At 60.3% G+C, this 57671-nt stretch carries 53 protein-coding genes (1 of these 53 cut by a window edge); 29 read left to right on the top strand and 24 right to left on the bottom strand.

Translation table 11 applies throughout. The features are described 5' to 3' along the window. Window position 1: 1 nt before the first annotated feature. The 3 genes from SM764_RS17885 to SM764_RS17895 all read left to right on the top strand — a co-directional run bounded on the left by SM764_RS17885 (window position 2) and on the right by SM764_RS17895 (window position 3553). Window positions 2-379 carry a potassium channel family protein gene (locus SM764_RS17885; protein WP_065270239.1) on the top strand — a complete coding sequence of 126 codons (378 nt, stop codon included), beginning with the start codon at window positions 2-4 and terminating at the stop codon, window positions 377-379. 155 nt (window positions 380-534) lie between these two features. Continuing rightward, window positions 535-1758, top strand: coding sequence for an MFS transporter (locus SM764_RS17890; protein WP_368946605.1), 1224 nt, complete (start codon window positions 535-537; stop codon window positions 1756-1758). A 124-nt stretch (window positions 1759-1882) separates the two neighbouring features. Further along, complete coding sequence (locus SM764_RS17895; RefSeq protein WP_369002397.1) at window positions 1883-3553, top strand: tetratricopeptide repeat protein; 1671 nt, start codon at window positions 1883-1885, stop codon at window positions 3551-3553. 27 nt (window positions 3554-3580) lie between these two features. Here SM764_RS17895 and mfd read toward each other — a convergent pair whose 3' ends face one another. Both mfd and SM764_RS17905 read right to left on the bottom strand, forming a co-directional pair. Then, window positions 3581-7042 carry a transcription-repair coupling factor gene (gene mfd, locus SM764_RS17900; RefSeq protein ID WP_369002428.1) on the bottom strand — a complete coding sequence of 1154 codons (3462 nt, stop codon included), beginning with the start codon at window positions 7040-7042 and terminating at the stop codon, window positions 3581-3583. A 54-nt stretch (window positions 7043-7096) separates the two neighbouring features. Continuing rightward, window positions 7097-7621, bottom strand: coding sequence for a component of SufBCD complex (locus tag SM764_RS17905; RefSeq protein ID WP_369002398.1), 525 nt, complete (start codon window positions 7619-7621; stop codon window positions 7097-7099). Window positions 7622-7790: 169 nt separating this feature from the next. Between SM764_RS17905 and hemB the strand changes: the two genes are divergently transcribed. Continuing rightward, window positions 7791-8789: a porphobilinogen synthase gene (gene hemB, locus SM764_RS17910; protein ID WP_369002399.1), complete on the top strand. Its 999-nt coding sequence runs from the start codon at window positions 7791-7793 to the stop codon at window positions 8787-8789. 186 nt (window positions 8790-8975) lie between these two features. Then, window positions 8976-9551: a lipid-binding SYLF domain-containing protein gene (locus SM764_RS17915; protein ID WP_369002400.1), complete on the top strand. Its 576-nt coding sequence runs from the start codon at window positions 8976-8978 to the stop codon at window positions 9549-9551. Between the two features lie 100 nt (window positions 9552-9651). Here the strand turns inward: SM764_RS17915 and SM764_RS17920 are convergent, their stop codons facing one another. Beyond that, window positions 9652-10554 (bottom strand): NAD(P)-dependent oxidoreductase, encoded by a 903-nt coding sequence (locus SM764_RS17920; protein ID WP_274832266.1) that lies wholly within the window; start codon window positions 10552-10554, stop codon window positions 9652-9654. Window positions 10555-10637: 83 nt separating this feature from the next. Between SM764_RS17920 and SM764_RS17925 the strand changes: the two genes are divergently transcribed. Then, a complete protein-coding gene (locus SM764_RS17925) occupies window positions 10638-13112 on the top strand; it encodes a penicillin acylase family protein (RefSeq protein ID WP_368946607.1) in 2475 nt (824 codons plus the stop codon). Between the two features lie 15 nt (window positions 13113-13127). Beyond that, window positions 13128-14324 (top strand): cation:proton antiporter, encoded by a 1197-nt coding sequence (locus tag SM764_RS17930; RefSeq protein WP_369002401.1) that lies wholly within the window; start codon window positions 13128-13130, stop codon window positions 14322-14324. A gap of 39 nt (window positions 14325-14363) precedes the next feature. On the opposite strand, the gene hflX is transcribed toward SM764_RS17930, so the two are convergent. From hflX to trkA, 4 genes are all read right to left on the bottom strand, one after another. Continuing rightward, window positions 14364-15635: a GTPase HflX gene (gene hflX / locus SM764_RS17935; protein WP_274832217.1), complete on the bottom strand. Its 1272-nt coding sequence runs from the start codon at window positions 15633-15635 to the stop codon at window positions 14364-14366. Further along, the gene (gene hfq, locus SM764_RS17940) at window positions 15635-15874 is read right to left on the bottom strand and encodes an RNA chaperone Hfq (protein WP_008204623.1); all 240 of its coding nucleotides are present in this window, start codon (window positions 15872-15874) and stop codon (window positions 15635-15637) included. Before hfq ends, hflX begins: the two co-directional genes overlap by 1 nt. A gap of 132 nt (window positions 15875-16006) precedes the next feature. Beyond that, complete coding sequence (locus SM764_RS17945) at window positions 16007-17542, bottom strand: TrkH family potassium uptake protein (RefSeq protein WP_274837026.1); 1536 nt, start codon at window positions 17540-17542, stop codon at window positions 16007-16009. Between the two features lies 1 nt (window position 17543). Next, the gene (gene trkA, locus SM764_RS17950; RefSeq protein ID WP_065270227.1) at window positions 17544-18920 is read right to left on the bottom strand and encodes a Trk system potassium transporter TrkA; all 1377 of its coding nucleotides are present in this window, start codon (window positions 18918-18920) and stop codon (window positions 17544-17546) included. 102 nt (window positions 18921-19022) lie between these two features. On the opposite strand from trkA, the gene SM764_RS17955 reads away from it, so the two are divergent. Continuing rightward, window positions 19023-19508, top strand: coding sequence for a hypothetical protein (locus SM764_RS17955; protein ID WP_369002402.1), 486 nt, complete (start codon window positions 19023-19025; stop codon window positions 19506-19508). 106 nt (window positions 19509-19614) lie between these two features. On the opposite strand, the gene ntrX is transcribed toward SM764_RS17955, so the two are convergent. The 5 genes from ntrX to dusB form a co-directional block, all read right to left on the bottom strand. Next, window positions 19615-21024, bottom strand: a complete 1410-nt coding sequence (ntrX, locus tag SM764_RS17960; RefSeq protein WP_065270225.1) for a nitrogen assimilation response regulator NtrX — start codon at window positions 21022-21024, stop codon at window positions 19615-19617. Further along, window positions 21021-23303, bottom strand: a complete 2283-nt coding sequence (locus SM764_RS17965; protein ID WP_369002403.1) for a sensor histidine kinase NtrY-like — start codon at window positions 23301-23303, stop codon at window positions 21021-21023. The genes ntrX and SM764_RS17965 overlap by 4 nt, the downstream gene beginning before the upstream one ends. A 98-nt stretch (window positions 23304-23401) precedes the next feature. Then, window positions 23402-24772, bottom strand: coding sequence for a response regulator (locus SM764_RS17970; protein WP_065270223.1), 1371 nt, complete (start codon window positions 24770-24772; stop codon window positions 23402-23404). 3 nt (window positions 24773-24775) lie between these two features. Further along, a complete protein-coding gene (locus tag SM764_RS17975; protein ID WP_369002404.1) occupies window positions 24776-25855 on the bottom strand; it encodes a two-component system sensor histidine kinase NtrB in 1080 nt (359 codons plus the stop codon). Further along, window positions 25852-26838 (bottom strand): tRNA dihydrouridine synthase DusB, encoded by a 987-nt coding sequence (dusB, locus tag SM764_RS17980; protein WP_369002405.1) that lies wholly within the window; start codon window positions 26836-26838, stop codon window positions 25852-25854. Before dusB ends, SM764_RS17975 begins: the two co-directional genes overlap by 4 nt. Window positions 26839-27019: 181 nt before the next feature. On the opposite strand from dusB, the gene SM764_RS17985 reads away from it, so the two are divergent. The 4 genes from SM764_RS17985 (at window position 27020) to SM764_RS18000 (ending at window position 30493) form a co-directional block, all read left to right on the top strand. Continuing rightward, on the top strand, window positions 27020-28183 hold the full coding sequence (locus SM764_RS17985; protein ID WP_368946613.1) for a bifunctional 2-C-methyl-D-erythritol 4-phosphate cytidylyltransferase/2-C-methyl-D-erythritol 2,4-cyclodiphosphate synthase: 1164 nt from the start codon (window positions 27020-27022) through the stop codon (window positions 28181-28183). Further along, window positions 28180-28677 (top strand): phosphatidylglycerophosphatase A family protein, encoded by a 498-nt coding sequence (locus tag SM764_RS17990; protein ID WP_368946614.1) that lies wholly within the window; start codon window positions 28180-28182, stop codon window positions 28675-28677. The genes SM764_RS17985 and SM764_RS17990 overlap by 4 nt, the downstream gene beginning before the upstream one ends. Next, complete coding sequence (locus SM764_RS17995) at window positions 28674-29150, top strand: CinA family protein (RefSeq protein ID WP_369002406.1); 477 nt, start codon at window positions 28674-28676, stop codon at window positions 29148-29150. Before SM764_RS17990 ends, SM764_RS17995 begins: the two co-directional genes overlap by 4 nt. A gap of 161 nt (window positions 29151-29311) precedes the next feature. Further along, window positions 29312-30493, top strand: a complete 1182-nt coding sequence (locus SM764_RS18000) for an ammonium transporter (RefSeq protein WP_347508491.1) — start codon at window positions 29312-29314, stop codon at window positions 30491-30493. Between the two features lie 123 nt (window positions 30494-30616). Here SM764_RS18000 and SM764_RS18005 read toward each other — a convergent pair whose 3' ends face one another. Then, on the bottom strand, window positions 30617-31063 hold the full coding sequence (locus SM764_RS18005) for a type II toxin-antitoxin system RatA family toxin (RefSeq protein ID WP_274828154.1): 447 nt from the start codon (window positions 31061-31063) through the stop codon (window positions 30617-30619). Window positions 31064-31138: 75 nt separating this feature from the next. On the opposite strand from SM764_RS18005, the gene hpt reads away from it, so the two are divergent. Continuing rightward, on the top strand, window positions 31139-31687 hold the full coding sequence (gene hpt / locus SM764_RS18010) for a hypoxanthine phosphoribosyltransferase (RefSeq protein WP_065270218.1): 549 nt from the start codon (window positions 31139-31141) through the stop codon (window positions 31685-31687). A gap of 36 nt (window positions 31688-31723) precedes the next feature. On the opposite strand, the gene SM764_RS18015 is transcribed toward hpt, so the two are convergent. Together SM764_RS18015 and lipA are read right to left on the bottom strand one after the other, a co-directional pair. Continuing rightward, window positions 31724-32887 carry an amidohydrolase gene (locus SM764_RS18015; RefSeq protein ID WP_369002407.1) on the bottom strand — a complete coding sequence of 388 codons (1164 nt, stop codon included), beginning with the start codon at window positions 32885-32887 and terminating at the stop codon, window positions 31724-31726. Continuing rightward, the gene (gene lipA / locus SM764_RS18020) at window positions 32884-33837 is read right to left on the bottom strand and encodes a lipoyl synthase (RefSeq protein ID WP_274832208.1); all 954 of its coding nucleotides are present in this window, start codon (window positions 33835-33837) and stop codon (window positions 32884-32886) included. The genes SM764_RS18015 and lipA overlap by 4 nt, the downstream gene beginning before the upstream one ends. Window positions 33838-34097: 260 nt before the next feature. Between lipA and SM764_RS18025 the strand changes: the two genes are divergently transcribed. After that, entirely contained in the window at window positions 34098-34646 is a 549-nt protein-coding gene (locus SM764_RS18025) for a peroxiredoxin (RefSeq protein ID WP_065273451.1), read from the top strand. Between the two features lie 3 nt (window positions 34647-34649). On the opposite strand, the gene SM764_RS18030 is transcribed toward SM764_RS18025, so the two are convergent. Together SM764_RS18030 and SM764_RS18035 are read right to left on the bottom strand one after the other, a co-directional pair. After that, window positions 34650-35618: a LysR substrate-binding domain-containing protein gene (locus tag SM764_RS18030; RefSeq protein ID WP_369002408.1), complete on the bottom strand. Its 969-nt coding sequence runs from the start codon at window positions 35616-35618 to the stop codon at window positions 34650-34652. 44 nt (window positions 35619-35662) lie between these two features. Next, window positions 35663-36721, bottom strand: a complete 1059-nt coding sequence (locus tag SM764_RS18035; protein ID WP_369002410.1) for a DUF6456 domain-containing protein — start codon at window positions 36719-36721, stop codon at window positions 35663-35665. A gap of 240 nt (window positions 36722-36961) precedes the next feature. On the opposite strand from SM764_RS18035, the gene SM764_RS18040 reads away from it, so the two are divergent. Further along, window positions 36962-37252: a DUF6477 family protein gene (locus SM764_RS18040; protein WP_369002411.1), complete on the top strand. Its 291-nt coding sequence runs from the start codon at window positions 36962-36964 to the stop codon at window positions 37250-37252. A gap of 105 nt (window positions 37253-37357) precedes the next feature. On the opposite strand, the gene SM764_RS18045 is transcribed toward SM764_RS18040, so the two are convergent. Then, window positions 37358-38902 carry a trimethylamine methyltransferase family protein gene (locus tag SM764_RS18045; protein WP_369002412.1) on the bottom strand — a complete coding sequence of 515 codons (1545 nt, stop codon included), beginning with the start codon at window positions 38900-38902 and terminating at the stop codon, window positions 37358-37360. A gap of 288 nt (window positions 38903-39190) precedes the next feature. Between SM764_RS18045 and guaA the strand changes: the two genes are divergently transcribed. From guaA to SM764_RS18060, 3 genes are all read left to right on the top strand, one after another. Then, on the top strand, window positions 39191-40759 hold the full coding sequence (guaA, locus tag SM764_RS18050) for a glutamine-hydrolyzing GMP synthase (protein ID WP_368997010.1): 1569 nt from the start codon (window positions 39191-39193) through the stop codon (window positions 40757-40759). Between the two features lie 539 nt (window positions 40760-41298). Further along, entirely contained in the window at window positions 41299-41850 is a 552-nt protein-coding gene (locus SM764_RS18055) for a dTDP-4-dehydrorhamnose 3,5-epimerase family protein (protein ID WP_369002413.1), read from the top strand. 439 nt (window positions 41851-42289) lie between these two features. Then, window positions 42290-42694 (top strand): hypothetical protein, encoded by a 405-nt coding sequence (locus tag SM764_RS18060; protein WP_369002414.1) that lies wholly within the window; start codon window positions 42290-42292, stop codon window positions 42692-42694. A gap of 261 nt (window positions 42695-42955) precedes the next feature. On the opposite strand, the gene SM764_RS18065 is transcribed toward SM764_RS18060, so the two are convergent. Next, complete coding sequence (locus tag SM764_RS18065) at window positions 42956-44071, bottom strand: IS110 family RNA-guided transposase (protein WP_369002415.1); 1116 nt, start codon at window positions 44069-44071, stop codon at window positions 42956-42958. A 379-nt stretch (window positions 44072-44450) separates the two neighbouring features. Between SM764_RS18065 and SM764_RS18070 the strand changes: the two genes are divergently transcribed. From SM764_RS18070 to SM764_RS18105, 8 genes are all read left to right on the top strand, one after another. After that, complete coding sequence (locus SM764_RS18070) at window positions 44451-45266, top strand: hypothetical protein (RefSeq protein ID WP_369002416.1); 816 nt, start codon at window positions 44451-44453, stop codon at window positions 45264-45266. 54 nt (window positions 45267-45320) lie between these two features. After that, a complete protein-coding gene (locus SM764_RS18075; protein ID WP_274832200.1) occupies window positions 45321-46217 on the top strand; it encodes a DMT family transporter in 897 nt (298 codons plus the stop codon). Window positions 46218-46293: 76 nt separating this feature from the next. Further along, window positions 46294-47208: a DMT family transporter gene (locus tag SM764_RS18080; protein ID WP_369002417.1), complete on the top strand. Its 915-nt coding sequence runs from the start codon at window positions 46294-46296 to the stop codon at window positions 47206-47208. A 56-nt stretch (window positions 47209-47264) separates the two neighbouring features. Beyond that, complete coding sequence (locus SM764_RS18085; protein WP_274834046.1) at window positions 47265-48128, top strand: ATPase; 864 nt, start codon at window positions 47265-47267, stop codon at window positions 48126-48128. Between the two features lie 50 nt (window positions 48129-48178). After that, complete coding sequence (metA, locus tag SM764_RS18090; protein WP_065270205.1) at window positions 48179-49096, top strand: homoserine O-acetyltransferase MetA; 918 nt, start codon at window positions 48179-48181, stop codon at window positions 49094-49096. A 4-nt stretch (window positions 49097-49100) separates the two neighbouring features. Then, window positions 49101-50048: an alpha/beta fold hydrolase gene (locus tag SM764_RS18095; RefSeq protein WP_369002418.1), complete on the top strand. Its 948-nt coding sequence runs from the start codon at window positions 49101-49103 to the stop codon at window positions 50046-50048. A gap of 66 nt (window positions 50049-50114) precedes the next feature. Beyond that, window positions 50115-50984 carry a polyphosphate kinase 2 gene (gene ppk2, locus SM764_RS18100; protein ID WP_369002419.1) on the top strand — a complete coding sequence of 290 codons (870 nt, stop codon included), beginning with the start codon at window positions 50115-50117 and terminating at the stop codon, window positions 50982-50984. After that, complete coding sequence (locus SM764_RS18105; RefSeq protein ID WP_369002420.1) at window positions 50977-51594, top strand: TetR/AcrR family transcriptional regulator; 618 nt, start codon at window positions 50977-50979, stop codon at window positions 51592-51594. Before ppk2 ends, SM764_RS18105 begins: the two co-directional genes overlap by 8 nt. A 127-nt stretch (window positions 51595-51721) precedes the next feature. On the opposite strand, the gene rpsI is transcribed toward SM764_RS18105, so the two are convergent. From rpsI to SM764_RS18120, 3 genes are all read right to left on the bottom strand, one after another. Further along, window positions 51722-52207 (bottom strand): 30S ribosomal protein S9, encoded by a 486-nt coding sequence (rpsI, locus tag SM764_RS18110; RefSeq protein ID WP_065270201.1) that lies wholly within the window; start codon window positions 52205-52207, stop codon window positions 51722-51724. Window positions 52208-52212: 5 nt separating this feature from the next. Further along, the gene (gene rplM, locus SM764_RS18115) at window positions 52213-52671 is read right to left on the bottom strand and encodes a 50S ribosomal protein L13 (RefSeq protein ID WP_065270200.1); all 459 of its coding nucleotides are present in this window, start codon (window positions 52669-52671) and stop codon (window positions 52213-52215) included. A gap of 162 nt (window positions 52672-52833) precedes the next feature. Continuing rightward, on the bottom strand, window positions 52834-54237 hold the full coding sequence (locus SM764_RS18120) for an aminotransferase-like domain-containing protein (protein ID WP_369002421.1): 1404 nt from the start codon (window positions 54235-54237) through the stop codon (window positions 52834-52836). A 93-nt stretch (window positions 54238-54330) separates the two neighbouring features. On the opposite strand from SM764_RS18120, the gene SM764_RS18125 reads away from it, so the two are divergent. The 3 genes from SM764_RS18125 (at window position 54331) to speE (ending at window position 56135) form a co-directional block, all read left to right on the top strand. Further along, window positions 54331-54564 carry a DUF1127 domain-containing protein gene (locus SM764_RS18125; RefSeq protein WP_274828059.1) on the top strand — a complete coding sequence of 78 codons (234 nt, stop codon included), beginning with the start codon at window positions 54331-54333 and terminating at the stop codon, window positions 54562-54564. Between the two features lie 216 nt (window positions 54565-54780). Then, complete coding sequence (gene speD / locus SM764_RS18130) at window positions 54781-55287, top strand: adenosylmethionine decarboxylase (RefSeq protein ID WP_369002422.1); 507 nt, start codon at window positions 54781-54783, stop codon at window positions 55285-55287. Next, window positions 55284-56135, top strand: coding sequence for a polyamine aminopropyltransferase (gene speE / locus SM764_RS18135; protein WP_369002423.1), 852 nt, complete (start codon window positions 55284-55286; stop codon window positions 56133-56135). The genes speD and speE overlap by 4 nt, the downstream gene beginning before the upstream one ends. 88 nt (window positions 56136-56223) lie before the next feature. Here speE and ccmE read toward each other — a convergent pair whose 3' ends face one another. Together ccmE and argC are read right to left on the bottom strand one after the other, a co-directional pair. Continuing rightward, complete coding sequence (ccmE, locus tag SM764_RS18140) at window positions 56224-56667, bottom strand: cytochrome c maturation protein CcmE (protein WP_369002424.1); 444 nt, start codon at window positions 56665-56667, stop codon at window positions 56224-56226. Between the two features lie 36 nt (window positions 56668-56703). Beyond that, on the bottom strand, window positions 56704-57671 hold the 3' portion of the coding sequence (argC, locus tag SM764_RS18145) for an N-acetyl-gamma-glutamyl-phosphate reductase (protein WP_369002425.1). 61 nt of this gene lie beyond the right edge of the window; only the last 968 of its 1029 coding nucleotides appear in the window; the start codon falls outside the window, past its right edge — the gene reads right to left on this strand; the stop codon is at window positions 56704-56706.

Consider the following 57671-nt stretch of genomic DNA (forward strand, 5'->3'; position numbering starts at 1 on the left):
AATGCAGATTAAGCGGTCCAGTATCTTTGCCACCCTCATCGGTATCGTCGTTTTCAGTACAGTGTTTTTTCATTACGCCGAGGGGTGGAACTGGCTGGACAGCCTGTTCTTTACGGTCGTAACCATTTCCACCGTGGGTTACGGGAACTTTGTTCCCGTGACGGCGGCCGGGAAGATTGGCACGATCATCCTGATCTTCAGCGGCCTTGGGGTCTTTGCCCTGGCGATTCGGGAATTCGCGCTCTACCAGATCCAAAAACGCGAAGAACACAGCGAGTGGCTGATCGCCCATTTCGGTCGCCACCACCGGGAAGATCCGACCACTGCGGCCAACGAGGATGAGTGTCCCGATCCGCCCACGTCACCTGCGCGCCAGTGACGCCGCTGCCGCAATTCTGACCATCGCATTGATGCACAGAGTCCTGTGCAGGCGATCTACTGGTGCCTTTTTTAAAATCATGGTAGCGGCCTCTCAGCGGCGCCCGGATTGGATCCGATTTCCGGATCCTTCTGAAGTGCCGCACGAGGTTATCTATGTCAAAATCCGTTTCAAACCCGATGTCGAAAGGTGAATTTATCGCCTTGATCGCGATGATGTTCGCTACCATCGCATTTTCCATCGATGCCATGCTGCCGGCGCTGCCGGAAATTGGTGAAACGCTGAGCCCCGACAACGTGAACCGGGCGCAGCTGATTATCACCTCGTTTGTTCTGGGCATGGGCATCGGCACCTTCTTTACCGGTCCGATCTCGGATGCCTTTGGCCGCAAGCCGGTGATCTTTGGCGGCGTTATCCTTTATATCATCTCGGCCGCTGCGGCCTGGGCCGCGCAATCGCTGGAACTCGCCCTTCTGGCGCGGGTGACCATGGGGCTTGGCGCTGCCGGGCCGCGCGTTGTCGCCATGGCTGTCGTCCGGGATCTCTACTCGGGCCGTGAAATGGCGCGGGTGGTCTCCATCGCCATGATGATCTTCACGCTTGTTCCGGCCGTTGCGCCGATGCTGGGCTCGGTCATCATCGCCTTTTCCAGCTGGCGCGGCATCTTTGCTGCCTTTGCGGCCTTTGCTCTCATCATCGCACTTTGGATGGGCGTGCGCCTGCCCGAGACGCTGGAGCGGCAAGACCGCCGCCCGGTGCGCCCGGCGCTGATGGCTGCAGCACTGAAGGAGATGGTGACCCACCCCACCGTCCGCCTGTCGATCATCGCCCAATGCCTGTGCCTTGGCATGCTGTTCACCATGATCACCCTGGTTCAACCGGCCTATGATGTGGTCTTTGACCGCGCCGAAAGCTTCCCTTACTGGTTCTTCGGCGTTGCGCTGGTTGCCGGGACGGGCAGCCTCCTGAATGCCGTACTGGTGGTGCGTCTGGGGATGCGCCGCATGGTGACCTGGGCGCTGGCCTCCCAGATCGGTCTGGCATCGGCCATGCTGGTTCTGGAAAGCATGCCGCTGGACAACTCCGTTGCCTTTGGCCTGTTTGTGACCTGGCAGACCAGCGTGTTCTTCATGGCCGGCGTTACTCTTGGTAATCTCAACGCCATGGGGATGGAGCCGATGGGCCATATCGCGGGTATGGCTGCCTCGGTCATGGGGGCAATCTCCACAGTAGTTGCCGCAGCCATCGCCGCACCGGTCGGGCTGTTGTTCGACGGATCGCTGCTGCCGCTGACCGCAGGCATTCTGATCATGGCTTTCCTCGGGTTTCTCGTCATGCTGCATATGGCGCGAGTAGAAGCACGCCTGCCTGCGGTTTAACCCCGCACCGCCGCCTGCCATCAGATTGCGCAACTGCACTGCTGCCGCGTCGCGCCGGGGACACGCCGCTTGCCCGGCAAGCCTGAAAACCCTAACCTCTTCATAAGCTTGAAGGGGTGTTTTCATGGATTTCTATTATGATCTCGGGACCTATTCCTGTCCCGTGACCACCGGCAGCGCCAAGGCGCAGCTGTGGTTTGATCGCGGTTTGATCTGGACCTATGGCTATAACCATCAGGAGGCAGCCACCTGTTTTCGCCGCGCGCTGTCCGAGGATCCGGGTTGCGCCATGGCGCATTGGGGTCTCGCCTATGCATCCGGCCCCAACTATAACATGCCGTGGGAATTGCACGACCCCGCGACCCGGGCCGAGGTGCTGGCGACAGCCTATGATGCGACGCAGTCCGCTCTGGCCCATGCAGAGGGCTGCACCCCGGCCGAGCGCGCCCTGATCGCAGCGCTGACCGCCCGCTATCCGCAGCGCACGCCCGCCGACGACATGCACGCCTGGGACCATGATTTTGCCGACAGCATGCGTGCGGCCTTTGCCAAGGTGCCCGACAATCTGGACCTGCGCTGCGTCTATGTCGAAAGCCTCTTGAACCTCACACCCTGGAACATGTGGGATCTGAAAACCGGCCTTCCGGCAGAAGGCGCGGCGACGACAGAAGCGCAACAGGTTCTGGAAGACGCCTTTGACAGCCTGCCCGGCGCCATGACCCATCCCGGCCTGCTGCATCTTTATGTGCACCTGATGGAAATGTCGCCGACCCCGGAAAAGGCGCTGAAGGCGGGTGATGTGCTGCGCGATCTGGTGCCGGATGCCGGGCATCTGGTGCATATGCCCACCCATATCGACGTCCTCTGCGGCAATTATCAGGATGTGGTCTATTGGAACCAGAAGGCGATCGAAGCAGACCTGAAATACTACGAGCGCGAAGGCGCCTATAATATCTACACCGGCTATCGGCAGCACGACTATCACTTCGTGATCTATGGTGCTCTTTTCCTTGGACAAATCGAGCCAGCCCTACGCGCCAATCAGGGGCTGTGGGACACCACACCTATTGAAATGCTACGGATCGAAAGCCCGCCGATGGCAGATTACTTCGAAAGCTACATGGCCATGCATCCCCATATCCTGATCCGGTTTGGCCGCTGGGACGAGGCGATTGCGCTGGAACTGCCAGAGGACCAGGAGTTGTTCCGCACTCTGACAGCCACTACCCATTATGCCCGCGCCCTTGGCTATGCTGCGACGGGCCGCGTGGCTGAGGCAGAGGCCGAGGAAGCGCTGTTCCTTGTGGCCAAGGACCGGGTGCCGGAGACCCGTCTGATGCACAACAACCGCGTTGTGGATCTTCTTGAAATCGCGCGGGAAATGCTGCGCGGCGAGATTGAGTATCGCAAGGGCAACTTTGATATCGCCTATGGCCATCTACGCCGCTCGGTCGATCTTGATGATAACCTGCCTTACGACGAACCCTGGGGTTGGATGCAGCCGACCCGCCACGCGCTGGGGGCACTGCTGCTGGAGCAAGGCCATGTGACCGAGGCCGAGGCCGTCTATCGCGCCGATCTGGGGCTGGATGGCACCCTGTCGCGGGCGTCGATCCATCCCGACAACGTCTGGAGCCTCAAAGGGTTGCACGACTGCCTCGCGGCGCGTGAGGAAACCGTGGAAATCCACCACATTCGCCAGAAGCTGGATCTGGCGCAGGCGCGTTCGGACGGGATCATGGCCTCCTGCGGCTGCGCGCAGGTGGCGATGGCGCCGCAGGACTGTTGCGCCTGACCCGCACCATCCCTGCGCGCTGAAGGCCTAGCCCTGCTTTGCCTTGGCTTTTTTCTTCTCCGCGACCACCTTTTCGGCCAGGTCGCGGGCGATGGCAAAGGCGCCCTTGATCTTGTCGCTGTCCTTCTTCCAGTCGCGCCGCACGACGATCTTGTTGTCCTTGACCTTGGCCAGGCCCTTCTGATCCTCGATGAATTCGACCAGCCCCTGAGGGGAGGCGAATTTGTCATTGTGGAACTGCAGGGTTGCGCCCTTGGGACCGGCGTCCAGCTTGGCGATGCCTGCGCGTTTGCACATCGCCTTGATCCGCACCACCAGCATCAGCGTATTGACCTCTTTCGGCAGTTTACCAAACCGGTCGATCAGTTCTGCGGCGAACCCTTCAAGCTCTACCTTGGTCGTGAGGCCTGAGAGACGGCGATACAGGCCAAGGCGCACATCGAGGTCGGGCACGTAGTCCTCGGGGATCAGCACCGGCACGCCCAGATTGATCTGCGGCGCCCACTGATCGTCGCCCTCGGAAAGGCCCTCCAACTCCCCGGCCTTGATCTTGGCAATCGCCTCTTCCAGCATGGATTGGTACAGCTCATAGCCCACATCGCGCATCTGGCCCGATTGTTCCTCGCCCAGCAGGTTCCCAGCGCCGCGGATATCAAGATCCTGACTGGCAAGGGTAAATCCGGCGCCCAGAGTGTCGAGCGAACCGAGCACCTTGAGCCGTTTTTCAGCCGTCGCGGTCAGGCGCACGCGCGGCTTCGTGGTAAGGTAAGCGTAGGCGCGGGTCTTCGACCGCCCGACCCGGCCGCGGATCTGATAGAGCTGCGCCAGACCGAACATATCGGCCCGGTGCACCACCATGGTGTTTGCCGTCGGAATGTCGAGGCCCGATTCCACGATGGTTGTCGCCAGAAGGATGTCGAATTTGCCGTCGTAGAAGGCATTCATCCGGTCATCAAGCTCACCGGCCGCCATCTGACCATGCGCAACCACATAGGTCAGCTCGGGCAGTTGCTCCTTGAGGAATTCCTCGACCTCGGCGAGGTCTGAAATCCGCGGCACCACGTAAAAGCTTTGCCCGCCGCGATAATGTTCCCGCAGCAACCCTTCGCGGATGGTGACAGCGTCGAATTCGCTGACATAGGTGCGGATCGCAAGCCGGTCCACCGGCGGGGTGCCGATAATCGACAGATCCCGCACGCCCGTCAGGCTCAGCTGCAGGGTCCGCGGGATCGGCGTTGCGGTCAGGGTCAGCACGTGAATGTCACTGCGGAGCTGCTTCAGGCGTTCCTTGTGGCCGACGCCGAAATGCTGCTCTTCGTCGATAATCAGCAGGCCAAGGTTCTGGAACTTGATCCCCTTGGCCAACAGTGCGTGGGTTCCGATCACGATATCGACCGTTCCCTTGGCCATACCTTCGCGCGTTTTGGCAGCGTCCTTTGCTGTAACAAAACGCGACAACTGCCTGACTTCCAAGGGGAAACCCCGGAACCGCTCTGCGAACGAGGCCGCGTGCTGTCGCGCCAGCAGGGTTGTCGGCGCGATCACCGCCACCTGGACGCCGGACATCGCCGCGACAAAGGCCGCGCGCATCGCGACCTCCGTCTTGCCAAAGCCGACATCGCCGCAAATCAACCGGTCCATCGGCTGGCCCGAGGTCATATCCGCCATCACGTCCTCGATAGCGCGCAGCTGATCGTCGGTTTCCTGATAGGGAAAACGTGCCGAGAATTCCTCCCAAGCGTGCGGCGGCGGGTCCATGATCGGTGCCTTGCGCAGCGCCCGTTCGGCCGCAATCCGGATCAGCCGGTCGGCCATCTCCCGAATGCGCTCCTTCAGCTTGGCCTTCTTCGCCTGCCAAGCACCGCCGCCCAGCCGGTCCAGCAGCCCTTCATCGTGGCCGTATTTGCTCAGCAGTTCGATATTCTCGACCGGCAGGTACAGCTTGGCCTCTTCGGCATATTCCAGCAGCAGGCATTCGTGGGCCGCACCGGCAGCAGTAATGACCTCCATTCCCTGATAGCGGCCAATGCCGTGATCCACATGCACCACCAGATCCCCCGGCGAGAGCGATTGCGCCTCGGTCAGGAAATTCTCGGCCTTGCGGCGTTTCTTGGGTGAGCGGATCAGCCTGTCGCCCAGAACGTCCTGCTCCGAGATTACCGTCATGTCCGGCGCTTCGAACCCGTGTTCCAGCGCCCAGACCGCGAGATGCAGCCCGGATTTTCCAATCCGTGTGCCATCCATGACCGGGATTGCCTCGGCCAGACCTTCGTCTTCGATCAGCCCGGTCAGACGTTCCCGCGCACCTTCGGAGTAGGAGGCAACCACGACCGGACCTTTTTGCATCCGCTCCTGAATATGGGCGGCCAAGGCACCAAAAAGACTGACGTTTTCCAATTGACGCTCGGGCGCGAAATCCCGCCCGATCCGCCCGCCTGCATCCACCACACCGGGGCCAGAGGCCTGCGCCAGCGGATGCAGCTGGATGGTACGATGTGCACTTGTTGCGTCCCCCCAGGCGCTGTCGTCAAGATACAGCAGCCCCGGCGGCGTTGGTTTGTATACCGTGTCCAGCCGCCCCTTTTGCGTCATCGCCAGTTTACGGGTCTCATACTGGTCCACGATACTGTCCCAGCGCGCCAGCCGGGATGCGGTAACCTGATCGTCCAGCGTGACCGAGGCCTGCGGCAGGTAGTCAAACAGGGTTTCCAGCTTCTCGTGGAAGAACGGCAGCCAATGTTCGATACCCTGATGCTTGCGGCCCGCACTGACCGCCTCGTACAGCGGATCGTCAGTGCCGGCCGCGCCGAATTCAATCCGGTAGTTCTGCCGGAACCGGGTCACGGCGGCGTCGTCCAGGATCACTTCGGAGACCGGCGCCAGCTCAATCAGGTCCAGTTTTTCGGTGGTCCGCTGGGTCACCGGGTCAAACCGGCGCGCGCCATCCAGCACGTCACCGAACAGATCGAGCCGCACCGGCCCGGTGTCGCCCGGCGGGAAGATATCGATGATCCCGCCCCGGATCGCGTAGTCGCCCGGCTCCATCACTGTTGGACTTTGCGTGAAGCCCATACGGACGAGGAACTGCCGCAGCGCGGTCTCGTCGATCCGGTGGTCGACCCGGGCGCTGAAGGCTGCTTCGCGCAGAACCTCACGCGCGGGCACCCGCTGGCTGGCGGCGTTGAGCGTGGTCAGCAGGATGAACTGCGATGGCATCTGGTGGACAAGCGCCGCCAGCGTTGCCATCCGCGCGGCGGAGATATCAGCGTTGGGCGAAACGCGGTCATAGGGCAGACAGTCCCAGCCGGGGAAGACAAAGACCGGCATGTCCGGCGCAAAGAAGGCCAGCGCGGCGCGCATCGCCTCCATCCGTTTGTCATCGCGGGCCACATGAAGAACCGGGCCGCCGGACGTTTCGACCTCTTTCAGCACCAGCCGGGCATCGAACCCTTCCGGCGCGCCGCCCATGGTTATCGCAGGCTGCGCCATGCTGCGCGTCTCCCTCTTCATTGTGTTTCTTCAGCCCCGGGTCCCTGGTGATGCTCAGCCAAAAACGCCCAGCCGCAGGTTCTGGTACATGCCCCACATCGCGGTGACGAATATGGAGATCATGCCGATGATCTGGATCGCAAAGCGGCAGGTGGCAAGTCTGCGGTAGAGCGCATCTCCCTGCGGCTCATTCAGGCGGATCGACCGCGCCGTCGCCAGATTGACCAGACCCACCGCAGCCATCGGGAACAGCAGCAGGAACACTGCCTGTGCGAATTCCACGCCAAGACCAAAGCCCAAGGTCGCCAGGGACGACAGCACGAAACAGGCAATCGCGAGGATCCAAAGTCCTGCCATCTGAACCACATAGAGCATGCGGTTTACGTTGATCCGCACCAGATCCTCCAGATCTTCGGCGCTCTGGCCGCCGTTCTTGCGGGCCCGGTGCACCATGTCAAAGGGCACCCCCAGGATCCAGTGGCTGGCCGTGGACCACATCACCGCAAGGGCAATCCAGTACCAAAGGTTGGAAAAGGACCGCAGGTCGATCATTTCGGTCAGTGTCTGAAACAGATCCAATCCCGTGCCCTCTTCCGTCTGTTCGCATTCGCCGCCTTATATCCACCGCCAAAGCCCCCGGCACAAGCCCCGCAGACACGGCCCGCACAAGCGCGGCGATTGTGCCACTTGCATGACAGCGCGGTTCCATGCGACCCACAGGCGTGCCACAGAGAGATGAGAGACCACGATGAAGCCGACCGTCGCCCCCTTTCCCGCTGCCCGTCTGCGCCGCACCCGTGTCAGCCCCGCCATTCGCGGGTTGGTCCGGGAAAACACCCTGACCACAGATGATCTGATCTGGCCGGTGTTCGTGCGCGATGGTGAAGGGATCGTGGAGCCTGTCGTCTCCATGCCCGGGGTGGTGCGCCGGTCGGTCGACAAGATCGCCGAGGCGGCAGTCGAGGCGCAGGCCCTTGGCATTCCGGCGATTTGCCTCTTTCCCTATACCGATGCGGCGCTCAAGACCGAAGACTGCGCCGAGGCCTGGAACCCCGATAACCTGTGCAACCGTGCCATCCGCGCGATCAAGGCCGTCGCGCCTGACATCGCGGTAATGACAGATGTGGCGCTCGATCCCTACAACATCAACGGTCACGATGGTTTTGTCGTCGATGGTGAGATCCTCAACGATGAAACTGTCGAGGCGCTGGTGAAGATGACCCTCGCGCAGGCAGAGGCCGGTGCGGACATCATCGGTCCGTCGGACATGATGGACGGCCGGATCGCCGCCATGCGCGGTGGTCTGGAACAGGGCGGTCACCGCAACGTGTCGATCCTGTCCTATTCGGCAAAATATGCCTCTGGCTATTATGGTCCGTTCCGCGATGCGGTCGGTGCCTCTGGCGCGCTGAAAGGCGACAAGAAGACCTATCAGATGGACCCCGGCAATTCGGACGAGGCGCTGCGGCTGGTCGAACGTGACCTGCAGGAAGGCGCCGATATGGTCATGGTCAAACCCGGCATTGCCTACCTGGACATCTGCCACCGTGTGAAAACCACCTTTGGCACGCCCACCTTCGCCTATCAGGTCTCTGGCGAATACGCGATGATCCAGGCTGCCGCCCAGAATGGCTGGATCAATGGCGAACAGGTCATGCTGGAAAGCCTTCTTGCGTTCAAACGCGCAGGCTGTGACGGTATTCTGACCTATTTCGCGCCTGAAACCGCACGGATCCTGAACGGCTGATCCGTCACTGTCCGGGATCACTTCCGGCGACGGACACTATCAGCCCCACAGCAACGCCCTGCGGGAAGTCGCTCAGGCGGGCTGCGGCGCTGTTGTCGTAGATGACAGCGGGCTTTTTTCCGCCTATGATCCTGCCCAGAGCCGAACAACCGGCCTTTATCCATAACGTGACAGGCAACACTTCACATGAGCAGACAAATTCCCCCCCGCTTGACGCGCCGCGGCTTCACTCTTGGCATTCTTGCCGGGACCGGAGCGGTTGCGGCCTGTGGCAATGGCGTTGGCAACAACAATGCCGCCACCATCGACGCCCGTGTCGATGCCACCCTCAACCAGATGTACAGCCGATACCCCAACACCATCACGCTGGCCGAGAAATCGACTGGCATGCTGGTGATGCCGCTGGTCACCGAGGCTGGTTTCCTGATTGGCGGCGCCTATGGGCGCGGCGCGCTGCGCATCAATGGCGTAACGGTCGATTACTATTCCACGGTCAAGGGCAACGCCGGGTTGCAGATCGGCGCCCAGCAATACGCCCATGTGCTGTTCTTCATGACGGACGATGCCCTGGCCGGGTTCCGACGCTCTTCGGGTTGGGCAGCCGGCGCTGATCTCGAATATGTGATCAAAGACGATGGCAACTCTGTCGCGGCGGACACCAATACCCTGACCTCTCCGATCCTGGCGGCCGTTTTCGCGCAGGCCGGTCTGCGTGTTGGCGCCACACTGGAAGGCACCAAATACACCCGCATCATTCCCTGATCGGACACGGCTCAGCTGATTTCACCGCTGAAGCGGCAGATAATAAAAGGCGTGCCACATTCCGGGCGCGCCTTTTATTTCAGATGGTTGCGGGCTCTGTTTAACCTGCTGACTTCAGGCGTTTGAACAGCGACGAGGTATCCCAGCGCCCGCCGCCCATCTTCTGCACATCCTTATAGAACTGATCGACCAGCGCGGTCACCGGCAGGCTGGCTCCGGTTTCGTCTGCGGCATCCAGACAGATCCCCAGATCCTTGCGCATCCAGTCCACCGCAAAGCCATGTTCGAAATGATCGTCCAGCATGGTCTCATAACGGTTTGCCATCTGCCAGCTGCCTGCCGCACCCTGGCTGATCACCTCGACCACGGCGCGGCCATCCAGCCCCGCCTTTTCTGCAAAATGCAGCGATTCCGCCAGGCCCTGCACCAACCCGGCGATTGCGATCTGGTTGCACATCTTGGTCATCTGGCCGGCGCCGCTGTCGCCAATCCGGCGGCAGATGCGGGCATAAGCGTCAATGATTGGCTCCGCGCGGGCATAGGCCTCCGCTTCACCGCCGCACATCACCGATAGAACCCCATTCTCGGCCCCCGCCTGACCGCCGGAAATCGGCGCATCTACAAAGGAAATGCCCAGCTCGGCAGCCGCCTCGAACAGCTCCCGCGTGACGCTGGCAGAGACCGTGGTGTGATCGACAAAAACGCCGCCCTTGGCCATCCCGGCAAAGGCGCCATCCGGCCCCAGGCAGACCGAGCGCAGGTCATCATCGTTGCCCACACAGGACATCACGAATTCCGCGCCCGCAGCCGCCTCGCGCGGAGTTGGCGCGCTGGCACCGCCGTGCTCCTTGACCCAGGCCTCGGCCTTGGCGGCGGTGCGGTTGTAGACCGTGACCTCGTGACCCGCCGATTGCAGGTGCCCGGCCATCGGATAGCCCATAACTCCCAACCCCAGAAATGCAGCTTTTGCCATGTGCTTTTCCCCTGTGCTTTCTTGGCATATGTTGACGCTACCCTAGCACTGGCGGCGCGGGGTGCAATCGTGCCAGGCCGCTGAACACAGAAAACAAAGGGAAAAACCTTTATATGGCACTCCTGTTCCGCTGGCTGATGCGACTGACCGCCACCTTGATTCTGCTGTCGCTCGCTGCGGTTGTCCTGGCCTACTATTTCGCCTCCCAGTCGCTGCCCGACTATGACAAGACGATTGCCCTGCCCGGCCCCACTGCCCCGGTCGAGATTGTCCGCGACAACGCCAATGTGCCGCATATCTTCAGCAGCATCGGCGCCAGTGACGAGGACGTGTTTTTCGGCCTCGGCTATGCCCATGCGCAGGACCGCTTGTGGCAGATGGCTGTAATGCGGCGCACCGCGCAGGGACGTCTGTCCGAGATCTTTGGTACTCGCACCATTGAGGTCGATACTTTCGTGCGGCGGCTTGATCTTTACCGGCTGGCACAACAATCGGTCGCGGTTCAGACACCCGAAGCCATGGCCGCGTTGACCGCCTATTCCGCTGGTGTGAATGCCCGCCTGCAGGAGATCAACGAAGAGGCGCTGGGACGCGGCGCGCCGGAGATGTTCCTGTTTAATATGCCGCTGGCCCCATGGCAGCCTGCCGACAGTATCGCGATCATGAAACTGATGGCGCTGAAACTGTCCGGCCATATGCGCGAGGAAATCCTGCGGGCACGCACCTCTCTGGCGCTCGCCGATCCGGAACGCCTGTTTGATATCCTGCCCGATGCGCCGGGATCCGGCACGGCCGCGCTGCCGGAATATGCGAGCCTGTTCCCAGATGCACCGCGCATCGCCGCCTCTTCGCCCGAACCGGAAAGTCGCCTGTTTCCGCTCGCGCCGCGCGGCCTTGGCGGGGCGTCCAATGCCTGGGCTGCCGATCCCAGTCGATCCGCCACGGGCGGCACCCTACTGGCCAATGATCCACATCTGGGCCTCAGCGCGCCCGGGATCTGGTATCTGGCGCGGATGGAGTTGGCGACCGGCGGCGTGATTGGCGGAACCATACCAGGGCTGCCTGCCGTGCTCACCGGACGCTCAAACGACTTGGGCTGGGGGATCACCTCTTCCTACATGGATGATCAGGATCTCTTCATCGAAAAGATCAATGCCGAAAATCCCGAAGAATATTTAAGTCCAACGGGTTACACGCCTTTCGTTACCCGCCGGTCCATCATCAACATCAAGGACGCGCCGCCAGTCACCTTGACCCTGCGCTGGACCGAGAACGGGCCGGTTCTTCCGGGGTCCATGTTCTCTCTGGCCACCATCACCCCGCCGGGTCACGTGGTCAGCCTTGGCTGGACAGCTCTATCGGGCGAAGATACCTCGGTCAGCGCCGCCATCGCTTTGATGCGAAGCGCCTCGGCCCGGGAAGCGATCCGCGTCGCCGAAGATTATATTGCACCTTCGCAGAACCTGACGCTGGCGGATAAGGAAACGATTGCCCTCAAGACCATCGGCGCCATTCCCCAGCGCGATGCACGCCATCAAAGCAAGGGCCGCCTGCCAAGCCAGGGCTGGCGCCGGGAAAACATTTGGAAAGGCCGCGCGCCCTATGCTGCCAACCCGGAATTCATCAGTCCCCGTGGCGGGATCCTGGGCAATACCAATAACAAGCTGCTGGACCGCCCCTTTCCAAACCATGTCTCCTTCGACTGGGGCGACACCCAGCGGATCAACCGCTGGCGCCGCTTGATGCAGAACCGCGAAGTGCATACGCGCGACAGCTTCATTGAGGCGCAGCTTGATACGGTATCCTACTCTGCCCGGGCCCTACTGCCGCTGATCGGGGCAGACCTGTGGTTCACCGGCGAGGCCGCCCCCGAAGGTAGCCGCGAACGCCAGCGTCACACCGCGCTGACCCTGCTGTCTGAATGGAACGGCGAAATGAATGAGCACCTGCCGGAGCCGCTGATCTATGCGGCCTGGCTCCGGGCGCTGCAAGCGCGGCTGATCACCGATGATCTGGGACCGCTGACCGAAGAGTACAAACACGTGGATCCGCTGTTCATCGAACGGGTCTACCGCGACATCGATGGTGCTGCCGCCTGGTGCGATGTCCGGCAAAGCGCGCCGCAGGAAACCTGTACCGACATGGCACGGCTGGCGCTGGACGATGCGCTGATCTGGATCGAGGAACGCTATGGCACCGCGCTGGAATCGCTGCGTTGGGGCGATGCCCACCAAGCCACCCACGACCACGAGGTTCTGGGCGAGGTGCCAGTGCTGCGGTTCTTTGTGAACATCCGCCAGTCCACCAGCGGCGGCGACAACACCCTGCAGCGCGGGCGCACCTCTGGCGAAGGCCCGATGCCGTTTCAGAATGTCCATGCCGCCGGGTTCCGCGGCGTCTATGATTTCGCCGATCCGGACAGTTCGGTCTTTGTTACCTCCACCGGCCAGTCGGGACATTTCCTCTCGCGCCACTATGACGACATGGCCCAGTTGTGGCGCCGGGGTGAATATATCCCGATGTCTCTGGACGAGGATCTTGCCCGCGCGGCGGCAGTCGGGGTGACCCGTATCCTGCCCCGGAACTAGACAGAGAGCCCCTGGATGGAAGATCAAGCCGTCACTCTGATCATCTTTGGTCTTCTGTTCTTTGCCGGGTTGGCGGCCGACCGGATCGGGCGACGGTTGCGCCTGCCCCGTGTAACCCTGCTTCTGGGCTGCGGCTTGCTGATCGGTCACTCCGGGTTTGGTTTGCTGCCGGACAGCATCACGGAACTGTACCCAGTGATTGCTGTGGTGGCGCTCAGCGCGGTTGCGGTTCTCTTGGGCAGCGCCTTGTCCATGTCCAACCTGCGCCAGCATGGCCGCGTGGTTGTCGTCGTGTCACTGTCCATCGTTATCGTCAGTCAGGTCGCCGTCACAACCGGGCTTTGGGCCATGGGCCTGCCGCTGACGCTGGCCATCCTGCTGGGCGCGCTGGCCACGGCGACCGATCCCGCAGCCACCTATGACGTGATCGATCAATCCGGGCTGAATACCGGATTTACCCAAACTCTCAAAGGCTTGGTCGCCATTGATGATGCTTGGGGGCTGTTCGCCTTCAGCCTCGCATTGCTGATGATTGATCTCATCAGCGGTATTGGTGACGGTGTTGATACGCTGATCATCGCCACGCAGGAGGTTGTCGGATCGATAGGACTGGGGATCGCCATCGGCATTCCTGGTGCGCTGCTGACCGGACGGCTGTCAGATGGGGAGCCGCTGCGGATCGAGGCGCTTGGCCTGATCTTCCTGACCGCCGGACTGTCGCTGATGCTGGAGCTGTCCTATCTGATTGCAGGCATGACCGCCGGCGCAGTGATCGTAAATCTGGCCCGCCACCACACTCGGGCCTTTCACGAGATCCACAATTTCGAATGGCCTTTCATGATCATCTTTTTCGTACTCGCCGGTGCAACGCTGGACCCCGAGGCGCTGGCGACGCTGGGCATGGCGGGCCTTGGCTATTCGGTTCTCCGGGTGTTGGGGCGCATCTTTGGGGGTTGGATCGGCGGTATGCTGGCCCACGCCCCGGCGACCGAACGGCCCTATTACGGCGCCGCGATGCTGCCGCAAGCCGGGGTGGCAATCGGCATGGCGCTGGTCGCAGCCGAGCGGTTCCCCGAATTCGCCCCGTCGATCATGGCGCTGGCAATTGGAACCACGGTGGGGTTTGAACTGATCGGACCAATCGTCGCTGCAGCCACGCTCACACTGCAATCACGACCGCGTAGCGGTGCAACGCCGCCGGATTCTCACTAGCAGGTACTTCGGAGTTTCAAGGACGTACAGCACGACGGATCATAGCCCGTCGTACTGCGCCCGTTGTTTCGCAGTCCAAAGCACGGTGATATCAAAACCGCTCTCGGTCTGCTCTTCGGAGACGACAACATCCTGCGCGAACAGCCAGGCCCGTTGCTTGCCTTGCGAAAAATCAAGGCTGAGCACCTCTTGATGCTTTGTGCCTTGCAGTTTTTCCGCGATATCCGCCAAGAGCCCGTCGATGCCTTCGCCGGTCAGGGCTGAAATCGCGTGGATCCCTTCCTCGCGGGCGGCGCGCTGGCGGCGGGCGTCGGCTTCTTCCTCGCTGAGGTTGTCGAGCTTGTTCCAGACCTCGATCTGGGTGCGGTTTTCATCCACCCCAAGCGACGTCAGGATCGCGGCCACATCGCGGGCCTGATGCTCGGTTTCATCGTGGCTGATGTCGCGCACGTGCAAGATCACATCGGCGGCCAGCACCTCTTCCAGCGTCGCGCGGAAGGCCGCGACCAACTCGGTCGGCAGATCCGAGATAAAGCCCACCGTGTCCGACAGGATCACCTCCGGGCCATCAGGCAACAGCACCCGGCGCATGGTCGGATCCAGAGTGGCGAACAGCATATCCTCCGCCATCACCTCAGCCCCGGTCAGACGATTGAACAGGGTCGATTTACCGGCGTTGGTATAGCCGACAAGCGCGACAATCGGATAAGGCACCTTGGCCCGCGCGGCGCGATGCAGCGTGCGGGTTTTCACCACCTTGTCGAGCTGGCGGCGTAGGCGCACCAGCTGATCGTCAATTGCACGACGGTCCGCCTCGATCTGGGTTTCACCGGGACCGCCAACGAAACCCAATCCGCCCCGCTGCCGTTCCAGGTGGGTCCAGGCCCGCACCAGCCGGGTCCGCTGATAGCTGAGCGCGGCCATCTCCACCTGCAGCACACCTTCTCGGGTGCGCGCCCGATCCGAGAAGATCTCGAGGATCAGCCCGGTCCGGTCGAGGATCTTGACCTTCCAGGCCTTTTCCAGATTTCGCTGCTGTACGGGGGACACCGGTCCGTCAATGAGGACCAGTTCCACCTCTTCGGATTTCAGCTTCTGCGCCAGTTCTTCGATCTTACCCGAGCCGAACAACATCCCCGCATGAGCCTTGGGCAAACGCACCACATCCGATCCGACAACGTCGAGATCAGGCAGCGCCTGAGCCAGCGCCACAGCCTCTGCAAGGGCGGGTTCGGGATCGCGCCGGTGTTGATCCGACTTGATCTCGGGATGCAGCACCCAGGCCCGGGTGCGCTTCCGGTCATGCTCCATCAAGAGGCGTCTTCACCTTCATAAAGGCTGATCGGCTGTGCGGGCATGATCGTGGAAATTGCGTGTTTGTAGACCAACTGCGACTGTCCGTCGCGGCGCAGCAGGACACAGAAATTATCAAACCAGGTAATAACCCCCTGCAATTTGACCCCGTTGATCAGAAAAATTGTAACGGGAACCTTGGTTTTGCGAACGTGATTCAGGAAGGCATCCTGAAGATTCTGTCTGTCCGAAGCCATTATTATTATCTCGCCTTTTTTCTTGCTACGCGCTGCGGACCAACGCGCCTCGTTACAACCAACTATGGACGGAGACCGATTGGGTTTCCACCCGAAAAACATCAAATGCCAGAGCAGCGTAACGAGGTTTTCTTAACTGCGCCAGAGATTAGGCGACAAAAGCGCGATGATCGCCAGAGTTTCCAGCCGCCCGAGCACCATCGCAAAGCACAGCACCAGTTTGGCCGAGGGCACCAGCTGCCACAGCATGATCGGCTCGCTGGCCGCGACTTCGGTCAACGGGCCAGTGGTCGACAGAGCCGATACCGCCAGGATCAGCGAAGTTTCAAAATCCGTACCAAGGGCGGCAAGCACCGTGCTGATCAGCGCCAGAGACAAGGCAAAGAGCATGAAAAAGATCCAGGCCACAAAGGCACCGTTCTTTTGCAGCCGCCGGTTGCCAGCCCCCTCACCGCTGACCGATGACGGATGCACCAGCCGTTCCATTTCGCCAAGCCCGTTGAGATAAAGCGCATAGACCCGCAGCAATTTGACGCCGCCCGCTGTGGTGGCCACCCCGCCGCCAATCAGAGACAAGCCCAGAAGAATCATACCCGGGGTTTCCAACCCCGACCATTGCCCGGCGGCCTCCCAGTCGGCGCTTTCAAATCCGGTGGTGGACAGGAAGGACATCACCGTGAACAGCGCCCCCCAGAAGGCGCGCAGCGCCTGCATGCCATCCTCGGCGCTGTTGACCTCAAACGTTGCCAGCCAGTGGCGCAGGAACAAGAGCGTCGGAACCCCCAGCACAATCAGCAGGCCGGAACGGAACTCCGGGTCACGATCCAGCCGCCCGTCGCCGGTGCTGACCGTATCGGAGGAAAATGTCAGCCGCGACAGGGCAAAGAACATGAACAGGAACATGACCATTTCCCCGGCCATGCCGCTGTTTGCCGCCTCGGTGCCCCCGACCGATGAAATCCCCGAGGTCGCCATCACCGACATCGCATGGGTCAGCCCGGCCAGCGATTTGCTGCCAGTCATCATCAAAAGGGTCCAGAGAACCAACGTCAGCGCGAAATAGACCGGCGTCAGGGTGCGTGCGACTGTGATCAATTGGCGCCGTGGATCCGCCTTTTGCATCAGAACAGGTGTCGCGCCACCGCCGCCCGGTTCCCCCTTGGCGGTGACTTCGAAGCCGCCCAGGAACATCGGTGCCAGAACCGCCGAGGCGGCGATCCACATCAAAAGGCCGCCAAGCCAGCCAACAATCGCCCGCCACAGATGCACGCTGGGCGGCAGTCGCCCCGGATCGGCAAAGATATCGGCGCCCGTTGTGGTGACGGCGCTGACCATGTCGAAGTAGGCGTTGAGGAAGCTTGTGTTTTTCAACGCATCCTGTACGGGAAGCGCGAGGAACAGCGGCAATACTGCAAAGGTTGCCAGCAGCGACAGCAACTGCCCCGGCATGCCATAGCGGGGCACCTTATTGCCCAGCGACAAGGCAATCACAGCGATCACAAAAAGCCCTAAGAGGCCGGAGAAAAAGAAACTTTGCGATGTCGGGTGGTCGTTCAGGATCACCGCATGAGTGGCCGGCACCCACATGGCTAGGCAAGCCACCCCCCAGATCAGCAGGAACAAGGGCAGACGCAACAGCCCGCCCGCGGTATGATTGCGTGCCGCCATCCTAGAAGTAGTCGATCGAAACCTGCATCAGGCGTTCGACCTCTGGCACATCGGCGGCCATCGCAAAGATCGCGATGACATCCCCCTCTTCGATGCGCATTTCGCCGCTGGGTCGCAGGACCTCGCCTCCCTTGCGCACGGCGCCGATCAGCACGCCTTCGGGGAAGGGAATATCGCGAACCGCTTGTCCCGCCATCGGAGAGGTTCCCAGAACCTCAGCCTCGATCACCTCGGCTTCGGCATCGCCAATGGAATAGACCTGTCGAACGCGGCCATAGCGGATGTGCTGCAGGATCGAACTCACCGTGGTGGAGCGCGGGTTGATAAAGGCGTCGATCCCGAGAGGCGCCATCAGCGGCAGCAAGGTCGGATCATTGATCAGGGCCACCACGAAAGGGCAGCCTTCGGATTTGGCGCGCACAGCCGCGAGCATGTTGGTCTTGTCATCGTCGGTGACAGCAAGCATGGCATCGGCGCGATCAATACCGCCTTCAATCATCAGAGACCGGTCCAGTCCGTCACCGTTCAGAACGATGGTCCTCTCGAGTGTTTCAGCCGCCCGCTCGGCGCATTTGCGGCTTTTCTCAATGATCTTGGCGCGGATCCGTCCGGTGCGGTTCTCAAGCGCCTTTGCCACTTCAAGGCCCACATTACCGCCGCCCACGATCACCACCCGATCCTGGCGTTTTTCTTTCTTGCCAAAGACTTCGATGGTTCTGCTCACGTCGTCCGTGTGGCAAAACACATAGGCGCTGTCGCCGACGAACAGCTGATCGCCCGGTTCCGGTGCAAACAGGCTGCCATCGCGCCGCACACCCACAACGATAGCCCGCAGGGTGGAAAACAGATCCGTCAGCTGCCGCAGCGGCGTGTTGACCACCGGGCAATCCTCGTCGATCTGAATGCCGAGGAGCTGCGCCTTGCCGCCCATAAAGGTTTCCGTGTCAAACGCGGCTGGTGCCAGAAGCCGCTGAATAGCGGCGGCGGCGACCTCGCGTTCGGGGCTGATCACCACATCGATGGGCAGATGGTCACGCCGGTACAGGTCGGAATAGATCGCATTCAGGTAGCTGCGCGCCCGCAGCCGGGCAATCTTGCGCTGGATCGAGAATACCGAATGGGCAACCTGACAGGTCACCATGTTGACCTCATCCGAGTGGGTTGCGGCGATGATCATATCCGCATCCCGCGCCCCTGCCCGCTCCAGAACATCCGGGTATGAGGCAAAGCCCGCAATCCCCTGAACATCCAGCGTATCTGTCGCGCGGCGCACCAGATCCGGGTTGTTGTCGACAACTGTCACATCGTTGTGCTCGCCGGACAGGTGCCGCGCGATCTGCCAGCCAACCTGGCCGGCGCCACAGATGATAACCTTCATGATCTTTTCCCTTGGGCGCGATCTTGCCAGTTTTGAATGACAGAAGCCGCCAGAGGGGTCAAATCAATTGTACTGGCCGTCATCGCGGGGCATTCTGACAGCATGACCCGTGCTTACCGCCGCTTCCGATCCCTGTTCGCCGTGCCCGTTTTGGGCGCCGTCCTTGCCGGATGTGGCCCAGTGCCGGTCTATTACCGCGAAGGCGCTGATGTGCAGAGGCTTCAGGCAGATACGCTTTCCTGTCAGGTCAGCGCGCTGGAAAAGGCGCCCGTGGCCAACGAAATTCGCCAGCGCCCGCCCGTTTATTATCCCGGCGGGCAATATTGCAGGGACGGCAACTGCTGGAGCCGCCCCGGATACTGGGTTGATGGTGGCATCTATACGGTTGATGTGAACCAAGGTTTGCGCAGGCGGTTAGAGCAAAGCTGTATGGCCAAGAAAGGGTATCAAGAGGTACCCCTGAGGCGCTGCACCACCGCCGAAGTCGGGCAGCGTCTGGCCGGACAATCGAGCCGCCTGCCGCCGCTGACCGGCGATGCTTGCGTCTGGAAAGGCCCTGACAACACCCTGCATGTCCTGACGCCGTAGTCGGCCACGCTGCCGCCCCAGACACCGGGTCTCTCTAGGATTCCCAAACACAATGACTGCAGGCGCGCAGACCGTGCCTACGCGCCCCGTCATCCGCCCGCGGCGGTCAAACCATATCTTCTTCCTGCTCCACATGGGCGACGCGCGCGCCAGCCTTGTTCGAGGTGACAACGCCAAGGGATTTCAGCTTGCGGTGCAAGGCAGAGCGTTCCATGCCCACAAACGAAGCCGTGCGGCTGATATTGCCACCGAACCGGTTGATCTGGGTCAGCAGGTATTCGCGTTCAAAGGCCTCGCGGGCCTCGCGGAGCGGCAGCGTCGCCAAGGCGCCGGACAGGACGACGCGGCCCTCGTCTTCGACCTTTTCCTCTTCACGCGGCAGGTCGCGCGCCTCGATCGGGCCATTGCCATCGCCAAGGATCAGGATCCGCTCCACCAGGTTTTTCAGCTGGCGGACGTTGCCGGGCCACATCATGGTCTGCATCAGTGCAACCGCCTCATCCGTCAGTTCACGCAGTGGCAGGCCCTGCGCCTCATTAAAGCTACGGATGAAGTGTTCGGCCAGAACAGGAATATCCTCGCGCCGATCTGCGAGCGTCGGCACCGCAATCGGCACCACGTTCAGCCGATGATAGAGCTCCTGCCGGAAACGGTCCGCTTCAATTTCTGCCTCCAAGGCCTTGTTTGTGGAAGAAATCACCCGCAGATCGACCCGCACGTTCTCGGATCCACCAACCCGCTGAAACTGCTGATCAACCAGCACCCGCAGGATCTTTGACTGGGTGCCGAGCGGCATGTCCGCGACCTCGTCAAAGAACACCACGCCGCCATGTGCCTGTTCCAGCAATCCCGGCTCAACCCCGCGGTCCGCGGTTTCACGGCCAAACAGAACCTCTTCCATCCGCTCCGGCTCGATGCTGGCGCAGTTCACCGTCACGAAGGGAGCCGAGGCACGGGCGGAATTGGAATGGATATAGCGCGCGGCGATATCCTTGCCCACGCCGGCAGGTCCCGTCAGCATCACACGGCCATTGGATTTGGTGACCTTGTCGAGCTGCGCCACCAGCGCCCGGAAGGCTGCGGAATTGCCGATCATCTCGGCAGCTCCGGTTTCCTTGCGGCGCAGATCGGTGTTCTCACGCCGCAAGCGCGAAGTCTCCATCGCCCGCCGGATCACCACCATCAGCTGATCGATATTGAAGGGCTTTTCGATGAAGTCATAAGCACCCTGTTTGATCGCCGCGACCGCAATCTCGATATTCCCGTGGCCTGAGATGATCACCACCGGTACCTCGGGATTGTCCCGCTTCACGGTTTTCAGGATGTCGATGCCGTCCATCTGGCTGTCCTTGAGCCAGATATCTAGGATCAGCAACGCCGGAGGCTCCTGCCCGATCTCGGCCATGCATTCCTCGGAGTTCGCCGCCTTGCGCGTGGCAAACCCCTCATCTTCCAGGATATCGGAAATCAATTCGCGAATGTCGCGCTCATCGTCAACGATCAGAATGTCACTCATGTCAGACCTACCTTCACTGTATTTCTGTTAGCCTCAGCCGTACGTACGGCGTCTGGCAGGCGGATCACCGCCATGGCTCCAAAATGGTTCTGTCCTTCGAACACCGGCGCATCCTCAAGCGTCAGGGTGCCGCCGTGTTCTTCGATAATCTTCTTCACAATCGGCAATCCCAGCCCGGTGCCTTCGTTCCGGGTGGTTACATAGGGTTCAAACAACCGCGCGCGGTCCTCTGGCAAGCCGATGCCATTATCGGCAATCGTCACCTCATACCCCCCTTTATCGGCCCGGCGCAGCGCCACGCGAATTTGCGGATCCAGCTCCTCGGGCGCGCCTTCTTTCTTCAGGCTTTCAATCGCTTCACCGGCATTTTTGATCAGGTTGGTCAGCGCCTGCCCGATCATCGTCGCATCCAGATCTGCACAGCACACGGTATTCGGCAGATCCGCCGTAATCGTAACATCCGGCTGGCCGGTGCGTTGCAGCACCACCGCGTCCTGCACCAGCTTGACCAGATCTTCTTCATGGCGTTCAGGTTCCGGCATGCGCGCGAATTTTGAAAACTCATCGACAATCCGGCGCAGATCGTTGGTCTGGCGCACGATCACATCGGTCATGGCTTGCAGTTGATCGCTGTTTTCCTCGCCGAGCTTGGGCGCAAACTTACGCTTGATCCGCTCCGCACTCAGCTGGATCGGGGTCAGCGGGTTCTTGATCTCATGGGCAATCCGCCGGGCCACATCGCCCCAGGCGGCCATCCTCTGGGCGCTGACAAGATCGGTAACGTCGTCAAAAGCCACCACATAGCCTTCGAGGTTGCCATCATCGGACCGGCGCTGCGACATCCGCACCAGCAGGTTTTCCAACCGGCCATGCCGCGTCACCTTGATCTCATCCTGCGCGGTTTCCGCGCCATCCTTGGTCAGGGTTTCGAACAGCGGGCCGAATTCCGGTACGGCCACGGCGAGCGCCAGCGATTGCCGGTCCCCGTGCCAATCCAGCAGACGTTCCCCGGACCGGTTCACAAAGGCGACCCGTCCTTCGGCATCCAACCCCACAACACCGGAGGTGACTGAGGAGAGAACCGAATCGAACAGCCTGCGACGGCGCTCAATCTGGTCGGTGTTTTCCAGCAAGGTCTTGCGCTGTTGTTTCAGTTCCCGCGTCATCCTGTTGAAATACTGGCCAAGTTGGGAAATCTCGTCATCGCCGTTCTCTTCGGGCACCTGCACGTCAAGATCACCGCCACCGACCCGGCGCGCGGCCACGGTCAGGCGACCGACAGGACCGGACAAACGTTCCGCAAACCACATGCCCAGCCACATGGCCGCCAGGATCAGGATCAATGCAAACCCGATGTACAAAAGGCCGAATTCGAACAACACCCGACCGCGCTCTTTCTCAAGTTGTTGATAGAGGTTCGCGGTCTGCTGGGTTTCATCCAGAAGGTTCAGCAATTCACCATCCACATCGCGGCTGATGTACAGGAACCGGTCGACAAAGGCGTTCAGGCGCACAATGGCCCTGAACTCGTTATTGTCCCAGTCCTGGATGATGCTCATCCCCTGCTCAGCCGCCTCGGTGATCTGTTCGGGATCGGGATGTTCGAAATCAAATTCGTAGGAACGTTCACCCCGCGCCCGGATATCGCCAACGCCATCGATGACATAGGCCTCGCGCAGGCCACGCTGGATCTGCAGCTGTCCCTGCGACAGAACCTGCCGCAGCTCTGCATCGTTCATGAAAAAACTACGCGAGCGGCTGGTATCTAGGTAACGCGCAAGCGCCTCGCCATCTTCGGAAAGGTCGCGCCGTTGTTCCACCTGATAGGCCTCGGCAGCCGCAAGCGACGAGCCGATGACCTGACGGACACGCTGGGAAAACCAGCCCTCAAGCCCAACATTCACCGTCAATACTGCAAAGATCGCGACGATAACCGTGGGCACCAGCGCCAAAAACCCAAAGGCTCCGATTAGCCGCAGGTGCAGTCTGGAGCCAGCCGATTTGGAACGGCGCGCCGCGAACAGACGCACAATCTGGGTCAGCACCAAGGCGGCAATCGCCATGATGTAGACCATGTCCGCCAGCAGAATCAGGCGCAACGACATAGAGGATGCGCCGTGCCCCAAAGGACCAAAGATCAGAAACGTCACCAGAGCCAGAATCGGCCCCAGCAGGACAAGGCCAAGGGTGCCGATATTGCGCGCCTTCCGGGTTTTCCGCCACCGGTCAAACGCCGCGAGCGTTCTGAATCCCCCGCGAAGATGTGACTTCTGCGCCACTGGCTGCCCTCATTCTGATGTATGGCCTTCTAGGCCAACCGCCACATATCGCGACCTCACCGACGGCTGTGCCGGTCGGCCACGTTTCTGTGGCGATATTACATCAGTTTGCGCCGCCGTGTCACCTCAATATCAAGGTCCGTAATTTTCTTTCTCAGGGTATTGCGGTTGATGCCCAGCAATTCGGCGCATTTCGCCTGATTTCCGCCGGTTGCAGCCAGCGCAATCTCGATCAGGGGCGTCTCTACTTCGCGCAGCAGCCGTCCGTAAAGCCCCGGCGGCGGCAACATGTCGCCATGCAGATCAAAATAGCGTTGCAGGTGGCGCGCCACGGATTCGGATAGCTTTTCGTTGACTGCGCCACTGACCATGGGTTCGGCCCCGGTCTGCGGTCCCAGCGCCGCCGCAACATCGGATTTACCGATTTCCTCGCTCCGCGCGGTCAGCGCCAGTCGGCGAACCACGTTTTCCAGCTGGCGCACGTTCCCGGGCCAGGCGAAATGGCGCAACAGCTCGCGTCCTTCCTCGCTCAGCGTGCGGTGCGGCGCGCCTTCGTTCTCCGCCCGGATCAGGAAGTGCTCCGCCAAGAGCGCTATATCCTCGACCCGTTCGCGTAGCGCGGGCACGTGCAGTTCCGTCCCGCAGAGCCGGTAATACAGATCGGCGCGCAGCTCCCCGGCCTCCATCGCCGGAGCCAGGTCTTTCTGGCTCGTCGCCATGAAACGCGGAGAATGATCACTGGTCGCATCCATCATGCGCACCAGCCGGGCCTGCGCCTCATCCGGCAGATCCAGAAGCTCATCAATCAGCAGCGTGCCGCCCTTGACCTGCGACAAAAGCCGTGCAGGACCTTCGAGCTCGATCAGCTCGGCGGCGGTGGCGGTCACATAGGGCAAGGTACGCCGGTCGGAGAAATCGTGAATAGCACGCGCAATCAATGACTTGCCTGTACCACTTTCACCCGTAACCAAAAGCGGCATATCGGTGTTCATCACCCGCGCGATCAGGCGGTACAGGCCCTGCATCACCTCGGTACGACCAACGAGAGGCAGTTCCTCGGGGCGGTCGCCTTCTTCTTCCGAACGGGCCGTGGTCGCGGTGGTCCGTTTCTCCGACAACGCCTTGGCCGTGCGCTTCATCAGCTCCGGCAAGTCAAAGGGTTTCGGCAGGTAGTCATAGGCATCCGCCTCGGCCGCCTTGATCGCGGTCATGATGGTGTTTTGGGCCGAAATGACGATCACCGGCAGTCCGGGACGGTCCTCGGCAATCTTGGGCAGCATTTCCAACCCGTTTCCGTCCGGCATCATCACGTCGGAAATCACCACATCACCCTTACCCTCGGCCACCCAGCGCATCAGCGTGGTCAGGGATGAGGTCGCATGAACCTTGCATCCGGCCCGCGTCAGCGCCTGTGTCAGAACCGTGCGAATGGTGCGGTCATCATCTGCGACCAGAACGGTGCCATCCATCGATCAACTCTCCTGCGATTGGACGTCGCGCGGAACACGCGACAAAGAAAGCCTGAAAACTGTGTACCCCGGTTCGGAGCTGACAGAAATCCAGCCGTCATGGTCGGCAATGATCTTGCTGACCAATGCGAGCCCCAACCCGGTGCCGTTTTCACGCCCCGAGACAAAGGGATCAAAAATGTCCTCCCGGATGGTGTCCGGCAGCCCCGGTCCATCGTCGATGATCTCGATCTGAAGCGGTAACAGTTTCCCGGTTCCATCGCTGCGGCGTAGCCGGAAGGAATGCTCGTAAAAGGTACGGATCCGAATTTTTCCGCCTTTTTTGCCAGCAGCTTCGGAGGCGTTCTTCAACAGGTTCAGGATCACCTGGAGCAGCTGATCTGCATCGCCCCAGGCCGAGGGCAAGGACGGATCGTATTCTTCTGTGATCGTCATATTGGCGCCGAACCCCAACAGCGCAGAGCGCCGGGCCCGGTCCAGAACATCGTGCAGGTTCACCGGTTTGAAATCCGGCTCCGAGAGATTGCCGAATTGCTCCACCTGCTCCAGCAGTTTCACGATCCGGCGGCTTTCGCTGACGATCAGATCGGTCAGCTCCAGATCTTCGGCCGACAGGTTCATGCTCAGCAGCTGCGCCGCGCCGGTGATCCCGGCCAGCGGGTTCTTGATTTCATGGGCCAGCATTTCCGCCATCCCGATGGCAGATTGCGCCGCCGATTTAGCAGAATGGTTCTGCGTCATCCGCCCGGCGAGTTCACGCGGGGACAGCATCAGCAGCATCATCCCCTCGTGGCCGCTCACCGGGGAAATCTGCACCCCGCATTGCAGTGGCGCACGGCTGCTGGCGCCGACGTCAATGTCATTCACGAACAGGGGCGTGCCCGAACTGCGGCTGCGCGCAAAGGCATCCGTGATCGGCGCATCGATATAGATCTGGCTCCAGACCGGTTTCCCCATCAACGCCTTGCGCGAGGTGTTGAGGAAACCCTCCGCCGCAGAATTTGCATCCGCGATCAAGTCTTCCGCATCAATCAGAAAAGCCGGGACCGGAAGCGAAGCCCATAGCGCACCATCGTCAATCACGCTGCTACCTCGTCTGTTTGCTCACTCAAAGCTGCCTCAAGAAGAACCAGAACCTGATCCGGATCGCGCTCAGTCAGAACCGCGCGGCGCAGAACGGGGCCACTACCTGCGGCATCCATGTACCAGCCCAGATGTTTGCGTGCGACGCGGGTGCCCAGATCGATGCCGTAGAAAGAGAGCATTGCCTGATAATGTTCTGAAACCATGTCAAAAAGCTGTTTCCCTTCGGGGACATCCGGCTTGGGCGTCTGCCACAAATCATGCGCCACTTCGGCCAATAGCCAGGGCCTGCCCTGGGCGCCGCGGCCGATCATCACCCCATCAGCGCCGGATTGGTCCAGCGCCTGATGGGCCGCGCCCGTGCCAGTAATGTCGCCATTGGCCAGAACCGGTATATCCACCGCGTCTTTGATGGCTCGGATCGCTGCCCAATCGGCGGACCCCTTGTAGAACTGGCAGCGGGTGCGACCATGGATGGTCACCATCTTAATGCCCGCATCTTCGGCCCGCCGCGCCACCGAGGCGGCGTTGAGACTCCCCTCATCCCAACCAAGGCGCGTTTTCAGCGTCACCGGGATATCGACCGCCGCCACGACGGCCTCGATCAGCGACAGGGCGTGATCGGGCGTCTTCAACAGCGCCGAGCCGGAATAGCCATTGGTCACCTTCTTGGCCGGGCAGCCCATGTTGATATCGATAACCCGCGCGCCCCGGTCCGCAACATGCCGGGCGGCCTCTGCCATCCAATGGGCTTCGCGTCCGGCCAGCTGAACCGCCGTATTCTCCACATCCGCGCTCAGCTCAGCCCGCTCACGCACACCGGGCTTGGCCTGCACCATTTCCTGGCTGGCCACCATTTCGCTGACCGTCAGCCCAACGCCAAAGGAGCGGACCAGATCCCGAAACGGGCGGTCCGTGATTCCGGCCATCGGCGCGAGTGCGATCGGCGGTGTCATAGAGGTGGTTCCGAGGCTGAAGGGCAACTGCCTAATCCTTGTGCAACTGAGACTTTTCTAACCGGGAGCGCCGGGGAGAGACAATGAAATGGCCCCGAATGATCCAATATTCCAGATCGACTGCCTATTTTTTAAGCGCGAACCCATGGGTGATTGCCTCTGTAACCGGCAGGTCCTAAACAGCCAAGCAAAAGCCGGAGGCTGCCTTTTGACCACTGCCGCACTTATCGTTGCCGCCGGTCGCGGAACCCGCGCAGGCGGCGGTCTTCCCAAGCAATGGCGCCCCCTGAAAGGGCGCCGCGTCATCGACTGGACCCTTGCCGCCTTTCGGCAGGCGGGGATCGAGAAGATCGCCCTGGTCCTTTCGCCCGACGACAGCAAAGCATGGGCCGAATTTCAGGGGCAGCCGGGGATTGTTCTGGCCCCTGGGGGCGATACACGCTCCCGCTCGGTGCTGAACGGGCTGGAGGCGATCGAGGCGCAGGACATCGCCCAAGTGCTGATCCACGACGCGGCCCGCCCCTGCATTTCGCCCGATTTGATTCATGCGGTTGAGGAGGCGTTGAGCACAAGCGTAGCGGCGGCCCCGGCGCTGGCAGTCACCGATGCGCTGTGGACCGGGCAGGACGACAAGGTCACCGGCACCCGCGACCGCGACGGGCTATTTGCGGCGCAGACACCGCAGGGCTTTCGCTATGCCGAGATCCTTGCCGCGCATCGCGCCCATCCGGGCGAGGCAGCAGACGATGTCGCCGTGGCCCGCGCGGCCGGGCTTGACGTTGCCATCGTTCCGGGAAATCCAGACAATATCAAAATAACCGGCCCTGCGGATTTTGCCCGGGCCGAGTTAATTTTGGGCAGAGCAGACAGCGACAGGTCAAAAGAGGACAGGATGGATATCAGACTGGGCAATGGCTACGACGTTCACAGATTTGGCGCGGGCGACCATGTCGTTCTGTGCGGCGTGAAAATCCCGCATGACAAGGGGTTGCAGGGTCATTCTGATGCAGATGTCGGCATGCATGCGGTCACTGATGCGATTTATGGCGCGCTGGCCGAGGGCGATATCGGCCGCCACTTCCCGCCGTCTGATCCGCAGTGGAAAGGCGCGGCGAGCGACATCTTCCTGCGTCACGCCGTCGAGCTGACGCGCAACAAAGGCTTCCAAATCTCCAACGTCGACTGCACGCTGGTTTGTGAATACCCCAAGATCACCCCGCATTCCGCAAAGATGCAGGCACAAATGGCATCGATCCTTGGCATTGATGCAGATCGGGTCTCGGTCAAGGCGACAACATCCGAACGGCTCGGCTTTACCGGGCGCAGCGAAGGGATCGCGGCGCTGGCCACCGCGGCATTGGTGAAATCATGAATATCGCAACAGCAATCGGAACCGTTCTGGGCGTCGGTTATCTGCGCCCGGCCCCCGGCACCTGGGGATCCTTGGTGGCGCTACCGCTGGCCTATGGCTTGCATCTGGTTGGCGGCTTTCCCCTGCTTGCTGCGATGACCCTCCTCTGCACCGCCGCGGGTCTCTGGGCTGCAGCCGAGATGACGCGCGGCAAGGAAGACCTCGACCCGTCAGAATTCGTTATGGATGAACTGGCCGGTCAGTTCCTGGCGCTCTGGGCGATTTCCTATCCATCCTGGGCGCATGGCATCGACATCACCGCCCTATGGCCGGGCTGGGTCACGGCCTTTGTGCTGTTCCGCCTGTTCGATATCCTGAAACCCGGCCCCGTCGGCTGGGCCGACCGCAAGAAAGGCGCGCTCGGAGTGATGATGGACGATGTGATCGCCGGGATCTTTGCCGCCATCGGCGTTGCTCTGCTGGCTGGCCTGTCGCATGGGGTGCTGGGGCTGTGAGTGTTGATGTCGCGGATCTGATCGCCCGCGCAGCCAAGGCAGGCGTGACCATCGCCACCGCCGAAAGCTGCACCGGCGGTATGATCGCAGCGGCCCTGACCGATATTCCGGGCTCATCGGCGGTGCTGGATCGTGGCTATGTGACCTATTCCAACACCGCCAAAACCCAGATGATCGGCGTGCGCCCGGAAACGTTGGACGCATTCGGCGCGGTGAGCGAGGAAGTCGCGCGGGAAATGGCCGAAGGTGCCCGCGCCCGCGCCGGAACCACCCTGGCCGTGTCGATCACCGGGATTGCCGGACCGGGCGGGTCCGAGTTCAAGCCCGAAGGCCGGGTCTGCTTTGGCCTCTCTGCCGAAGGGCGGGAAACTCATGTGGAGACCATCGAATTTGGCGCCCTAGGCCGCCCGCAGGTTCGCGCCGCCAGCCGGGATCATGCCCTTTCCCTGCTGGAACGGGCGATTTCACATTAAGTCCACAAAGCGGGCAAACGAGCGCATTTCTTGCCCAATATTTAATCGCTTCGCTAAAAGCTGCAAAAAACAGCACCCAGGCGCCGTATGGTGCTTCTTTTAGCATCGCTCTTGCGTTTTGTCGGCCTCCAACCACTCAATCTTGATGGAAGGAACCCAAAATGAACGGAGCTGATACAGCCTGGATCATTGTGGCGACGGCTTTGGTGCTCTTTATGACGCTCCCCGGTCTCGCGTTGTTTTACGGCGGGCTGGTACGTGCCCGAAATGTGCTCAGCGTCTTCATGCATTGCTACGCAATTGCCTGCTTGATGAGCGTTCTGTGGCTGGTCGCGGGATACTCCATCGCATTCGGCGGCGGCACCAGCGGTTACTGGGGCGGGCTGGACAAGCTGTTCCTGAGCGGCGTTGATGCAGACAGCCTGGCAGGCACCCTGCCCGAAGTGCTGTTCTTTGCCTTCCAGATGACATTTGCCATCATCACACCAGCGCTGATCGTCGGCGCCTACGTGGAGCGGGTTGGGTTTGGCTTTGTGCTGACCTTCTCCGGGCTGTGGATGCTCCTCTGCTATGCGCCTGTGGTGCATTGGATCTGGGGCGGCGGCATGCTGTCCGATGGCGGCATCTTTGGCGACATCGGCGTGCGTGATTTTGCGGGCGGGATCGTGGTGCATGAAACCGCAGGCCTTGCCGCGATCATCATTGCCGTCTTCCTTGGGCCGCGCAAAAACAGTACGACGCCGCCGCACAATCCCGGCTTCGTGGTCATCGGTGCAGCCATGCTCTGGGTTGGTTGGTTCGGCTTCAACGGCGGCTCGCAACTGGCAGCAGACGGCGGCGCAGCCATGGCGCTGACCGTGACGCATATTTCGGCCGCCACAGCATCGCTGACCTGGGCGCTGTGGGAAAAGATCAAATACGGCAAAGCCTCGGTTGTCGGCATCGTCACCGGCACCATCGCAGGCCTTGCCTCGATCACACCGGCCAGCGGTTTTGTCGGCCCGGTTGAAGCGCTGATCATCGGCGCCATCGCGGGTATCCTGTGCCAGGAAGCGGTCAATCTGGTACGCAATGTGCTGAAGATCGACGACACGCTGGATGTCTTTGCCGTGCACGGCGTTGGCGGCATCTTCGGTACCATCATGATTGCCGTCTTTGGTGCAGGCAGCTGGGCTGCGCAACTGGGTGGTCTGGCGGTCGTCGGGATCTTCACAACGGTTGTCACTGTGGTTCTGGTCAAAGTGGTCGCTGCTGTCACCGCGCTACGGGTCGATGCAGAAAGTGAAACCAACGGTCTGGATATCTCGGCCCATGGTGAACGGGCCTACGATCTGTCAAGTTAAGACAACAACTTAGAGAATTGAAATTCCTGAGGCAGGCCCCTTTTTATGAAGGGGCCTGTTTTGTGTCAGCCGGTGTCACTGCGCCGCGAGTGGCAAGGTTGCCCCGGCCACCAAGGCAGGAGACTAGCCGTAAAGTTCCGCCGCCCGCCGTTCGAATGCGCGCACGATGCGCTGCATTGCCTCGTTAAACACCACGCCAATGATGCCCTGAAGAACCGCGTTCTTGAACTCGAAATCGACAAAGAAATCGACATTACAGCCGCCATCGGGACGATCTTCAAAAGACCAGTTGGATTTCATGTAGCGGAACGGACCGTCGAGGTATTCGGTATCGATCTTGCGCGCCACAGGAAACAGGGTCACCCGGCTGCCAAAGCGTTCGCGGAACACTTTGAAGGAGATCACCAGATCGGCCTCCATAACCTCAGCATCGCCCTGTGGCGTCACGCTGCGGATCCGGGCTGCGGCGCACCAAGGCAGGAATTTGGGATATTGCGCCACATCCGCCACCAGATCGTACATCTGCTGTGCTGAATAAGGCAGCTGGCGGGTTTCCGAATGGGTGGGCATGGTTTCGTCGAATTTCCTGCTATGATCGTGCCGCGTCATGTCCTATGAACGCGCGGGAATTTCAAGGGGTCAGCCATGTCACAGCGTCCATATGTCATCGATGTGATGATTTCAGCCAAGGCCATCGCCGCACGGATCGAAGAGCTTTGCGGCGATATCCACGCCGAGTTCGGGGACACCGACAAGCTGGTCGTCGTCGGCCTGTTGCGCGGCAGTTTCGTCTTTATCGCCGATCTTGTCCGCGAGCTGGACCTGCCGATCGAGGTCGATTTCCTTGAGGCGTCCTCCTACGGTGACGGTATGGAGAGCAGTCGAGAAGTGCGCATTCTCAAGGACTTGCGCGGCGCCATTGAAGGTCGCGACGTGCTGGTCGTGGAGGATATCGTTGACACCGGTCACACGCTGAACCACGTGATCGGCCTTTTGAATAGCCGCAAGCCCGCCCGGCTCAAATCCATCGCGCTGCTCGACAAACCCTCGCGGCGGGAGGTGGATTTCCGTGCCGACTGGATCGGTTTTGAAATCCCCGATGAATTCGTCGTCGGCTACGGCATCGATTTTGCGCAGCGCAACCGCAACCTACCCCATATCGGCAAAGTCCGCTTTACTGACGACGGCGCCTGATCCCGCGACATAGTCTGGCATCGGCGGCAACCTCGTTCAGTGGTTGCCACCTGGCGCCCGGTTCAGAACAGCGTCGATTGCAGCGGCAAAGACCGCAGACCCAACGGGGATAAGCTCATCCGGGAAATCATAATCCGGGTTGTGAAGCTGCGGCATGGTCTCGCCTGCGCCGAGCCAGAACATAGCGGATTTGGCTACTTTGGAGAATTGACCAAAATCCTCTGACCACGGCTGTGGCACCTGCCACAACTGCGCTGGGTAACCCGCTGTTTCTGCGCCAAAAGACAAGATCTCGGTTGCCTCAGGGTGGTTGACGCACGCATCAAAGACATCGTCATAGGAAACGGTGTATTCTAGCCCCTCTTCCGCGCAAACCTCTGCAAGAACCGCGCTGGCCTCCTCCGTCAACTGCTCCATCCGCGAATCGGTCACGGTCCGCAGGGTGACCCAGATTTCCGCCTCTCCCGGCGCGATGCCGAATGTCGGCTCCCCCAGCCAGGCGTGGGTCAGGGTTACGCGGGCGAAATTGGCGGACATCTCTCCGCCCGGCCCCAGTGCCACCAGTCCCGGCATCAGCTTGGTCAACGCCCCGGCTGGGGATACCCCGTCCTGCGGCGCCGCTGCATGGGAGGTCTTGCCCATGAGCCGGATCCGCATGCCGCGCGACGCGCAATTTGCGGGTCCTTGACACAGGGCCACCGCACCGGCGGCGAGACCCGGATAGTTGTGAAGTGCAAAGGCATAGTCCGGTTGGATGCGTTCAAATTGCGGATCTGCAATAACAGCCGCAGCGCCCTTACCGGTTTCCTCGGCGGGTTGGAACAGCAGCACCACCCGGCCCGTTTGCGGACGGGTGCGCGCCAGATCCTCCGCCAGGGCGGCAACCATCACCATATGGCCGTCATGACCGCACAGATGCCCGCGCCCCGCATGACCCGACCGGTAGTCGGCATCAGAGACTTCCTCGATCGGCAACCCATCCAGTTCACAACGGATCAGCACCGTCGGACCCTCGGCAGCGCCACGATAGACGGCCGCAACGCCGTGTCCGCCCAGCCCGGTCAACAATTCATCCGGAGCGTGTTGGCGCAAATACTCCGCGACCACATCGGCGGTTTTTTCTTCATTGCCAGAAACTTCCGGGATTGTGTGCAGGCTGTGGCGCAGCGCGGTCAGCTGCGCCAGACGCTCAGGCGTCATGCCCGCCCCAGCCTTGCATTCCGGGCCTCGCGCAGCCGGGCAAAGTCATCCCCTGCGTGATAGGACGACCGGGTCAACGGCGTGGCCGAGACCATCAGGAAGCCCTTGCCATAGGCCGCCTTTTCATAAGAGGCGAATTCCTCGGGCGTCACAAAACGATCCACTGCGTGGTGTTTTGGGGTCGGCTGCAGATACTGGCCGATGGTCAGGAAATCGATATCCGCAGCGCGCATATCGTCCATCACCTGCTTCACCGCCTGCGCGTCCTCGCCCAGCCCCACCATGATGCCCGATTTGGTGAACATCGACGGATCCAGCTCCTTCACCCGCTGCAAAAGGCGCAGCGAATGGAAATACCGCGCGCCCGGACGTACCTCGGGGTACAGACCCGGCACCGTTTCCAGATTGTGGTTGAACACATCCGGACGAGCCTCGACCACGGTTTCCAGCACTTCAGGCGCACATTTGATGAAATCCGGGGTCAGGATCTCGATCGTGGTCTTCGGGCTCCGGTGGCGGACGGCCCGGATCGTCTGAGCGAAATGCTCGGCGCCGCCGTCCTCAATATCGTCGCGGTCAACGGATGTGATCACAACGTGGTTGAGACCCAGTTTTTCCACCGCATGGGCGACCCGGCCCGGCTCAAAGGCGTCCAGTTCCTCGGGCGGCTTGCCGGTGGCAATGTTGCAGAAGGTGCAGGCCCGGGTGCAGACCTCGCCCATGATCATCATGGTGGCGTGGCCCTGGCTCCAGCATTCGCCCACATTGGGGCAGCCGGCCTCTTCACAGACGGTCACAAGATTGTTTTCCCGCATGATCTTGTGGGTGTCGGCATAGCCTTTTCCACCGGGCGCCTTCACGCGAATCCAGCTGGGTTTCTTCGGCTGTTCGTTATCGGGGCGGTGCGCCTTTTCCGGGTGGCGCTGCGCGGGGATTTTCAGGTCTCTCACGGGTTTTTCCCTTGCGGCAACTGTTCATCCGCTGATGTATCACAGCCGCAGAGCAATGACACGGCCATTTCTGCAACCCTGGTTTCACCCTTTCGCAACCGCCGCCGAACCGCGCCTTCAGCGGCATCGTGCCAGTCTTGTGATCATCCATCTCTGCAATGCGGCGCTGAACATTGCTTGTGCAGCATTCCCCATTGCAGCGTTTGCGCAAGTTTATTAAGCCAGCGCCCAGAACCGATTTTCACCATATGGAGACCGACATGAAAGCTGGCGTCAAACTGCCCGAGGTAACCTTCCACACCCGCGTTCGCGACGAAGCGATCGAAGGCCCGAACCCGTTCCGCTGGGAAGACAAAACCACCGCCGACTATTTCGCGGGCAAGCGCGTTGTGCTGTTCTCGCTGCCGGGCGCCTTCACCCCGACATGCTCCACCTACCAGCTGCCCGGTTTCGAAAACGGCTTTGCCGATTTCAAAGCCGAAGGTATCGATGCGATCTACTGCATGTCGGTCAACGACAGCTTTGTGATGAACAAATGGGCTGAATCGCAGAACCTTGAAAACGTTCAGGTTATCCCGGACGGTTCCGGCGAGTTCACCCGCAAGATGGGCATGCTGGTGGCCAAGGACAACCTCGGCTTTGGCGCGCGCAGCTGGCGTTATGCCGCCATCGTCAAGGACGGTGTCGTCGAAGCCTGGTTCGAAGAGCCCGGCCTGTCGGACAACCACGCCGAAGATCCCTATGGCGTCTCCTCGCCCGAAACCGTGCTGAACTACCTGAAAACCGCCAAGGCGGAAGTTGCAGCCTGATCTTCAGGTCTCATGATCTTCAGCGGGCGCGCCCGGCGCGTGCCCGCTGTCCTGCCTGCACTGGCTGACGATCCCTTCCCCCACCGATCTGACGACCTCGGCCAGTTGTTCGAACCAGCCTTCGCCGTCGGTTGAATCGCGTCGCACCAGTCCGATACGCCTATAGGGCTGCGGCTCGGGGAACCTCTGTACGCGCAATCCTTCTGCACCGCCGCATTCTGCCTGCGCGGCAATTTCCGGCATCAGCGTCAGGCCGAATCCTGCCGCAACCAGTCGTGACAGGGTGGCCAGCGATCCCGCCCCCATATTGATTTCCGGCGCGGTACGTTGCATCCCGCAGATATCAAGCGCCTGATCGGTCAGGCAATGGCCATCCTCTAGCAGCATCAGCTGCTCCGATCGCAGATCCTGCGGGCGAATGCCGGGACCATGGGCATTGATCTGCTCCAGACGGTTGCAGGAGCCCGCCAGCAGGAACCGGTCGCGAAACAATTCAACCTCGACCAGACCATTACCGCCACTGGGCAAGGCCAGCACCGCTGCATCCAGCTCCCCGGCCTGTAACAGTGCCAGCAGCCGCTCTGTCGTGGCCTCGCGCACTTGAATCGCCAACTGCAAATCAACCGCGCGCAGCTGCGCCAGCGTTCCGGGTAGTAGATAGGGCGCAACGGTGGGAATCACGCCAAGGACAAGACTACGTCGTCCGCTGCTTTGTTCCCGGGCCGTGCGTGCCAGGGTCTCGGCCGCCTGAAGCACCGCGTCGGCCTGCGCCAGAACCTGTCGCCCCAGCGGGGTCAGAACCACATCGCGGGCCCGGCGTTCCACCAGCGGGCCACCCATCACGTCCTCAAGCGCGCGGATCTGAACCGACAGCGCCGGTTGGGAGACATGGCAGGCCTCGGCCGCACGGCCAAAGTTCCTGTGGGCGCATAGCGCCTGAAAATAGGTCAGTTGTCGCAGTGTAAAGTTCATAGCCTCTATTTATCCCGGCCAATCAAAACCACAAGCCATAGTTATCAGCCGATCAGTCTTTCCTGCTCTCCCTCCTGTCCGCAGGATTCGTAGTGGGATTGCAGCTGCTGCAGGGCGATGCGCAGCACGATCTTTCCAGATCGCGCCGACCAGCCAAGCTGCCGCTCTGCCGCCTCAAGCCCTTCAAGGTAGCAACAACAGCGCAGGGCGATATCGCTGAGCCCGGCGCCAAGGGCCGCCAGTGCCCGCCGCGCCCGGTCCCGGGCCGCCCGGGCTGTTGCGCTTGGCATCGGGGTTGGTTCAGGTCTGGCACAGGACTCACCGCCGAAATAAGCCGCCTCCTGCATCAGGTGATTGCCGATCTGGGCCACTTCGAAATCCTCGCGCAGACGTTTGCCGACCTGAACCAGGTCGGGCGGCAGGAAGGGCTCGCCATTCTTGTCGATAAGCCGCGCCAACATATCCATCGGTGTCTCCCCGCCGCCATAACGCGTGCGCCTGGGGCGTGGCGATTGTCCTTTGTGGCCGCTGGGCCCCCCGGCAAGGGCCGCGATTCCGTTTTCGGCACGGTTGCGTGCCTTGTTCTCACGCTCGGCGACCAGCCGGGTCAGAAGGTTACGACCATTACTGGTGATCTGGTAGCGGCTGAGCCGTCCGGACCGGGTGCAATCAATCCAGGTCAAAAGCGCCATCGCCCCGGCCAGCCCGCGGCTCACCGACAGCTTCGCCTCGACCGGATCGCCCTGCCGGACCACCACAGCGGTTTCCATACCCTCGGCCACCGCCAGAACAGCGCCGGGTTGCGCAAGACGCGTGAGGATTTCAACAGAACGGGATTCAAGCAGGGCAGTTTGCGAAGGCGGCAGCGCCCCGCTTTCCTCAGCCCCAGAATGGCAACACGACAGCGCAGTCAGAATGCTATCAATCAACGGGTCGTCGCGCCGGGTCTCTATCCGGCGCACCTGCCGCAGCACCGTAGACGGATGACAGCCCGCCTGACGGGCCAGTTGCCGGATCGATTGCCCTGTTTCCGTATGCTGCAGATACCTTTGCGCATCCTCGGGAAGCCAGTCCGGCAGCTTCGAAACAGATAGTGTACCCATGATATCAGATCCCCGACTGTTGTTCAGGGAATAATCCACGGGGCACCCCCATGGTTACCCACAAGGGGATCGCGTCCTACTCACCTGTTTTTAAACAAAACTTCGCGTCCGACCATCATTCATTTCAAATTTATATCAATCAACCGACAATACAGCGCACGCTAGTATGCCCTGCGCCGCAACACCCGCTGTAGTTGTGTTATGACATCGCCGCCCGTCGTCACAGAAAGGACCCGCGCGATGCAAGATGCTCTTAGCCGCCTAGCGGCGTTGCACCGACCCCGCCTTCTTGTCCGCACCGCCAGAATTGGCGCCAGCAGCTACCTGCGGGAGAAGAGCTTGAACCGATTGCTGGGATATGGCGCCCGGCCCAGCCCGTCGGCAGCGATCCTGAAATTGTTGGACATGGAGTATGAGCTCAACGCATGCCGCCAGCTGCGCGATACGGGGTATGACCTGCGCCGCCATATCGAGGTGCTGATCGCGCTGATGGGAGAGGCAAATCTCCTGCGGAGCAGTAAGGAAACATGATCCTCTCGGGGCGTTTCTCATTCGACAGAACAGAAAAAGGCGGCAGCCGCATGGCCACCGCCTTAGTGGACCGCCCATGCCGGACAGCCCACAGCTTTCCGAGGCTTACAGGAAGGAATCCGGCATGGATGCCTTTTTCTCGGCCACGTAGGCTTCCAATGCATCCTTGATCGCCGGGTCCAGCGCAGGCGGCTGATAGGTCGCCAGCAGGTGATCAACCCGCGCAGAGGCAAGCGCATAGGTGTCGCGTGCGCCTTCCTCTTCCCAGGTTTCAAAGGGCTTGTAATCCAGCAGATCGGATTTCCAGAACGCCGTTTTAAAGTTCGCCTGCGTATGGGCGCAGCCCAGATAATGGCCGCCGGGACCTACTTCGCGGATGGCATCCATCGCCTGATCGTCTTCGCTGACGGTGACGCCCTTGGCCAACCCATGCAGCACGCCCAGCTGATCCGCATCCATCACGAATTTTTCGAAATCGGCCACCAGTCCGCCTTCGAGCCAGCCACAGGAGTGCAGCATGAAGTTGACGCCAGACATCAGCCCCATGTTGAGCGAGTTTGCCGTTTCATAGGCGGCTTGCGCATCGGGCAGTTTCGAGCCGCAGAACGACCCGGCCGAACGGAACGGCAGCCCCAGGCGCCGCGCCAGCTGGCCGGCACCATAGGTCACCAGCGAGGCTTCGGGCGTGCCAAAGGTCGGTGCGCCGGAGTTCATATCGATGGAAGAAACGAAGGCGCCGAAAATGACCGGAGCGCCAGGACGGATCAGCTGGCTATAGGCCACACCGGCCAGAACCTCGGCCAGAACCTGCGTCAGCGTGCCCGCCACCGACACCGGCGCCATGGCGCCACCAACGATAAAGGGCGAAATGATGCAGGCCTGGTTGTTCTTGGCATAGACTTCCAGCGCGCCCATCATCACATCGTCGAATGTCATCGGCGAGTTGATGTTGATGAGCGAGGTCATCACGGTGTTGTCCTGTACGAACTCCTCGCCGAACAAGACGCCGCACATATCAACCGAATCCTGCGCGCGGCTCGGCTCGGTGACCGATCCCATGAAGGGTTTGTCGCTAAGCGTCATATGCGCCAGCAGCATGTCGAGGTGCCGCTTGTTGACAGGCACGTCGGTGGGCTCACACACGGTGCCACCGGAATGGTGCAACCATTTGGACATATAGCCCAACTTCACGAACTTCTGGAAATCCTCCAGCGTCGCATAACGACGGCCACCTTTGGCATCGCGCACGAAGGGCGGGCCATAGATCGGCGCCAGCACCAGATTCTTGCCGCCGATTTCGACGCTTTTCTCCGGGTTGCGCGCGTGCTGGGTGAAGGTGCTCGGCGCCGTTTCACACAGTTTGCGGGCCAGACCACGGGGAATGCGGACCCGCTCGCCCTGAACATCCGCACCAGCGGCCTTCCAGCGCTCCAGTGCTGCAGGATTATCGACGAAGTTGACGCCGACCTCTTCGAGAATGGTCTCGGCGTTGGTCTCGATAATCTCTATGGCTTCCTCAGTCAGAAGTTCAAAGTTCGGAATGTTCCGCTCAATGTACTTGGCGGTTTCGATCTTGATGCTCGAACGTTCGGCGCGACGGGCGGCGCCTCCGCCCCCCCGGCTGCGCCGGCGCGGTGCTGCTTCAGTCATTGTTTTTCCTCACCAAAGCCGTGTCATTGACCTCGTGTCTACGCCCTTGCCCCGGCGCGGCGCCGAAGGATAACGGCCAATCAGGTTGAAAACCGACATATTCGCGGCAAAATTTCTGGGCACTTCTGTACAGTATTGCGCCGTCTGCGATGACGATGTCGTTCAGCTGGGCCTTGCATCTCTGATTAGGCATCAAAGCCGCACCTTAGGGGCGCAAATCCTTGCAGAGACAGGTTTCAGGCCATCTGCCCTCTTGCCAGCCGCCCTGTCTGCCCCTATGAGCCAGACATGAGCCAGACATCCCATGACCGCCTCCTGATTATCGACTTTGGCAGCCAGGTCACGCAGCTTATTGCGCGTCGCCTGCGCGAGCTGAATGTCTATTGCGAAATCCACCCCTATCAGAATGTCACGATGGACTTTGTGCGCGAAATGGCGCCCAAGGCCGTGATCTTCTCCGGGGGTCCGGACAGTGTGACCCGCGAGGGATCCCCCCGCGTGCCGCAAGAGATTTTTGACTATGGCGTGCCGATCCTTGGCATCTGCTACGGCCAGCAGGTGATGATGCACCAGTTGGGCGGCAAGGTGCTGTCGGGCCACGGCACCGCCGAATTCGGCCGAGCCTATGTGACCCCGACCGTCGACTCCCTGCCGCTGCTGAACGGATGGTTCCAGGACGACAGCGACCGCGAGCAGGTCTGGATGTCTCACGGCGACCACGTCAGCGAAATCGCACCGGGTTTCAAGGTCTACGGAACATCGCCCAACGCCCCCTTTGCGATCACCGCAGATGTGAGCCGCAATTTCTACGCGGTGCAATTCCACCCCGAAGTGCACCACACGCCGAACGGCGCCAAACTCTATGAGAACTTCGTCAAGCTGGCCGGGTTCAGCGGCGACTGGACCATGGGCGCATACCGCGAACAGGCAATCCAGGCGATCCGCGATCAGGTCGGCGACAAGCAGGTGATCTGTGGTCTGTCCGGCGGCGTCGACAGCTCGGTTGCGGCCGTGCTGATCCACGAGGCGATCGGCGATCAGCTGACCTGCGTCTTTGTTGACCACGGTCTACTGCGCAAAGGTGAGGCCGAAGAGGTCGTCACCATGTTCCGCGACAATTACAACATGCGCCTGATCCACGCGGACGAGCAGGACCTGTTTCTGGGGGAACTGGAAGGCCAGTCCGACCCGGAAACCAAGCGCAAGATCATCGGCAAGCTGTTCATCGACGTGTTCCAGAAACACGCCGACACCATCGAAGGCGCCGAATTCCTCGCTCAGGGTACGCTCTACCCTGATGTAATTGAGTCCGTGTCCTTCTCGGGCGGACCTTCGGTCACGATCAAATCCCACCACAACGTGGGCGGCCTGCCTGAGAAGATGGGTCTGAAACTGGTCGAACCCCTGCGCGAGTTGTTCAAGGACGAGGTCCGAGCGCTGGGCCGCGAGCTGGGCCTGCCGCAGAGCTTTATCGGTCGTCACCCCTTCCCCGGACCGGGTCTTGCCATCCGTTGCCCCGGCGAAATTACCCGCGAAAAGCTGGACATCCTGCGCGAGGCCGACGCGGTCTATATCGACCAGATCCGCAAGCATGGCCTTTACGACGAGATCTGGCAGGCATTTGTCGCGATTCTGCCGGTGCGTACCGTCGGCGTAATGGGAGATGGCCGCACCTATGACTATGCCTGCGCCCTGCGCGCTGTGACTTCGGTCGATGGTATGACTGCGGATTACTACCCCTTCACCCACGAGTTCCTCGGCGAGACGGCGACCCGAATTATCAACGAGGTCAAGGGCATCAACCGCTGTACCTATGACATCACCTCGAAGCCTCCGGGCACGATCGAGTGGGAGTGATCCCTCGCGTGTAAGTCGTTGATACTATAGATTGGCGACTTACACATTCTTCTTGGGCGCTCAGACCAAACATTGTTTTCCGAGGTTCATACCTCCGCCCCAGAGAGTGGCGAGTGCGGCGCGGATTTCGAGTGATGACGTCCCGCATCCCATTGTCTTGCGACGTCTTTTTGAAACGCGTGCCTCGGCTGGTACGGATGGCGTGCAACTCTGCCGTAACAGCTGGCCAATCAACGCCCCCCTCACCATCTCGGCAACGAAGCCCTGACCGCGCCAAACCATGCTGTGGTCTGCGCTCTCCCGTAGAAACAAATAGGCACTGCCCCAGCAGGCGCACGTACGGACTGTCTCTTCTGCACGGGAAAAACGTCAGCAATTTCGGTGACTAAAACCTCGTACATTTCCTGCACACACCGGCACTCGTTTCTTTCCCAGAAAAGAGAGAGTTCCGCGCAAACACCGCACCAAATCTTGACTACGCCCCACCCCCCGATTACAAAACCTATGGCATTATGAAAATTCGAAACGAGACAAAAACAATGGCTAATCAGTTCGAAAAAATCCCCACTACGCTGGATGATGTCTTTGTTCTAAAACGTTTCACACACGCCGACGAACGCGGGATATTTACCAAAACATATAATTCCAAGATGTTCGATGAGTTAAACCTAGGGGAATCCATTGAAATCCGAGAATCTCTATGCAGTATTTCGAAAAAGAACGTTATACGCGGAATGCATTACCAGACCGCCCCTTATGGCTGCGCAAAAATTGTAAGCGTTGTCAAAGGCGAGATTATTGACGTTATTGTTGGAGTGGGCGGAGCGTCAAACGAACGAAACAAAGGTAAATTTTTCTCCGTTAACCTATCCGACAGCAACCGGAAAAGCCTATTTATTCCGGATGGATACGCGCACGGATTTCTGGTTCTTAGCGAAGAGGCCGTAGTTGTTTATCATCAGACAAATCATTTTAACGCGGCTTCTGACACCGGAATTCATTTTGATTCATTTGGATTTCAATGGCCTGTACAAAGCCCTATTATCAGCGAAAAAGACGCAGCGCTTCCGGGGTTGAACGAGGTTCTTTGATGCATTCAAAGGATTATTCGACCTGAGACCTTATTGGATCAAAATATGGTTAAAAACGGAGCGTTGATAAATGCTCAAAAATACTTCAAACGGATCCTTAAACATCCGCCCCACACCGCATTATTTATTTAACAAGCGGCGACGGAATACATTTTAAATTCACTCCTGTACGCAACAGTGATGCGCTGAGGCAATGCAATCTAGCAATACGGTGTTGCCGATTTTCGATAGCTATCCCGTCCGCCTTGAGCACTTTAACGACCGGACAATTTGGCTCTGGCACTTACGAAGATTTCCGAACGGGTCCGAACGTCCTTTTTTTCAACTTAAGCATACATATTTTTAACACATCCTTCCTAGCTTGCTTGGCGTTGCTCCAGTACGCAAAGGCTGACCCGTGATCATTTGCCACCCTCTCAGGCTCATTTTCATCAAGACGATGAAGGTCGGTGGAACGTCGTTCGAGATCGCCCTGTCGAGCCTGTGCGATGGCGACAGCGTCATCACCCCCATTGCTCTGGATGATGAGGCTTTGCGCCGCAGGCTGGGGATTCCCGGCCCGCAGAATTATATCGCTCCGGTCTGGCGCAACGCTGATGGCGAAGAATACTGGAGAAGTTCAGGAGATTTCGTCAACCACATCCCGGCCACAAGGGCTAAGGCCCTTACTCCACCCGACGTCTGGGACGGATATCGTAAGATTACCATCTGGCGTAATCCCTTCGATGTGGCCATTTCGCGCTATTTCTGGGTGGGCGGCACCGCAACCGGGATGCATTTTGATGAGTTTATCGACCGTCACCGGAGCTTCCTGCACGACAATGCCCGGATTGCACCGCTCTGATGTCTTTTTTCAAGGATTTTATCAGCGCTTTGGGGACGCCAGAGCGTTTTTTGCATTGTGGGCTCCCAAAGGAGGGCGCGAGATCTGAAGACGTCGGTGAACAAGCTCTGATGCGCGGATTGGATACCGCATGACCGAATGTGCGTCTCGGGGCTATTCCTATCTTACAACGGGCGTCAACTTGTGTTGGCCTCAAAGCGAGTGCCGGATATTCCCCTGCCGTTGACCTCGCGCCCGCCATTGGGCGCATGTAGCCCGCACCTAACAGGCAGGCATGGTGCGGCGTGCGATGTCCCACATGAAGGCAGCCATTTCCCTTGCGATAGCTGTGGTTACGACTGTCGACTTCTTGCCCCGTTGGCTGAGTTTGCGATACCGCGCTGTCAGCCGAGATTGTGCTTTCCAGGCAATATCCTGAACCTCGGCCGATTGTTCTTGGAGGATGTAGAGCTTCCTCGCTCCCGGACGTGCTGGTAGCCGATAGGTCCAAGCCCCCTCCACCAACTTGTGTCGCACGCGGGAGTTGCCCGCCCTTGTAATCCCGCCGCGTTTGGTCGTCTTGCCCGTCGAGTGCTCGCTTGGAACGAGACCCAGATAGGCCATGAGTTTTACCGGCGTTTCGAACCGACGCACGTCCCCGATCTCAGCCATGAACGTGACGGCACTTATCAACGCTACGCCCCGCAAGGCTTGGAGCGCATTCACGGCGGGGGCGAGATCCCATTCCGGCACGAGGGCTTCGATATGTCCGGTCAGCCGGTCCAAGCGTTCACTGGCGTTACGCTCAGCCTGCAGCATCTCCTGAAGGGCGATTTGATGCGCTTGATGATCAAAGCTCTGGCTTTGCAGCCATTGACGATATCGCATCGTCCATGGCTTAGTCCGGTGATAGATCCGCCCGTGGCGCAGCATGAACGCTGAAACGAGCTGGCGTTTGTGCCTCTGGTCCTCGGCCGCGCTTTCCCGGGCACGAACCAGGTCGCGCATCGCCTCATGCGTTTCATCAGGAACCCAGATTGGCGTCAGTTCGCCGGCACGTAACAGCCGGGCCAGTCGAATGGCATCCAGCCGGTCTGTCTTCACGCGCTCACCGGCACGCACCGGAATCAGCGAGGGCGCGACAACACAGCATTCGAAACCAAACGCGCGCACCTGTCGACAAAGGCCATACCCCGTGGGCCCCGCTTCATAGCAGACCGAGACGGGTGCCCCACGCCCGGAAAGTTTTTTGAGCAGTCGATTGACGCTGGCAGGGGCGTTCTCAAAGGTGCCCAGGCTGAGAACCTCGTCACGCACCCCACCGCTGGCAATTGCAACTGCCAGCTTGTCTTTCGAAACGTCTATCCCAACATGAATTGTCGGTTGTTCTTCCTTCATGCCTTCCTCCATCGCAAGTCGGCGGCACTTGCCGCCATGCGATCAGAATACAGGTTGATCCGTCATGCGTGCGCCGCTGAAAAAAGACATGCGGTCTTACAGGAGTAGCCGCTCTCGACAGCTATCTGCGGTATGAATGCCTTGCGGATGACATGGAGTCGCTTCAGGTGCCCGGCCTGAAAGAGCTGTTCCAGGCGTTGAACGCAAAGAGCAATATCCGCCCCAAATGGGGCACATCTGTCGCGGAAACATATTCCATGTTCCCTGCCGCGGCAGAGATCATCGCAGAGGAGTGCAAGGAAGAAATCGCCTTTTTTGGCTATCAGAATCCACTGTCACATGCGCCCCCCCCAAGCAGCACAAACAAAGGACAAAATCCATGTCTGAGCTCATATTCTCCCTCGCAGCAGGCCGGTCTGGCAGCGCCTGGCTTGCCAAGTTTTTGGAAGCGAACCTAGGCTTTCCAACCGTGCACGAACCGTTCGGCATTGACGATTTTGGCAATACCATGCCGGATATTCGCACCATGCGCTCCTTCAATATGCGCGGGATGGATGACGTGGTCCGCGGGTTCTGGGGCCGAAAGATGGCCAGCCTGCCAAAAGATAAGCCCTATGCGGAAACCAACCACACGCTCGGCAAATGTGGTCTGATCGAAACTTTGATCGATCATCCGCGCTGCGACGATACGACAGTCATCATCCTGCGTCGGAACCTAGCCAAACAATGCGCCAGCTACATCCAGCGCAATGATTGCGGGAACATGACGCTATTGTGGCAATGGTACCTGGCCCCCAATTATCGCAATGTCATCCTGAAACCCGAGTCCTTCCTGAAAATGGGCGTCGTCGGGACCGCGCTTTGGTACACGCTCGAAATGGAATGCCGTCAGCATTATTATGAACAAGTATACGGCGACCGCGTCAGATTTGTGCATGCTCAGCTGGAAGACGTCATCACGCCTGCGGGCGCCCGCAAGCTGCTTGCGGATCTTGGCCGAGACCAGGCCGCAACGCTTCCTCCAAAGGCCAATGCGAATGTGGCGCCTCCTGACGTTGGGCTGATCGATGAGATCGACACTTTTCTGTCGAAAACCGGTTTCGACGCCCAAGCGCTGGTGGCCCAGTACCTGGATGCGGGGTTTAGCCTGGATCAGTCACACAAGAAACAGCCACAGGTCGCTGCCTCCTCTTGACCCTTCCAGGCATTTGGGCCTTCTTGCTGCCCAAGCCATGCGGGGGACGACACAATGCAAGAGCAGCCAATACAGATCGCCAAGGCGGCACTGTGGATGACCGGCTCGATCGTCTCGTTCTCCTCCATGGCCATCGCGGGGCGCGAGGCGGGGCTGACGCTCGATACCTTTGAGATCATGGCCTACCGCAGCGTGGTGGGCGTGATCGTGGTGGTGGCGATCCTGACACTGACCGGCAAATGGCATCAGGTCAGCCGCGAGCGCATGGGGCTGCACCTGGTGCGCAATCTGGCGCATTTTACCGGCCAGAACCTATGGTTCTTCGCCGTAACGGTCATTCCGCTGGCTCAGGTCTTCTCCCTTGAATTCACCTCCCCCATCTGGGTGATCATCCTGTCGCCCCTGATGCTAGGCGAGCGCATGACGCGTGTGCGGGCGGGCGCGGCAATGCTGGGCTTCATCGGCATTCTGATCGTCGCGCGCCCCTCGCCGGAAACGATAAACGCCGGTGTTCTGGCGGCGGCTGGCTGCGCGATTTTCTTTGCCCTGACGGCGATTTTCACCAAGCGCCTGACCCGCCACGAAAGCATCGCCTCTATCCTGTTCTGGCTCACCTCCATGCAACTGGTGTTCGGCTTTGCCATGGCAGGCTGGGATGGCGATGTAGCGGTGCCGGATGCTGCCACCCTGCCCTGGCTGGTACTGATTGGCCTTGCTGGCCTTACCGCGCATTTCTGCCTGACCAACGCCCTGTCGCTGGCCCCGGCCACCGTGGTGATGCCGATCGATTTCACCCGTCTGCCCGCCATCGCGATTCTGGCGATGATCCTTTACGGCGAAGAGGTGGTGATCTGGACCCTGCTCGGCGCTGTGGTGATTTTCGCTGCGAACTACATCAACATTCTGGATGCGTCCGGCAGGCTGCGCCCGCGCGGTGCGCGCATCGGCTAGGGCTTTCTGCCCAAACGGCAGATGAAGCCGCAGGAAACGGGTCGCGGCAGCATCCCTTTCGGCGCAGAAAAGCGGCATGACAACACAGCATTCCATATCCCCCCGCGCTTGGGTCGAGCTGAGCCTATTGGCCTGCCTCTGGGGCGCTTCCTTTCTGTCGATCCGCATCACACTCAACGAAGTGCCGGTACTGACCTCGGTATTCTACCGTTGCGCGGGCGGCGCCGTGGTCCTTTGGATTGCGGTACTTCTCCTGCGTCTGCCGCTGCCGCGCGCCCCCCGGGTCTGGAGAAGTTTTCTGGTGATGGGGCTGCTCAACAACGTGATCCCCTTCGTGCTGATGGCCTGGGGACAGCTCCATATCGAAACCGGGCTGACCTCGATCCTGAATGCCACAACGGCAATATTCGGAGTTCTGGTGGCGGCGCTGTTCTTTGCCGATGAAAGGATCACGGCACGGCGAGCCATCGGAGTCGCCTTGGGGTTTCTGGGTGTATCGACGGCCATTGGCCTCAGCAGTGTTGCAGATTTCGATCCGCGGAGCGCGGCGCAGCTGGCAGTTTTGACCGGCACGCTCTCCTACGCGTTTGCAGCGGTCTGGGCAAAACAGCACCTCGCGGGCCTGAAGCCCCAAGTGGCCGCTGCGGGAATGTTGACAGGCTCCGCCCTGATCCTGCTGCCCCTCACGCTGGTTGTGGATGGGGTGCCGCGCCTTGATCTGATGCCAGTCACCTGGCTCGCGATTTTCTACTATGCGGTCTTTGCTACGGCGGGGGCATATCTTCTGTACTACAGGGTGCTGGCGATAGCGGGCAGCGGCAACCTGATGCTGGTGACGCTGATGATCCCGCCCGTTGCCATCCTTCTGGGCGCCGTGGTGCTGGGCGAGGCCCTGCCACCCCATGCCTACCCCGGATTTGCGCTTCTGGCGCTTGGCCTGCTGATCATTCAGGGGCGCATTCCCCTGCCCCGACGCCTTCGGCGGAATTGACCCGGCCGCAGACACTGGCTAGCAAGGCGCCAGGTGATCAAGGATCTGGAATGCCAATGCTTTATTCTTCCGCTCAGGCGTGGCGCGACGCCCCCAGCAAACGCGTGCTGTTCTTTGGCATGTCGGGACTCGGCAAGACCTACATCAGCAACATCCTGCGCGGCGCGGGGGGCTGGTTCCACTACTCGATCGATTACCGCATCGGCACTCGCTACATGGGCGAATACATCGCCGACAACGCCAAGGCCGAGGCGATGAAGGTCCCCTTCCTACGTGATCTGCTGCTGTCAGATTCGATCTACATCGGATCGAATATTACCTTCGACAACCTGACACCGGTCTCCTCCTACCTCGGCAAACCCGGCAGCCCGGCCATGGGGGGCCTCCCGATGAGCGAATACCGTCGCCGTCAGGAACAGTTCCGCCTGGCCGAAATCCACGCCCTGCTGGATACCGAATATTTCATCGACCGGGCCGAGCGGCTTTATGGCTATCCGCATTTCATCTGCGACACTGGTGGATCGATCTGTGAATGGGTGGATGCCGAGGATCCGAATGATCCGGTCCTGACCGAACTGTCCAAACACACGCTGATGGTCTGGATCAAAGGTGACGAGGCCCATACCGAAGAGTTGATTCGCCGCTTTGATCGCGCGCCCAAACCGATGTCCTATCAGCCGGAGTTCCTGAGCAGGGTCTGGGAAGACTATCTTAGTAAAAACAATGTATCAGAGGCAGATGTTGACCCCGATGCCTTCATTCGCTGGACCTATGCGCAGGCGCTGGCGCACCGTCAGCCGCGCTATGAGGCGATGGCGCAGAACTGGGGTGTGACCGTCACCGCTGACCAGATCAGCGCCGTGCGCGACGAGGCCGGTTTCGAGGACTTGATCGCCAGCGCACTTGAGAGTGCCGCCTAGGCAGCTTATCTCTTGCCCTCAGCCCAACACATGAACCGCAAGGACCTGACATGCCTATCAAGATCCCTTCTGACCTGCCCGCCTATGACGTTCTGACGAACGAAGGCGTGATGGTCATGTCGCCGGATCAGGCGGCGCGTCAGGATATCCGCCCGCTGCGCATCGGCCTGCTTAATCTGATGCCGAAGAAGATCCAGACGGAGAACCAGTTCGCCAGGCTGATCGGCGCGACGCCGCTCCAGATCGAACTGTCTCTGATCCGGATGACCGAGCACCAGACCCGCAACACCGCGGCCGAGCATATGGCCGAATTCTATCGCCCCTTTCAGGAGGTGAAGGACGAGCGCTTTGACGGGTTGATCATCACCGGCGCCCCAATCGAACATCTGAATTTCGACAACGTCACCTATTGGGATGAGCTGCGCGAGGTGTTTGAATGGACGCAGACCAATGTGCACTCCACCTTTGGCGTCTGTTGGGGCGGCATGGCGATGATCAACTATTTCCACGGCGTCAAGAAACACATGCTGGATCACAAGGCCTTCGGCTGCTTCCGACATAAGAACCTCGCGCCTGCCTCGCCCTACCTACGCGGGTTTTCAGACGATTGCGTCATTCCCGTCTCGCGCTGGACCGAGATGAAACAGGATGAAATCGACAGCCATCCAGAGCTCATCACCCTTCTGGGAAGTGATGAGGTTGGCCCCTGTCTGGTCGAGGATCCGAACCATCGCGCGCTCTATATCTTCAATCACTTCGAATATGACAGTGATACGCTGAAGCAAGAATACGACCGCGACGTTGCCAATGGCACCGAGATCAACGTGCCGATCAACTACTACCCGGATGATGACCCCAGCCGCACGCCGCAGAACCGCTGGCGCAGCCATGCGCATCTGCTTTATGGCAACTGGATCAACCAAATCTACCAAAGCACGCCCTTCGATCTGAACAACATCGGTCAATAGCGCATTGTTATCGCTTGCCTTTGCCATGGCTGCAGGCGTCGGCATCACCGCCCTGCAAGGATCCCGAAGGGAGGCCCGCGCCAGGGCCAGCCACCCGCCTGAAGGCCGGTTCATTGAGGTGGGTGATGCCCGTGTGCACGCGGTCGAGATGGGCCAGCCGCAGGGCTCGGCGCCAGATCTGGTGCTGATCCACGGCTCCAACGGCAGCACCCGCGATATGAGCTTTCGCCTCGCCCCTGCGTTGGCCGACCGTTTCCGCGTACTGATGTTCGATCGCCCCGGTCTCGGCTATACCGCAGCCCCAAAGGCTGGCAATGCAACGCTGCGGGATCAGGCGGCCCTGCTGCAACAGGCCGCGGCCAGCCTTGGCGCCGAACGTCCCATCGTGCTGGGGCAAAGCTATGGCGGGGCCGTGGCGCTCGCCTGGGCTGTCTACCATCCGGATGATCTCTCGGCGCTGGTCTCGGTCTCTGGCGTATCGCACCCTTGGGATGGCTCGCTCGATCCATTCTACAAAGTGACAGCCTCGCCGCTGGGTAGCCGTCTGGTGGTGCCGCTGATCACTTCCTATGTGCCGGAACGCACCGTGACCCGCGCGCTGGAGGATGTCTTTGCCCCCCAACCAGTGCCAGAAGGATACGCCGAGCATTTTGGTCCCGGACTGACCCTCAGGCGCGGATCGCTCCGGGCCAATGCCCTGCACCGGGCCAACCTTCTGCGCGATATCAAGGCGCAGGCACCGCAGTATGACCGCATCAAGGTACCGGTCGAGCTTGTGCATGGCGACGCCGACACCACCGTTGGGGTTCATCTGCACGCCGCAAGACTGGTCAAAGACGTGCCGCAGGCCCGGCTGACCCTACTCGACGGGATTGGCCACATGCCACACCATGTGGCCACCGGGGATGTGACAGACGCCGTGGACCGCGCCGCCGCCCGCGCCGGGCTTTAGGTAAATCGGAGTCACATTGCACTGCGCAATGCCCTATAAAGAGTTGAGGACAGGAAGGTTTTGCCCATGACATTGCCATTTGACGGCGCCATCAGCCGCTATTTCGAGACCGGCGCGCCTTCTGACATCCGCAAGGCTATCGCCGATGGGGGAAAGAAGGCGATATTGGATTCGGACTATCCGCATGCCGCGCGGATGAAGAAAAAGTCCTATGAGCAATCCATGGACGCGCTGCAGATCGAGCTGGTGAAACTGCAATCCTGGGTCAAAGCCTCTGGCGCCCGTATCGCCGTGCTGTTCGAAGGCCGAGATGCCGCAGGAAAAGGCGGCACAATCAAACGCTTCCGCGAGAACCTTAACCCCCGCAGCGCGCGGGTTGTGGCGCTGCAGAAACCAACCGAGGCTGAGCAGACGCAATGGTATTTTCAGCGCTACATCGACCATTTGCCCTCGGGCGGTGAAATCGTATTTTTCGACCGCAGCTGGTACAATCGCGGCGTCGTCGAAAAGGTCTTTGGCTTTTGCACTGACACGCAGCGCGAGCGCTTCTTCCATCAGGTTACAGGGTTCGAGGAGGCTCTGGTCGAGGACGGCATTCACCTGTTCAAGATCTGGCTGAATGTTGGCCGGGCCGAGCAGCTCGATCGGTTTCTGGCCCGCGAATCCGATCCGCTGAAGCATTGGAAGCTCAGCACCATCGACGTAAAAGGGCTGGAACGCTGGGACGCCTATACCGATGCCATCGGCGAAACCTTCCGCCGCAGCCATACCAAGGTGGCCCCCTGGACCGTCGTCCGCTCGGACGACAAGCGTCGCGCGCGGCTGGCTGCCATCCGTTCGGTCCTACATGGACTGGATTATGACAACAAAAACGCCGAGGCACTCGGGGACGTAGATCCCCTCATCTGTGGCGGACCGGACATCTGGAATGCGTAAACGCGGCTATCATCACGGCAACCTGCGTCAGGCTCTTGTGGAATCTGCGCTGGGTCTGATCGAGGCAAAAGGCCCGACCGGCTTCACACTGTCCGAGGCGGCAAAACAGGCGGGCGTCACCCCGGCGGCAGTCTATCGCCATTTCGAAGGCCGCGAGGATCTGATCGCAGAGGCCGCAAAACAGGGTTTTGCGATGTTCGCCGATCTGATGCAGCACGCCTATGAAAAATATCAGCCCTCGGCCCTAGCGGCATTTGAGGCAACGGGACGGGCCTATCTCGCCTTTGCCCGCAAACATCCCGGCCATTACATCGCGATGTTCGAAAGCGGTATTTCCGTCAACCGTACGCCCGAATTGGCAGATGCCGCTGCCCGCGCACGGCGCATCCTGGAAAAGGCTGCTGCGGATCTGAGCCAGCACATCCCGGCCGAAAAACGCCCGCCCGCAGCGATGTTTTCCGCCCATATCATGGCGCTGAGCCACGGGGTTGTGGAGCTTTATGCCCGCAACACGCCCGGTGCCACCTCGCCCTTCTCGCCCGAGGATCTGCTCGAAAGCGGGATCATGATCTATCTGCGCGGTCTGGGCCTGATTGAACCCGACAAATAGGCACCGCGGCTGCGCCTTTGTACGTAGGTTCCAGGGCGGTCCAATCCCCCGTTTCAGCCACACAGACAAACCACGAAAAAAGGCCGCAGATTTCTCTGCGGCCTTTCTCTGTTCTGCTGTCCAGCGATTAACGCTTGGAGAACTGGAACGAACGACGCGCTTTGCGGCGGCCGAATTTCTTACGTTCAACAACACGGCTGTCACGGGTCAGGAAGCCAGCGGCTTTCAGAGCGCCGCGCAGGGCGGGATCATAAAGCTGCAGAGCTTTGGAGATGCCGTGCTTGACCGCACCGGCCTGACCGGAAAGACCACCGCCTTTGACGGTTGCGTAGACGTCGAACTGGTCTTCGACACCGGCAACGGTGAACGGCTGGCGCAGGATCATCTGCAGCACCGGACGGGCGAAGTATTTGTTCAGCTCTTTGCCGTTCACTTCGACCTTGCCGGAACCCGGCTTGATCCAGACGCGTGCGACTGCGTCTTTCCGCTTACCGGTTGCATAGGCACGGCCCAGCTCGTCACGGACGGGCTCACGGGAAATGGTTTCTTCAGCGACAGCTTCAACGCCTGCAACGGCGCCCAGCTCTTCGAGAGTGTTGATCTGATCAGCCATCGGTCTCAGCTCCGCGTGTTTTTCTTGTTCATGGATTTGACATCCAGAACCTCGGGGGCCTGGGCCTCATGCGGGTGCGCGGCACCAGCATAGATACGCAGGTTGCTCATCTGCTGGCGCGCCAGACGGTTGCCCGGCAGCATGCGCTTCACAGCCTGATAGACAACACGCTCGGGGTGCGCGCCTTCCAGGATCTGTTGCTTGGTGCGGGACTTGATGCCGCCCGGGTGGCCAGTGTGCCAGTAGAAGTGCTCGTCGCGCTTCTTGCCGGTCATCTGTACCTTGTCGGCGTTGATGATGATGACGTTGTCGCCCATGTCCATGTTCGGCGTGAACGACGCTTTGTGCTTACCGCGCAGGCGCATGGCAACGATCGAGGCAAGACGGCCCAGAACAACGCCTTCGGCGTCGATCAGGATCCAGTTCTTCTCGATATCTGCCGGAGTAGCAGAGAAGGTTTTCATGGCAGGTCTATCCTGTTTGTCGTGAAGATGAGCCGGAATACAACTCACCTGAATTCGATGGACGGGGTTTACGGGGATCTCCGCACTGCGTCAACACAGCGAAACAACAATTTTTCACGCAAAATCAGTGTGTTAAAAAATAGGTATTAAAATACCCCACGCCTAGACGCTGATTTGCTCGGGCGGGTTGTCCAAAAGGCTGCGCAAACGCAGCATCGCGTCTTCGAACTTTGCCAAAGAGACCTGCCCATTGATGGTGATGCGCACGGCATTGGGCGCGCGGCCATCCCTCAGGGCGAATTCATCGGCTGACCTGATCTGCACACCTGCGGCTTCTGCCGCGCGAGTAAAGGCCGCGGAGCGCCAGCCTGCTGGCAGTTTCAGCCAGAGGAACGGGACCTCGTCTTTCCATGTCAACTCAAACGCACCAAGGGCATTCACCGCCACACGCACATATTTGGCCATTTCCTTGCGCACCTCTTTGGCCAGCTCCTTGCTGCGCGGGTCCGAAAGCAAGACGCGGATCAGCTCGGCCAGCGGCTGCGACAGGCCAAAAAAGCTGTATTCCGCCGACCGGCGCAGATCCTGTTCGTGGCCTTTGGGCGCGAGGGCAAAACCGACGCGCAGCGCCGGTGTCAAAACCTTGGAGATCGAACAGACGTGCCAGGTGATATCGGGCGCCAGAGCGCGATAGCTGGGCGCACCGGCCTCTCCCATGCGATAGCAATCATCCTCGACGATCTGCAACTCGTGGCGCCGGGCGACCTTGATGATCTCCTCGCGCCGTTTTTGCGGCGTAAACAGACCGGTCGGATTGTGCACCTCGGGGCTGGTACATAAAACCGTCGCGCCCGTCTTGCGGATGGCAAGCTCCAGCGAATCCGGACGAATCCCGTGTTCGTCCATCCCCACCCCGACAACCTTGGCCCGGAGCAGTTCAGACGCACGACGAAAGCCGGCATAAGAAAGATCCTCGACCAACAGCGTGGGCTGCGCGTCCTTCAGGACGGCCTGCAGCACCGTGAGGATGCCGTTCTGACCGCCATGGGTCATGACCACCTGGCTTTCATCCAGCGGCCCCAGCGGCTGATCTGACAGCCACTCCACCACCGCTTCGCGCACCGGGCGGTAGGCGTCACGGGTCGGGTAGTTCAGGAACATCAGCGGATCGGCGCCCGCGACCTTCTTCATCGCCTCCCGGATCGCAGCCACCTGCCCCACATCGGCAAGACGCGGGCTGAACAGGCTGACATGGTTGGGATCGCTTTCCTCCCGAAGGTGCAATTCGCGGGACCAGACATCATCCATGACCATGGTCTGCCGCTCAGCGACAAATGTGCCGCGCCCGACCTCCGCCTGCAGAAGTCCTTCGTCCGTGAGGGTGGAATAGGCCCGCGCCACCGTGCCGGGGGTGATGCCCAGTTGATAGGCCAGATCGCGCACCGGCGGCAACTTTGTACCAACACGCAATGTATCGTTTTCCACCGCCGCGCGGATTGTATCGGCCACCCGTTGATACTTCGGTCCAGGCTTATCACCAAGGCTCGGCGCCCAAATTGTACCCATTACAATGCTTCCTTAGACAGCTGAGTCGGAACTTTGTATCAAATAACCGTACCAACAACACAGGATTGTATCAATACAATAAAGGATCTGACCATGACACAGCACGCGACCCCTGCACATTCCAGCATCACCTTTCTGACCAATCAGCCCACCCTGCCGGTGCTGGCTCAGGTCGCGGTGACGTTCGCGGTTCTGATGACGAAATGGTCCGTCCGACAGCGCAGCCGTAAACAGCTCCGCCACCTGACCCCCGAACAATTGCAAGACATCGGGCTCTCCCGCGAGGATGCCCATTATGAAGCCACTCTTCCGTTCTGGCGCCCCTGATCCCCGGGTACCGGAACCACCTGACGGCCGGGGCCAGTTCCCCGGCCTTTTTTCTTTTCAATCATTTCAAAGCCCCTGGTAAATTTTTCCTTGATCGAATCTGCCATGGGGCCTAGATGCGCCTCACTTTCGGCACCGATCCCAACCCCGGACCCTTATCCGGGGGGGCGCTAAGGGCCGGCTGGATTGTCATCTACTGGAACGAAGGGGAGTGTCATGAAAGACGCCAACCTCTTCCAACTGGGGATCGGTCTGGAGACAGGCGCCCAAGAGGAAGATACCGCCCGCAGTGTACCCGCTGCGATCATCGAAACCGTTGTGGACAGCGACCGCGAAGACCATTTCATCCGCCGCGATGGAAAAGTATTCGCCGGAACCCATCTGATCATCGAAGTCATGAACGGCACGGGCCTTGATTGCGAGACCCGCATTCAGAACGCCTTCCGCAAATGCGTCGAGGTTTGCGGCGCCACGCTGCTGCACATCCACACCCATAAATTCTCGCCGCAAGGCGTGTCGGGCGTGGCCGTGCTGGCCGAAAGCCATATCTCGGTGCACACCTGGCCGGAAATCGGCTATGGCGCCTTTGACGTCTTCATGTGCGGCGATGCCGAACCCTGGCGCGCTGTCGGCGTGCTGAAAGAGGCCTTCTCCACCGACCAGGTGGAGGTCCGGGAACTTCTGCGCGGGGAGGAGCTGATCGCCAAGGAGGTCGCGGCATGAGCGAGACCTGGATCACCGAACGCCTGCACGATCACTACGCGCAATCCCTGCGCGTGGATGAGATGCTCTATGACAGCAAGACCGAGCATCAACGCCTGAAGGTCTTTCAGAACGGTACATTCGGCCGCATCCTGACGCTGGATGACGTGGTGCAGACCACCGAGGGCGACAATTTTATCTACCACGAGATGCTGACCCATGTGCCGATCCTGGCCCATGGGGCCGCAAAACGTGTGCTGATCATCGGCGGCGGCGATGGCGGCATGGCCCGCGAGGCGCTGCGCCACGCCTCGGTCGAACATGTCACCATGGTCGAGATCGACGCCGGTGTGGTGGATTTCTCAAAGGAATACCTGCCGATGCTGAGCCAGGGCGCCTTTGACGATCCGCGGCTCAATCTGGTGATCAACGATGGCGCGGCCTTCATGCGTGAAACAGATCAGAAATTCGACGTGATCGTGGTCGATTCCACCGATCCGATCGGCCCGGGCGAGGTGCTGTTCACCAATACCTTTTACGGCCACGCCGCCCGTGCGCTGACCGATGACGGTATCATCGTCACCCAGAACGGCGTGCCTTTCATGCAAGGGGACGAGCTGACCGGCACCATGCGCGCCTTCAAGACACTGTTTGCCGATCACAGCTGCTATCTGGCGACGATCCCGACCTATGCGGGTGGTCCGATGGCCTTTGGCTGGGGCAGCCACTCCAAATCCGCGCGCAGCGTGTCGCTGGCGGATCTGGAAAAACGCTTTGCCGCTGCCGGGATTGAAACCGATTACTACACGCCCGAGGTGCACAAGGCGGCTTTCGCCCTGCCCGGCTATGTGAAGAAACTCTTCCCATAAGACCTGCGCCGTGCGCTGGATCTGCTGAAACAAAACGGGGGCCAAGGCCCCCGTTTTCATTTAGTGCTGTTTGGGAATGTTCCGAACCTCAGGCGTCCGGTTCCTGGTAGACGCCCTGCTCTTTCAGCGCGTCCACGACTTCCTTGGGCATGTAGGTCTCGTCATGTTTCGCCAGAATTTCAGAGGCCTCGAACACACCGTTGACGTAACGGCCTGTGCCGACCATGCCTTGATTTTCCTCGAACAGGTCCGGCAGCACACCCGCGTAAGTCACTGGCACGGTCGCGCCGCCATCGGTCACAGAGAACCGCACGGTTTCGCCCTGACCGCGCACTAGACTGCCATCTTCGACCAGACCGCCAATACGGAAAACCTCTGTCGGCACCGGCGGCTCGGCCATCACCTGACTAGGCGAACGGAAGTAGTTGATCCCATCCCGCATCGCATAGCCGATCAAAGCCGTCGACACGATCAAGGCAACGGTCGCCAATGCGATCACCTGAATGCGGCGCTTCTTTTTGAGGTTTTTCATATCGTTACCGTCCTGTGCTCGTCCGGGTCTGGCGCCCTAGGGGAACAGCGGCGCCATCATCAGACCCGCAGTTTCGTCTTCACCTAACATCAGATTGGCGTTCTGCAAGGCCTGTCCGCTGCTACCTTTTGTCAGGTTATCCAGCGCCGCAATGACAATGGCCCGCCCTTCGATCCGGTCAGCGGTCACGCCGATATGACAGAAGTTGGAGCCGCGCACGTGGTGGGTGCTGGGCGCGGTGCCAAAGGGCAGAACCTCGACAAAGGGTTCATCGGCATAGGCCGAAAGGAATGCCGCATGGATCGCCTCGGCGTCGCCTTTGACATAGGTCGTCGCCAGAATACCCCGGTTAACGGGCAGCAGATGCGGGGTGAACTGCACCTTCACGGGACGCCCGGCCAGTTTCGAGAATTCCTGATCGAATTCACCCAGATGCCGGTGGGTGCCGCCGATGGCGTAGGCGTTGTAACCTTCGCTCAGCTCCGCGTGCAAAAGGTTTTCCTTCAGCGCCCGGCCCGCGCCGGAAACGGCGCATTTCAGATCGAGGATGATTTCATCCAGATCAATCAGGCCCGAGGTGATCAGCGGCCGCAGCGCAAACTGCCCGGTCGCCGCGTTGCAGCCGGTACCCGCCACCAGCCGCGCGCCCCGGATCTCATCCCGGTAGAATTCGGTGAGGCCATAAACCGCCTCTTCCTGTTGCTCCAGCGCAGCATGGGGGTTGCCGTACCATTTCTCGTATTCCGCCGGGTCGCGCAGCCGGAAATCCGCCGACAGATCGACGATCTTCAGATCCTTCGGCAGGGCTGCGATCACTTCCTGGCTGGTTTTATGCGGCAGGGCGCAGAAACACAGGTCGATCTTGGAAAAGTCGATCTCGCTGATCTTGCACAGGGTCGGCAGGTCCAGATGCCGCAGGTGCGGAAACACCTCGGCCATGGACAGCCCCGCCTTGCGCTCTGCTGCGAGCGCCGCGATTTCAATGCTCGGGTGCTGGGAAATCA

Origin of the sequence: Pseudophaeobacter sp. 1A16562, assembly GCF_041008785.1 — a bacterium.
Lineage (GTDB): Bacteria > Pseudomonadota > Alphaproteobacteria > Rhodobacterales > Rhodobacteraceae > Phycobacter > Phycobacter gallaeciensis_A.

Excerpts from the sequence above, each read along its gene's own strand:
- SM764_RS17885 (WP_065270239.1), top strand. The coding sequence starts at position 2 with ATGCAGATTAAGCGGTCCAGTATCTTTGCCACCCTCATCGGTATCGTC.
- SM764_RS17890 (WP_368946605.1), top strand. The coding sequence starts at position 535 with ATGTCAAAATCCGTTTCAAACCCGATGTCGAAAGGTGAATTTATCGCC.
- SM764_RS17895 (WP_369002397.1), top strand. The coding sequence starts at position 1,883 with ATGGATTTCTATTATGATCTCGGGACCTATTCCTGTCCCGTGACCACC.
- mfd (WP_369002428.1), bottom strand. The coding sequence starts at position 7,042 with ATGGCGCAGCCTGCGATAACCATGGGCGGCGCGCCGGAAGGGTTCGAT.
- hemB (WP_369002399.1), top strand. The coding sequence starts at position 7,791 with ATGAAGCCGACCGTCGCCCCCTTTCCCGCTGCCCGTCTGCGCCGCACC.
- SM764_RS17915 (WP_369002400.1), top strand. The coding sequence starts at position 8,976 with ATGAGCAGACAAATTCCCCCCCGCTTGACGCGCCGCGGCTTCACTCTT.
- SM764_RS17925 (WP_368946607.1), top strand. The coding sequence starts at position 10,638 with ATGGCACTCCTGTTCCGCTGGCTGATGCGACTGACCGCCACCTTGATT.
- SM764_RS17930 (WP_369002401.1), top strand. The coding sequence starts at position 13,128 with ATGGAAGATCAAGCCGTCACTCTGATCATCTTTGGTCTTCTGTTCTTT.
- hflX (WP_274832217.1), bottom strand. The coding sequence starts at position 15,635 with ATGGAGCATGACCGGAAGCGCACCCGGGCCTGGGTGCTGCATCCCGAG.
- hfq (WP_008204623.1), bottom strand. The coding sequence starts at position 15,874 with ATGGCTTCGGACAGACAGAATCTTCAGGATGCCTTCCTGAATCACGTT.
- SM764_RS17945 (WP_274837026.1), bottom strand. The coding sequence starts at position 17,542 with ATGGCGGCACGCAATCATACCGCGGGCGGGCTGTTGCGTCTGCCCTTG.
- trkA (WP_065270227.1), bottom strand. The coding sequence starts at position 18,920 with ATGAAGGTTATCATCTGTGGCGCCGGCCAGGTTGGCTGGCAGATCGCG.
- SM764_RS17955 (WP_369002402.1), top strand. The coding sequence starts at position 19,023 with ATGACCCGTGCTTACCGCCGCTTCCGATCCCTGTTCGCCGTGCCCGTT.
- ntrX (WP_065270225.1), bottom strand. The coding sequence starts at position 21,024 with ATGAGTGACATTCTGATCGTTGACGATGAGCGCGACATTCGCGAATTG.
- SM764_RS17970 (WP_065270223.1), bottom strand. The coding sequence starts at position 24,772 with ATGGATGGCACCGTTCTGGTCGCAGATGATGACCGCACCATTCGCACG.
- SM764_RS17990 (WP_368946614.1), top strand. The coding sequence starts at position 28,180 with ATGAATATCGCAACAGCAATCGGAACCGTTCTGGGCGTCGGTTATCTG.
- SM764_RS18000 (WP_347508491.1), top strand. The coding sequence starts at position 29,312 with ATGAACGGAGCTGATACAGCCTGGATCATTGTGGCGACGGCTTTGGTG.
- SM764_RS18005 (WP_274828154.1), bottom strand. The coding sequence starts at position 31,063 with ATGCCCACCCATTCGGAAACCCGCCAGCTGCCTTATTCAGCACAGCAG.
- hpt (WP_065270218.1), top strand. The coding sequence starts at position 31,139 with ATGTCACAGCGTCCATATGTCATCGATGTGATGATTTCAGCCAAGGCC.
- SM764_RS18015 (WP_369002407.1), bottom strand. The coding sequence starts at position 32,887 with ATGACGCCTGAGCGTCTGGCGCAGCTGACCGCGCTGCGCCACAGCCTG.
- SM764_RS18025 (WP_065273451.1), top strand. The coding sequence starts at position 34,098 with ATGAAAGCTGGCGTCAAACTGCCCGAGGTAACCTTCCACACCCGCGTT.
- SM764_RS18030 (WP_369002408.1), bottom strand. The coding sequence starts at position 35,618 with ATGAACTTTACACTGCGACAACTGACCTATTTTCAGGCGCTATGCGCC.
- SM764_RS18035 (WP_369002410.1), bottom strand. The coding sequence starts at position 36,721 with ATGGGTACACTATCTGTTTCGAAGCTGCCGGACTGGCTTCCCGAGGAT.
- SM764_RS18040 (WP_369002411.1), top strand. The coding sequence starts at position 36,962 with ATGCAAGATGCTCTTAGCCGCCTAGCGGCGTTGCACCGACCCCGCCTT.
- SM764_RS18045 (WP_369002412.1), bottom strand. The coding sequence starts at position 38,902 with ATGACTGAAGCAGCACCGCGCCGGCGCAGCCGGGGGGGCGGAGGCGCC.
- guaA (WP_368997010.1), top strand. The coding sequence starts at position 39,191 with ATGAGCCAGACATCCCATGACCGCCTCCTGATTATCGACTTTGGCAGC.
- SM764_RS18055 (WP_369002413.1), top strand. The coding sequence starts at position 41,299 with ATGGCTAATCAGTTCGAAAAAATCCCCACTACGCTGGATGATGTCTTT.
- SM764_RS18060 (WP_369002414.1), top strand. The coding sequence starts at position 42,290 with ATGAAGGTCGGTGGAACGTCGTTCGAGATCGCCCTGTCGAGCCTGTGC.
- SM764_RS18065 (WP_369002415.1), bottom strand. The coding sequence starts at position 44,071 with ATGAAGGAAGAACAACCGACAATTCATGTTGGGATAGACGTTTCGAAA.
- SM764_RS18070 (WP_369002416.1), top strand. The coding sequence starts at position 44,451 with ATGTCTGAGCTCATATTCTCCCTCGCAGCAGGCCGGTCTGGCAGCGCC.
- SM764_RS18075 (WP_274832200.1), top strand. The coding sequence starts at position 45,321 with ATGCAAGAGCAGCCAATACAGATCGCCAAGGCGGCACTGTGGATGACC.
- SM764_RS18080 (WP_369002417.1), top strand. The coding sequence starts at position 46,294 with ATGACAACACAGCATTCCATATCCCCCCGCGCTTGGGTCGAGCTGAGC.
- SM764_RS18085 (WP_274834046.1), top strand. The coding sequence starts at position 47,265 with ATGCTTTATTCTTCCGCTCAGGCGTGGCGCGACGCCCCCAGCAAACGC.
- metA (WP_065270205.1), top strand. The coding sequence starts at position 48,179 with ATGCCTATCAAGATCCCTTCTGACCTGCCCGCCTATGACGTTCTGACG.
- ppk2 (WP_369002419.1), top strand. The coding sequence starts at position 50,115 with ATGACATTGCCATTTGACGGCGCCATCAGCCGCTATTTCGAGACCGGC.
- SM764_RS18105 (WP_369002420.1), top strand. The coding sequence starts at position 50,977 with ATGCGTAAACGCGGCTATCATCACGGCAACCTGCGTCAGGCTCTTGTG.
- rpsI (WP_065270201.1), bottom strand. The coding sequence starts at position 52,207 with ATGGCTGATCAGATCAACACTCTCGAAGAGCTGGGCGCCGTTGCAGGC.
- rplM (WP_065270200.1), bottom strand. The coding sequence starts at position 52,671 with ATGAAAACCTTCTCTGCTACTCCGGCAGATATCGAGAAGAACTGGATC.
- SM764_RS18120 (WP_369002421.1), bottom strand. The coding sequence starts at position 54,237 with ATGGGTACAATTTGGGCGCCGAGCCTTGGTGATAAGCCTGGACCGAAG.
- SM764_RS18125 (WP_274828059.1), top strand. The coding sequence starts at position 54,331 with ATGACACAGCACGCGACCCCTGCACATTCCAGCATCACCTTTCTGACC.
- speD (WP_369002422.1), top strand. The coding sequence starts at position 54,781 with ATGAAAGACGCCAACCTCTTCCAACTGGGGATCGGTCTGGAGACAGGC.
- speE (WP_369002423.1), top strand. The coding sequence starts at position 55,284 with ATGAGCGAGACCTGGATCACCGAACGCCTGCACGATCACTACGCGCAA.
- ccmE (WP_369002424.1), bottom strand. The coding sequence starts at position 56,667 with ATGAAAAACCTCAAAAAGAAGCGCCGCATTCAGGTGATCGCATTGGCG.